Below are 57,671 nucleotides of genomic sequence, written 5' to 3'. Positions count from 1 at the left end.
AGCGCGCGTTCCCTTCCCCGTGGTCTCATGCCGCAGTGTCGTGCGAGGGAGCACGTTTGCGTGGATCTCCCCGGAGCATGTGCTTCGGCCAGGCGAGGCGATCAGTGAGTTCCTCTTCTGCCGCAGGCGACTCGTCGACGGAGCACGGTACATGCAGACATCGTCCCTGCTGATGCCACGCGAACTGATGCTCACGCTGCCTTTCCGTCCGCACCTGCGCCGTCATCAGGACTGGGACTGGCTGCTGCGGGCGGCGGGACAGCCGGGCGTGAGCTTTCACATGATGCCCCAGGCGCTTAGCGTCTTCCATGTAGAAGATGGGCGCACCAGCGTAGGGCGCGGCCAGGACTGGGAGTTTTCGCGCGCATGGGCCACCGAGATGCGGCGTAGCTTCACGCCGCGCGCGTATTCGTTCTTTCTGGCAACGGAATGCGCCTCGCGAGCGGCGAAGAGCCGGGCAGGATGGAAGGTTTACACGGAGATTGCGCGCGAGTCCGTTGCGTACGGGAAGCCGACTGCACGTTCGCTGCTGTTGCTCGCGGGATTTCTATTGATTCCCCACACCGCAAGGCAGTGGTTACGCCGGCGGGCACGAGGTCTGCAGACACGAACATCGCATCCTCCGGCAACTCACGCGTTCCCGACCTGACGTGCGGCGTCGCGTTCCGGCCAAAGTTTCTATCCCCCTACCCCACCCGCGAAGGAGACGCCCGATGCCGATCAGCGAATACACACGGAACTACGTCGAGGAGTCAAAGCAGGTTCGCGCCCTGCTGAGCCTCGAGGCGATTGAAGAGGTCGTCCAGGTTCTTCACCGGACACGCGACCGTGGTGGCCGTTTGTTCTTCCTCGGTGTCGGCGGCAGCGCGGCAAACGCCAGCCATGCGGCCGCAGATTTCCGCAAGATTGGGGGCTTTGAGGCGTACTCGGTCTCGGATAACGTGGCCGAACTGACCGCGCGGGCCAACGATGAAAGCTGGCTGCGCGCCTATGCCGGCTGGCTTACAGGCAGCCGCCTGCGGGCGTCCGACACGCTCTTCGTGCTCTCTGTGGGCGGCGGTGACGAAGAGGCGGGCCTGAGCCTGAACATCATCGAGGCTCTGCGGCTCGGCCAGCAACGGGGAGCGAGCATCGTCGGCATCGTTGGACGGCAGGGCGGGTATACGGCGCGGGTGGCTGATGCCTTCGTCCTGGTGCCTACGGTCTCTGAAAACGCGGTGACGGCGCATGCCGAATCGGCGCAGGCCGACCTGTGGCACCTCATGGTGAACCATCCGCAGCTCAAGCGGAACGAGCCGCAATGGGAGAAGACATGCATGGTCTCCGGAGAGCGGTCTTTCTCGATCGCGACGGCGTAATCAACCATAATGTCTGGAATCCGGAGAGCGGCGCGTTCGAAGCGCCGCTTCGGCCTGCACAGTTTGCTTTGATACCGGGCGTGACGCGAGCGCTACGGCAGTTGGCGCATGCAGGCTACCTGCTTTTCCTGGTCTCAAATCAGCCGAATTATGCAAAAGGCAAAGCCGAGATCGACGATCCGGCGGTCATTCATCGGCTGCTGATGCGGCAGATGAAGCGCGCCGGTATTTCCTTCACCGGCTGCTTCTATTGTTTCCATCATCCTGAAGGCGTTCGAGGATATGGAGGCACGTGCCTGTGCCGAAAGCCCTCACCTTATTTCCTGCTGATGGCCGGACGCAGCTTCGATCTACACCTGGCCGAGTCCTGGATGGTCGGGGACCGGGCCACGGACGTAGCATGTGGCCATGCTGCCGGCACACGCACCATCTTCGTGGGCAGTGGCCATTCCTGCGAACCGCAGCCTCATGCCCGCGCCCGCGATCTGGGCGAAGCGGCGAAGCTGATTCTGCATAACGATACCGTGCGGACTACCACGGATCGAGTGTTGAACGGCGGCCTCGCGATGCCAGCGCGGGTGGCACCTGATCTCCGCTGATAAGCACGGTGCTGTCGATGCGTGAATCGGGCAATGAGATTGCGGAAATATCGATGCTGTATTCGGCAGCCTGCGCATCGCGGAAAAACATCTCGACGGTTTCAAGGGAATACCGCTCCAGGCTCTTGCCTGCAAGCGAGAGCTTTGCGAGCAGATCCGGAGGCATGGTGACGATATCGCAGCCTGCTTCGCGAGCCTGATGCAGGTTGAAGACCTCGCGGGGACTCGCCCAGAGCAGCTGCGCGCAGGTGTGAGTATGGAGCAGGTTCGCGGCGCGGCGCATCATCGGCACAGGGTCAATGCCAGTGTCCGCGACGCGTCCGGCGAACACGGAGACAATGGCCGGGGCCTGAGGCGGTAGCACGTCGAGAACGCGGTGCACCTGGTCGAGGGTGAGAATCGCGGTGACGTTCACCGTGATTCCGGCGAGCGCAAGACGGCGAATGAGAGCGCCGAGGAATCGCCCGGCTCGATCTGTAACAGGAATCTTTACGTTCACGTTCGGAGACCATTGCGCGATGGCGTAAGCCTGCGCCTCCATGCCCGCCTCATCGTCCGCGAATACCTCGAAGGAGACCGGAAGATGTGGGACCAAGCAAAGCAGGGCGCGGGCAAAAGCTTCGTAATCGCTGATGCCGGCCTTGCGCATCAGCGTCGGGTTCGTCGTGAATCCCTGCACCAGAGGATTCGCCGAGAGAACACGGATGCTTTCGAGATCCGCAGCATCGCAGAAGATACGGATACTACGCTGACCGGTAAATGGCATAAAGCCTCCTAAGTTCGTTTGGTGAATGCGCCCTTCCGGGTGAATGGCACGGTGTAACGGCAAACACGCTGACGCCACAGCTGGACGAGGATCGTCGCAGCAAAGCGCGGATTGCCCAGCAGGTACCGGCGTCCCAGGCGGCGCGGTTCGCGAATCAGGCGATAGAGCCACTCAAGGCCGAGATTGTGCGTCCACCGAGGAGCGCGATTGCGCAGCCCGGCGCAGGTGTCGAGAGCCGCCCCCACACTGATGACGGCCCCGATCGGCAGGGTGAGACAGTGCTTTCGCATCCATATCTCCTGCCGTGGAGCACCAAAGGCGACACAGAGCAGATCGGGATGCGCGTGGGTAAGCATGGCGCGAATGAACGCGACCTCTTCTGGGTCCGTCTCGAATCGAAGAGGAGGACAATAGCAGCCGGCGATCGCAAGGCCCGGATAACGCTGTTGCAGGATGGTGGCGGAACGCGCCGCCGCACCGGGAAGACCGCCGAGAAAGAAGACCTTCCGCTTCTGCCTGGCACATGCGGCGCATAGCGCTTCCATCAGATCGCCGCCGGTGACACGCTCCGGCATCGGACATCCGAGGAGGCGCGCAGCCCACACGACCGAAATGCCATCGGGAACACAGAGATCGGCGGAGCGAAGCGCGGAGGCAAAGGCTTCGTTCCGGGAAGCCAGGTTCACCAGTTGCGCATTCGGCCCCATGATCAGCAGCGGCGTACGCTCGCGGCGCTGAAGCGCGGCCATCACCCAGTCGACGGCCGCAGGGAGTGTGAAGCTATCGACAAATACACGCCCCACCTGCGCGCGGCGCGGGCGTGTGGTCTTTGCTACGGGAGGCTGCATCAGGACCATAGCAGCTCCGTGCGCTCGTGAAAGAGGTGCGGCGGAAGGCCGTTGGCGATTCGCGGCGGTGTGAAGTATTCATCGCGCATGCGCCGCCACACATAACCGGGTGAAGCCAGGCAGGAGGCACCGAAATGACGGCCTGCACGCAGAAACTCGCGGCCGGCGAGAGCCATATTGCAGATCCGCAGTTGCTCCTTGGCCTCACGTTCCCGCTGCGGCAGCAATTGCTGGAGAGCGGCGCGCACCGCCTCGATGGAACGCGGCTCCCGCCTTGAGAGATGCGAGAGGAGAAGGTACTGCACGTAGAGACCGGCAATCATCTGCTCGGCAAGATGGCGTGAGCTGACGCTGCCGGCATTCTGGCGAAATCCGACAAGGACTTCCGGAATGCAGCAGACATCGGTCCATAGAGCCATGCGCCACCACAGGTCGGCATCTTCGTTGTGCAGGCCGATGCGATAGCCGCCGCAGGCCAGGGTGCTCCGCACATTCAGCGCAGCACTCGAATGGCAGATCGCAAGCAGATAGCCTGACCGGACGATGGCACGCAGCTCTTCCGGAGAGCCGCGCGTGCTGCGGAAGCAGCCCATGGCGCGGCCTCGCGGATGATAGTTCGCGAAGGAATAAAACATGCCTGCGTCCGGTTGTCGTGCAATCGCATCGCGCAGGCGGGCTATCCGATGAGGATGGGCAATGTCGTCCGCATCCTGACGTACAAGCCATGGAGTCTCACACTCCAGCAGCATGCGATTGAGCGTGCGGGCTACGCCCTGCCCTTCCTGTTCGATAACACGCAGGCGCGGATGACGAAGAGAGCGTAGGTAAGCGCCGCTCTCGTCACTGCCGCCGTCGACGATGGCGAGGATGTGAAAGTTGGGATCACTCTGCGCCAAGAGGCTCTGCATGCACTCGGCCAGCAGCGGCATGGCGTTTCGCACGGGCAGACCGACGGTGAGCTGGCCACTCTGCATGGGAGCCTCCCAACCACAGCACGGAAAGCTTTGGCCGGAAGCACGCGCGGCGTCAATCGCAAACTTCGCGACACAATAACTTCCGTAATTTGACTTACGTAATTTGTGGCCTGCGAATTTTGCGTGCTACGTTCACCCACGTTTCTTCCTGACTGCTGTGATTTTCACGCACGCTGAGCCCGGTAGTGCACGGGTAGCAGGCAGCCAGAGGAGGTGTCGAGCCATGCTCTCCGCGCACACCGAGTCTTCATCATGGACAGAAGCCACGCCCGGCTTTCGTATGCGACGCTATTGCATCATCGGCGGCGCGGGATTCATCGGAAGCCATTTCGTCGATCGCCTGCTGTCGGAAGAGAGCACGGAGTCCGTCACGGTGTTCGATAACTTCCGGACCGGCAGGCACTGGCACCTTCAGCAGCATCTCGATGGCGGGAATCCGCGCTTTCAACTGCTGCGCGGCGAAGTACACGATGCGCCATTACTGCGGCAGGCGATGGAAGAGCACGACGTCGTGATTCACCTGGCCTCCAATGCCGACATCGCCCGTGCCGCACGCGAGCCTGAGATCGATTTCCGTGAAGGAACAGAACTCACGCAGCGCGTTGTGGAGACGGCGCGGCAATGCGGAGTGCCGCGTCTGCTGTATGCCTCAGGCAGCGGCGTTTATGGCGATGCCGGCACGCGCGTCCTGCGCGAGGAGGATGCATCCCTCGCTCCGGCCTCCACCTACGGCGCAAGCAAGATTGCCGGTGAGGCGCTGATCGCCAGCTATTGCGCGATGTTCGACATGACGGCATGCGCCTTCCGCTTCGCCAACGTTGTGGGTGCAAGGCAGACACATGGGGTCGGCTACGACTTCCTGCGCCGTCTGCAGCAGGACCCTGCGCAGCTGCGCGTGCTGGGCGACGGGCGCCAGAGCAAGAGCTATGTCCATGTATCGGATGTGGTAGAGGCGGTGCTGCTAGCCGAGGCGCGGTCGAGCGAACGCTACGCCGTCTTCAATGTTTCGCCGGAAGACGGAATCACCGTGACCGAGATCGCAGAGATGGCCGCCAAAGCACTGGGCGCGCGGCCGTCGCTCACCTACACAGGCGGCGATCGGGGATGGAAAGGCGATGTGCCAGTGGTACGCCTGGACTGCACGAAGCTGCGGAATCTCGGCTGGAGATCGAAGCACACCAGCTGGGAGGCGATACAGAAATCACTCGAGGAGATGCTTGCGGATGAACGCACAGCCGTGGTCTGAAGGATTGCCTCCGGTGGCGATCCTCGCCGGCGGCCTGGGAACACGAATGCATCCGGCAACGGAGAGCCTACCGAAGGCGATGCTGCCGGTTGCGGGCGAGCCGTTTCTCGGGCATCAGCTGCGTGGACTGGCACGGCGCGGCATCACCGATGCCGTACTTTGCTGCGGTCACCTTTCCGAGCCGATCGTACGCTATGCCGGAAACGGCAGCGATTTCGGTTTGCGGGTGCGCTATTCGCATGACGGCCCGGCGCCACTGGGCACCGGCGGAGCACTGCGCAAATCGCTGCCCCTGCTGGGCGAAGAGTTCTTTGTGCTCTACGGCGACAGCTATCTCGAAGCAGACTTCTCCGCAATCTACAGGGCTTTCCTGCAGAGCCGGCTGCCGGCCTTGATGACCATCTTCAATAACCGCGGGCGCTGGGATGTAAGCAATGTGAAGCTGCACGATGGACTGGTCGCGCAGTACGGCCACGGTGTATCCGCAGATATGGAGTACATCGACTACGGGCTGAGCCTCTTCACCGCGGATCCGTTTCGAGCGTGGCCGGCTGAAGCCACATTTCCTCTGACGGAAATACAGCGCATGCTGGCCGCGAACAGGCAGATGGCTGCCTTCGAAGTCACAGAACGGTTCTACGAGATTGGCTCGCCGCGCGGGCTGGCAGAGACGGATCTTTATCTGCGCACGTACCCGCATGGGCGAAGGGAGGTCGCGCCGTGATTATGACACGGACACCGTTACGTATTTCGATCGGAGGCGGAGGAACGGATCTGCCTTCGTACTATCAGCGCTTCGGGGGGTTCGTGATTTCCGGCGCAATTACCAAATACATCTACCTCACCGCCAACCGAAGCTTCAGGCACGGCTACCTGCTGCGCTACTCGGTGAACGAACATGTGGCAGAGGTCAGCGAGATTCATAACCCTCTGCTGCGCCAGGCGATCGAGATGCTCGGCGTGCAGGAGCCGCTGGAGATCGTGAGCATTGGTGATGTCCCCGCGGGAACCGGGCTGGGACCCTCGGGAGCCTTTGTGGTTGGACTCGTGCACCTGCTACACGCATACAAGCGGGAGCCTGTCACTCCGGAACTGCTGGCACGCCTGGCCATCGAGATTGAAATGGTGCGGCTGCGCGAGCCTGTCGGCAAACAGGATCAATACATTGCGGCCTACGGCGGCCTGCTGTGCCAGCACTATCATCCCGATGGAACCGTAAAGCTCGAACAACTGGCCATGAGCGACGAGGCGCTGCGCGAGTTTCACGATTCGCTCATGCTGTTCTTCGCCGGCGATACGAGGCAGGCGTCCTCGATCCTGAGAGAGCAGCAGCAGCGCACCGACGAGGCCGATCCTGAGATGCTGGCGGGACTGCACTTCGCACGTGAACTGGGGCTGGAGATTCGCAGCGTGCTCGAAGCCGGAAAGGTGGCGGAGTTCGGCCCGCTGATGCATGAGCACTGGCTACGCAAGCGGGCTCGCGGCAAAAGCATGAGCAATGAGCGGGTCGATGCACTCTATGAAGCCGCCCGCAGCCGGGGTGGCGCGCGCGGCGGCAAGCTTGTCGGGGCAGGCGGCTGCGGCTTTCTTCTCTTTCAGACCTTTGACCGGAGACGTCTGCGAGAGTGCATGCGGGAAGCGGGCGCGGAGGAGATGGATTTCCAGTTCGACTTCGACGGCTCCGTCGTACACACGAGAAGCGCATGAGAGAGCAGGGATGGATGGCGGGCCGTCCGCTCGAGCTCAGCGAGCTGTACATGCATCCCCGGCGCGAGTGGACACTGCTCGACGTATGGAAGGCCATGCAGCGCCGCAAGGCATGGCTTTACTGGTCCGTGGGAGCGATGCTCGCGCTGGCGACAGCCTATTGCCTGCTCGCGACACCGCGCTTCGAGGCTACGGGTGAGATCGAGGTGCAGCGCGAATCCCCGGCTGCCTTCGGACTTGAGAGTTCGGTCAACGGAGAGAACGCGCAGGCCGATGCGGATTCTCTCGACTACAGCATGACGCTTGAGACCGAGGCGAAGATCCTCGAGTCGCCGACGCTTGCCCTCAAGGTCATGCGCGACGTGGGGCTCGAAACCACGCACGACTACTTTCCGCAACACACGAGCGGCTGGCATCCCCCCGCATGGCTGTTCTTCTGGCGAAAGCCACTGGAGCCGATGAACATCCGGCTCGAAGATGCACCGAACCGGCGATACACCGCGCTCAAGACCTTCACCAGCCATCTGAAGGTGAAGGCACAGGCAGGCACACGGCTCATCGACGTGAGTTACTCGAATCCCGACCCCTATCTGGCGACGGAAGTCGTGAATCGCCTGTTGCTGGCGCTCACGGAGTACACCTACCAGGCGCGCTTCGAGGCGACGGCACAGGCTTCGGACTGGCTGGCGGGGCAGCTCAAAGGACTGCGCGCGCAGACGCAGACCCTCGAGGCGCGTGCCGACCGTCTCCAGCGCGATACCGGCATCTATGGGGACGACGCGGGGCACAACATCGTGCTCGACCGGCTGACGGCGCTCAACCAGCGGCTGGCGGCAGCGGAGACCAACCGCATCCTGATGCAGGCGGTGGAGCAGGCTGCATCGGGCGGTGATCCCGAGTTGCTGCCCGCACTCACCGGCAGCGGCGGCAATGGCGCACCCGGCTATGGCCCGCAGCTGACGGTGGTCCAGGCGCTGCGCACACGCGAGGCAGAGCTCGAGGCGGAGATTGCGGAGAACGATGCGCGGTACGGTCCGTCGCATCCCCGCATGGCAGAGCTGCAGGCCGAGCTCGGCGGCGTGCAAAAGTCCATTCGCGATGAGGCCGCGCGCATGGACCAGCGAGCGAAGACGGATTTACAGATTGCCGTGGCCAGCGAGAATGCCGCGCGCGACGCATTCGATAAGCAAAGGTCGCTGGCCGACGCTGTGAGCAGCCGCGCGGTCACGTATCAACTGGCGCGGCAGGAGGCTGACAGCAGCCGGACGGTCTACGACAGCCTGCTCGCAAAGCTGAAGCAGGCTGGCGTGCTCGAAGGCCTGCGCTCCACCAATCTGACTGTCGTGGCCCCGGCGCAGGTTCCTCCAACACATCGTCCAAGCAGCCCGCGCACCGTGCTGATCTACGCAGGAGCGCTGATGGGGGGCCTGATGCTGGGGTGTGCCGGAGGCTGGACGGCAGAGCGCTTCGACCCCTCGGTGCGATCGCTCAATCAACTGGAGCAGGAAGCCGGTGCGCCGCTGCTGGGCGTTCTCCCGGACTTCGGAAGCCTACGGGGGACATTCCGACGCGGCGGAAGGGTCAGGCCTGGCGATGCGGGCGAATCTCAGCCCTCGCCGTTATTTCTTACGCAGACCGATGTGCCTGACCGCATCCGGCTTGGCCTCTTCCTCGAAGCACTGCGGGCGATGCGAACCTCCCTGCTACGGCTGCGCGGTGGGCGGCGATCTCAGGTTGTGCTCATCTCCAGCGCAGTGGCGGGTGAGGGCAAGAGCACGATCGCCGCAAACCTTGCCGGCATGATGGCTCAACTCGGCAAACGAGTGCTCCTGGTAGACGCCGACCTGCGCCGTCCCGACATCCATCGCGAGCTGGGAGTCGTCTCTGGGCCCGGCCTGGAGAGTGCACTGGACGAAGGCAGCCGGCCGGTGATCCGGCGATATCCCGGCCTGCCCCAGCTCTCCGTCCTGTGCGGCGATGCGGCGGCATCCACGCCCGCGGAGCTGCTGGCCTCGGAGCGCATGCACGACCTGCTGAAGGACTGGCGGCTGGACTACGACGTGGTTCTGCTCGACAGCCCTCCGGTGCTTTCGGCCACCGATGCGGCTCTGCTCGCGCAGATGAGCGATGTGACGATCCTGGTGGCGCGGCACGGCTCGACGGCGCATCAGGCCGTACGACGCTCGCTGGCCGTGCTGCAGGAGCACATCCCTGAAGGCGGCACGCTGCGCGTGGTGCTGAACGGCATCATGCATGCCTCGCACGATTTTCGCGATTATTACGGACTCATCGGCGGAAGGAGCGCTTAGAGCGAGTATGCGCACGGCACGGCAAACTTGGTTAATTCTCGTGGCGGTACTGCTTGTTTCGGCGACGGGTGCCGGAATTGCGCAGAACATGCCCGCTACCGCGACTTCGACACTCCTCGCGCCTACGAGCCTGCCGAAGCAGGCGGACGGCGAGGAGAGCCTGCGCATCGGGCCCGGCGATCTGCTGGCGATAACGGTGTTGCGCGAGCCGGAGATGGACCGGCGCGTTCGCGTCCGGGACTCGGGGGAAATCGATATCCCGCTGGCCGGGCAGGTGCGCGTGAGCGGTCTGACACCGGATGAAGCGGGCAACGCTATCGCGCACCGGCTTGAAGCAGGAGGCTATCTGCGCCATCCCGAAGTCTCCGTGCTGGTGCAGGAGTTTGCGACGCAGCAGGTCGCGGTGCTTGGCCAGGTCGCGCGCCCAGGAACCTACCTATTGCCGTCGCCGCGCACATTGCTGGATGTACTGGCAATGTCGGGAGGCCTTACCGACGCGGCCGACCGGCACCTGATGATCGAGCACAGCGATGGCCGAACCCCGGCCCAGGTCTTTCTCTCGAATCAGGCAGCGGATGCGCTCGAGGCCAACGTGCAGATCCGCGCCGGAGACCGGATCGTCGTCCCGAAAGCGGGAATTGTTTATGTGCTGGGAGATGTGGGCAGGCCCGGCGGCTACCTCATGCAGAACGAATCGCGCATCACCATGCTGCAGGCCATAGCGATGGCCGGTGGCGCGAACCACACCGCCTCTGAAGAACACGTACGGCTGGTGCGCAATCATGACGGGGACATCGACGAGGAAGAGATTCCGCTCAAGGAAATGGAGCGGGGCGAGGTCCCGGACCTGTTGTTGCAGGCAAACGATGTCGTGTACGTGCCCTTCCACCTGGGCAAGCACATCCTGATGGGCGCCACCGCGATCGTGGCTTCGGCGAGCTCGGCCGCGATCTATGCCAGCCATTAGCGGGAACACAGCGCTCGCGATGGACGGCTCGCCCGGGCTGGAGGAAATTCTGTGCGCTGCCCTGCTGGCGTTCTTTGCCGTACAGGGCGCAGTGCCGTTCATCGCGCCAAACCAGGCCCTCGAAACAACCGGGCAGGCTGCGTCCGGAGTGATGTTCTGGGGCGGCATCCTGAGCCAGGGCGCCGTCTACGGCAGTATCGCGATGCTGCTCCTGCTGGACCTGCGGCGGGTTGTCCGCTGGGTCGGCGCCATGCAGTGGACGCTGGGACTGGCGCTGCTGGCGATCGCCTCCTCCGCATGGTCCCAGTTCCCCACCTATACCTTGCGACGCTCCGTACCCTTTGCGATGGCGGGGCTCTTTGGATTATGGTTCGCCGTGCGCTTCCCTGTGCACCGGCAGCTCGCCATTCTGCGTGTGAGCATGATGGGGCTCGCCCTGGCGACGATTGTCATGGTGGCTCTGGCGCCGGGAATGGCGCTCGACCGCTCGACCGGGCACGCCACGGACTGGCAGGGGGTCTTCACCTCTAAAAACGCCTGCGGACGAATCATGGTATTGGCGACTGCGGTAGTTCTCGGTGAGGACCGGGGCTTTCTGCGCAGTTTGCCGGCCATGCTTCTCTTCCTGTTTGTGATGGCCATGAGCGGTTCACGCGGAGCATGGGTCGTGGAAGCGCTCACCCTGGCGGTTTATGCCATCGTGAGATGGATGCTGGCGACAACCCCGCGAAGCCGCATTCTGCTGGGCATGATTCTCGGGACGACCGCTGCGGTCGCGGCAGGAGTGCTCGCGCTGCACTGGCGGGACGGTATGGCACTCCTTGGCCGGGACTCTACCCTGAGCGGGAGAACGCAGATCTGGGCGCAGGTTTGGCCCTTCGTGCGCGAGCATCCCCTTTTGGGATGGGGGTACGCGGGATTCTGGCGGGGGTTGCAGGGAGAAGCGTTTCGGGTCGTGGCCGCGGTCCGCTTTATCGTCTATCATGCCCATAACGGATTTCTGGAGATCGCGCTGGAGCTGGGTACCGTTGGCCTCGCCATCTTCCTCTGCAGCTACGCTCGCGCCTGGCTGATACTCGGATCCAGAATTCAGAGGGCGGACGGACGACGGCAGATCTGGTTTCTTCTCCTGCTGCTGTTGGTCGGGCTTTATGACCTGGATGAGAATACATTACTCATTTACAACGGTTTGTTCTGGGTCATTTACGTTACAGTTTTGAGTGACCTGGAATTGCTGCGGTGCGAAGATCGATTGGCAGGAGTTGTTTCCTCCGCACGCGCAGCAAAGGCCAATTTGCGCATGGCACGCCGCACGAGAGTCACACAGGGATAGAGATTGAAACGCGTTCTTATCTACAGAACTGACCTGCTGCCACCGTCCGAGACGTTCATCACGAATCAGACCGCTTCCCTCAAGCGGTACACCCCCTGGTTTGCCGGATTGCGCCGCAATGAACAGGGCCTGACGCTGGACGCGGCCAGAGTGCTGTCGGTCACCAGCAGCAACAACTTCCAGGACAAGCTGATCCGGCGCGCCTACCTGCTCAGCCGCGTGTCCCCGAGCTTTCACCGGCGGCTGCAGGAGATCGCCCCATCCCTGATCCACGCGCACTTCGCGCCGGACGGAAGCCTCGCCGTCAAGGTGCAGAAGCTCCTCGGCGTACCGCTGATCGTGACGCTCCATGGCTTCGATGTGACCAATGGCGACCATGCCTTTCGCGATTCCCTCTTCGGCCGGATGTATCTAAGCCGGCGCGCCGAGCTGTGGCGCAGGGCCTCGCTATTCGTTTGCGTTTCGGAGCACATCCGGCAGATCGCGCTGGAGCGCGGATTTCCCGAAGAGAAGCTGGTTGTGCACCGCATTGGCATCGATCTGGCCCGCTTCCTCCCGGCGGAAAAGCAGGAACCGATCGTTTTATTTGTCGGCCGCATGGTCGAAAAGAAGGGCGCGATCCACCTTATTCGCGCGATGCAGGGCGTGCAGGCCCGCCTGCCACATGCACGGCTGGTGCTGCTGGGAGACGGCCCTCTCCGCGCGCAACTGGAAGAAGAAGCACGCACGCTGGGGGTCAGGGCGGAGTTTCTCGGCATGCAACCGCATGATGAGGTCCGCAGCTGGATGCAGAGAGCCCAGGTTTTGGGAGCACCGAGCATCGTGGGGCGCAACGGCGACTCCGAGGGGCTGCCTACGGTAATGTGCGAAGCGCAGGCGATGGGATTGCCTGTTGTGTCATTCCAGGGGCCCGGCGTCGACGAGGCGGTCGTCCATGGAGAAACGGCATTGCTGGCTCCTCCGGGAGATGAGCGTGCCCTGGGCGAGGCCATCGAGCGGCTGTTGAGCGACCGGGAGCTGCTGATCCAGTTCGGCGAAGCGGGACAACGCCGCGCCGCCGAGTTCTTCGACATCCAGCGGCAAACGGCTCTGCTTGAAGACATCTACGATCGCGTGGTCGAGGCTACCGCCCGGCGAATTGCCTAGAGCCTGTTACGCCACCGGCTGAGACAGCAGGAACCGCTCAAACACCTCATTCGACAGCATTCTTCCCTTTGGCGTCAGTGCGATCCGCTCTCCGCGCCTGACCAGCAGCGACTCGGCTTCCAGCCCTTCAAGCACCGGAGACAAGGGTGCAAGTGCAGCGGTCCCGAACTCTGCTTCCAGATCTGGCAGAGATATGCCGCGATTGAGCCGCAGCCCGAGAAACCACGCTTCTTCCAGCTCCTCTTCACGGGTCAGCGGGTGCGCATCGTCCCAGGCCGCGCCTTCCAGAAAACGCGGCAGGTCGTCGGTCGCCGCAAAGCGCACAACCCGGCCTTCGGCATCGCGAAGCATGGAGTGAGCGTCGAGTCCTAAACCGAGGTAAGGCCTGCGCTGCCAGTATTTGAGGTTATGTATGGACTCGTGGCCGGGACGAGCGAAGTTCGAAATCTCATATTGAGGGAGGCCAGCAGATTCGAGCATCAAGGCTCCTTCGAGATACATCCTGGTAATCGCCTCGTCGGACGGCACCTGCGGAGCGTAGTAGCGGAGGCCGCCGTTTTCGATCTCGCGGCCGAGACGCGAATCTTCGTCGACTTCGAGCATGTAGAGGCTTGCATGATCGACGCCGGACCCGATGAGGACTTCCATGGATTCGCGCCACGAGGCCGCTGTCTGTCCCGGCAGGCCGGCGATGAGGTCGAGGCTGATGCGCGCTATGCCTGCGCGGCGGACGCGAGCGACATCCTCAAGCGCCATGACGCGGGTGTGCAGGCGGCCGGTGTGCTTTGCCTCGTCATCGATAAAAGATTGCACTCCGAAGCTCAGGCGATTGACACCGGCCGCAGCCATGGCCGCGAGGGTCTCGTCTTCGAGCTGGCCCGGAGCGCATTCGACCGTGATCTCGGATGCGGGCAGGAGTTCAAACTCGCGGCGCAGCATCGCAAAGAGGCGCTCGACCTGCGCGGCGGAGAGGAGCGACGGTGTGCCGCCTCCTAAATAGATAGAATCGGCCTGCGCTGGCAGAGCTTTTCGCCAGGGCGCAGACTCGCGGGCAACGCGGAGATCCGCTTCGAGACGATCGAGATAGCGATCCATCTGCGAGAGCGGAAAGACACCGGAGGCAAAGTTGCAGTAGGTGCACTTGGACCGGCAGAAAGGAATCGAGATGTAGAGTCCGACAGGGTCCATGCCAACTCTTATTTTCCCACGCTACACTTTCGCCATGCGATTTCTTGCCACGGCTCTCATGCTCTGCGGTTCTCTGCCCCTTGCTCCGTCTCTCCCGGCACAGGAGGCAATGCCGGTTTTTCATCCTCACGATGTTGTCCTGTTCCAGGGCGATTCCATCACCGATGGCGGCCGCTGGATCGGCAGCCAGGACCTGAACCACACCATGGGTCAGAGCTATCCCTATCTCATCGCGGCACAGGTGGGAGAAGAATTCCCTGAGCGCGACTTGACCTTCCTCAATCGCGGCATCAGCGGCAGCCGGGTCATCGATCTGGAAAAGCACTGGCAGACCGACACACTGAATCTGAAGCCTAATCTGCTCAGCATCCTCGTCGGCATCAATGACTTCGTCATACCCGGTGAGACCATCGAACAGTACGAGACGACCTATGACCACCTGATCAGCGAGACGCTCACTGCGCTGCCGGGCATCAAAATCGTGCTCGGCGAGCCGTTCCTGATGCCGGTGGGCAAGCATCACGATGACTACGCCGCTGAGCTGGCGGAGGTGAAAAAGCGGCAGGATATCGTCGCGAAGCTTGCGGCGAAGTATCACCTGCCGGAAGTCATGTATCAGGACGTGCTGAATGCCGCCTGCAAGCGCGCACCGGCCATCTATTGGAGCTGGGACGGCGTGCATGAGACTTACGCCGGGCACGAACTCATGGCGAAGGCGTGGCTCGAAACGGTAAATGCTTTCTGGCCTAAAGGATAACTGTCTCGAACCCGATCTTCCGGAATCGTCCGGCGAGGTCGGCACATCCTAATCCCGGTAGACTGGATGTGGCGGGTGCATGGCGGAAGAGAATAAGAAAAAGCAGGCGCAGCAGCAGGATGATGAAGTAGTCGGCAAGGCGTACGATGCCCGGCTGATGCGGCGGCTGTTGAAGTATCTGTATCCATACAAGTGGGCGGCCGCGATCTCGGTCATCGCGATTGTGATCAAGGCCGTCTGCGATGTACTGGGACCGTACCTGATGGAAGTAGCGATCGATCGCTATATGACCGGGCATGCGGGCGCGGCAGGCACAAAGAGCGCGTTCCTTGCGCGCTGGCTGAGCAGCGATGCGGCCACCGGTATTACGCAGGTGGCGATGATCTACCTCGGAGCGCTGCTGCTGAGCTACATCCTGGAGTTTATCCAGACCTACCTGATGCAGTGGACCGGCCAGAAGATCATGTTCGACATGCGGAAGCAGATCTTCGGCCATCTGCAATCGATGCATGTCGGTTTCTACGACCGCAATCCGGTAGGCAGGCTTGTCACGCGGCTCACCAGCGACGTGGACGCGCTGAACGAGATGTTCACCTCCGGTGTCTTCGCCATCTTTGAAGACATCTTTGTGCTGGCCGGCATCGTTTTTGTGATGCTACGCATGAAGTGGTGGCTGGCGCTTCTCACGTTTGCCGTGCTGCCCATGATCCTGGTGGCTACGCGCATCTTCCGCAAATACGTGCGTGATTCCTATCGCCGCATCCGTGCCGCGATTGCAAAGATCAATAGCTTTACGCAGGAGCACGTCTCCGGCATGAGCCTGGTGCAGCTCTTCAATCGCCAGGACCGCGCCTTCCGCGACTTCGAAGCGGTGAACCGCACGCACATGGAGGCCTTCAAGGATTCGATCCTGGCCTACGCGCTCTACTATCCCGCGGTTGAAATCTTCAGCTCGGTGGCGATCGCACTGGTGATCTGGGTTGGCGGACGCGGCGTCCTCCGCGAGGCGGTGACGGTGGGCATCCTGGTCGCGTTCATCCAGTATGCGCAGCGCTTCTTCCGTCCGATCCAGGACCTGAGCGAGAAGTACAACATCCTGCAGGCGGCGATGGCAGCGAGCGAGCGCGTCTTCAAGCTGCTCGACACCGCGCCGGAGATTGTTTCTCCCGCGCATCCGAAGCAGGGAGACAATTCAGGATCGATCGAATTCCGCGGCGTTTGGTTTACCTATCAGCACCTGACGGACGAGCAGGCCGCGAAGATCGCGACGGCGAGCGAACAAGAACTCGCGGCAATGGACGAGATCGAGTGGATCCTGCGCGGCGTTTCCTTCTCCGTGCAGCCGGGCGAGACTGCGGCGATCGTAGGTCATACGGGCGCGGGTAAATCGACCATTATCAGCCTGGCCATGCGCTTCTACGATGTGCAGCGCGGCGCGGTGCTGGTGGATGGGCTCGATGTACGCGAGCACGAACTGCGCACTCTGCGCGAGCATTTCGGCGTAGTGCTGCAGGACCCGGTGCTCTTCAGCGGAACGATTGCCGACAACATCCGGCTCGGGACCATGCGCATCACCGACGAGCAGATGCGCGTAGCTGCCGAGCAGGTGAATGTGCATGACTTTATCCAGTCGCTCCCCCATCAGTATGAAGAGCAGCTGCGCGAGCGTGGCAACTCCCTCTCGACCGGACAGAAGCAGCTTGTCAACTTTGCGCGTGCGCTGGCGCATGATCCGCGCGTGCTGATCCTCGACGAGGCGACTTCCTCCGTGGACACAGACACGGAGATCCGTGTGCGTATCGCTCTCGAGCGCATGATCGAAGGGCGAACCTCGATCGTGATCGCGCATCGCCTCTCGACCGTGCAGCGGGCGGACGTGATTCTGGTGATGCACAAGGGACAGCTGCGCGAAATGGGCACGCACCAGGAACTGCTGGCACAGCACGGTCTCTACTGGAAGCTTTACCGGCTGCAGTACCGGGACCAGGAACTGGGCCTGCCTGCGGAGGGCCTGACACCGACCCTCGCGGCAGGCGCAAACTGAAGCAGCCCATAGCCGGCGCTGAATCCCCACACTGCGTTTTTGAATCCTATCGAGGATGAATCGTTCGTGGCTCTTCCTCCTCCCGCTCGGCGTGTGCCTGATCGGTGCACGTCTCCCGGCGCAGGAAATTTCAACCGACCGCACCGTGGGGCAGCTTGAAGTAGTAGCCAAGCTCAATTCCGGGCCGATGCCCACGGGCGTTACCGTCTCCAGACAGGGACGCATCTTCTTCAATTTCCCTCACTGGGGCGATAAGGTCGATGCGACTGTCGTCGAGTGGAAGGATGGGCACGCGGTTCCCTTCCCCGCCGGACTGCCGCAATCCGGAAACGTCGATCCTGCGAAGAAGCTGATGTCCGTGCAGAGCGTTGTCGTGGACGCGAAGGACCATCTCTGGATCCTCGACACCGGACGCGTGGAGGGAGCACCGGCTCCTCTGGGAGGAGCGAAGCTGGTAGAAGTGAACCTGTTCAGCAATTCCGTGGAGCGAACCATCGTCTTTCCCCGCGAAGTAGCCCCGGCGGATTCCTACATGAACGACGTGCGCCTCGATGACGTGCGCGACCGCGCATACATCACCGATTCTTCAGAGACAACGCACGGACTGATCGTCGTGGACCTGAAAAGCGGCAAGAGCTGGAAGCGGCTGACCCACGACCATTCGACGGAAGCCGATTCCACCTTTCAGCCATTTCTCGAAGGGCAGGCCCTCCTGACTCAAGGGGCTGACGGCAAGCCCGCAAAGCCCAGGGACGCGGCCGATGGCATCGCTCTCAGCGGCGACCACACCTATCTCTACTACTGTCCGATCTTCAGCCGCCACCTCTACCGTGTACCGGCAGAACTGCTGGCGAATCCGGAGGTGGACGATGCGAAGCTGGCGAAGGCCGTCGAAGACATGGGCGACAAGGGGATGTCGGATGGCATGGAGGCGGACGCCGAGGGCCACGTGTACTTCGGCGATCTGGAAAATGATTCGATCCGGCGCTGGTCGCCGGCAGGCGGCTTTGAACTGATTGCACACGACCCTCGCATTCTGTGGCCGGACACGCTATCGCTGGCAAACAACGGATATCTCTACTTCACCGCCAACCAGTTGCATCGCATGCCAAAGTTTCATCACGGCCACGACGAGCGGGTAAAACCCTATGTGCTTTTTCGCATCAGGGTCAATGGACATCCTGTTTCGTAAGCCCGTCCCTGGGACGGACATTTTCATAGTTCTGCATATGTTAAGGAGTTTGCATCATGGATCTCGGACTTAAAGGAAAGCGCGCACTCGTCACCGGATCGACGGCTGGCATCGGGCTGGCGATCGCGAAGGAACTCGCTGCCGAAGGCGCAACGGTGTGGGTGAATGGCCGCACGCAGGCGCGTGTGGACGAGGCTCTGACACAGGTAAAGGGCGATGCAAAGGGCGTCGTCGCCGATCTGGCAACCGCGGAGGGCGCGAAGAAACTCTTCACCGAAGTGAAAGACATCGACATCCTGGTAAACAACCTCGGGATCTTCGAGAACAAGCCTTTTCTCGAGATTGAGGACTCTGAGTGGCTGCGGTTTCTCGAGACGAACGTGCTCAGCGGCGCGCGGGTGACGCGGCAGTATCTGCCGGGCATGCTCGAGCGCAAGTGGGGACGCGTGCTCTTCATCTCGAGCGAAAGCGGTATTCACATTCCCAACGAGATGGTGCACTACGGGGTCACGAAGGCTGCGCAGATCGCACTCGCCCGCGGCATTGCAGAGACGATTCCCGGCAGTGGTGTAACGGTGAACAGCCTGCTTCCCGGCCCCACGGAGACCGAAGGCGTAACCGCGATCATTCAGAAGATGGCGAAGGAAAAAGGGATCAGTGAGGAGCAGGTAGAGCGCGAGTTTATCCGCGACGTGCGTCCCACGAGCCTGAACAAGCGCCTCGCCAAGGTGGAAGAGGTCGCGGCCATGGCCGTCTACCTGTGCAGCGAGCGCGCCAGCGCCACCAACGGAGCGCCTGTGCGCGTGGATGGCGGCGTAGTAAAGACCGCTTACTAAGCGCATAGCCATAGCAAGGAGACAAGAAGGATGACGAAAGTAGCGTTTCTCGGCCTTGGCGCGATGGGCTCGCGCATGGCGAAGAATATTCTCGAAGCAGGCTTTGAACTGACGGTATGGAATCGCACCGCCTCTGCCGCCGATGCGCTGGTGAAAGCGGGTGCGCAGCTGGCTGACTCGCCGAAGAGCGCGGCGCTGGGCGCGGATATCGTAATCGCCATGGTTACAGATGACGCAGTTTCCGCCGATGTCTGGGCCAACGAAACGCATGGGGCGCTGACCGGCATGAAGTCCGACGCGGTTGCGGTGGAAATGAGCACGCTCACGCCCGCGTGGGTTGCGGAGCTGAAGACCAGGGCTGCGGCTCGCGGCGTGGCGCTGGTGGATGCTCCGGTTTCGGGCTCTCTTCCTCAGGCCGATGGAAAGCAGCTGGTCGTGATGGCCGGCGGCGATGCGGAAGCCTTCGAGAAGGTAAAGCCGGTGCTCTCGGCAACCGGTCCCACGCATCACATCGGTGCGAGCGGACAGGGCGCGGCGTTGAAGCTGGCGGTCAACGCGCTGATGGGAATCCAGATCACGGCGTGGGCGGAGATGCTGAGCTATCTCGGCAAGCAGGGCCTGGAGGTAACGAAGACCCTGGACCTGCTGGCGACGATGCCAGTATGCAGCCCGGTAGCCGCGGGCATGTCCAGGCTGATGGTGGCACAGGATTTCGCTCCGCGCTTCACCAATGCCCTGCTGGCCAAGGACTTCCGCTACCTGCAGGAGACGGCCAGGGACAGCGAAACGCCGATCGCCGATGCCGCTGCATCGATCTTCGAACGTGCGGCCGAGGAGATGGGCAAGGAAAATGTAACCGCGGTGATTCGTTTTTACGAATAGCTGCAGATCGCCGGAACGAGAAGAAACGCCCGATGCTCACATCGGGCGTTTCTTCTTTGGGGCTTTACGACAACACCGCATCCGTTGGCGTGTAGATCTGAACGCGATCACGGCCTGCCGCTTTCGCCTGATAGAGTGCGACGTCGGCTTCCTGCAACAATTGCTGCGCGCCGATAGGACGCCGCATCGAACTGCAGGCCACGCCGAAGCTCGCGGTCACGCGATGGTCTCCATCCGGCGTGAAGCTGGGCCACTCCCGCAGCTTGCGGCAAAGCTCCTCGACGAGGTTGCCGGCGACCGAAATATCAGCGTGCGGAAAAAGCAGAACGAACTCCTCTCCGCCCAGCCGCGCCAGGGTGTCGGTCTGGCGGATGCGCCCGGTGAGGAATGTCGCCACGCCGTAGAGGATGGCATCGCCAACCGCGTGGCCGTGACGGTCATTGATGGCCTTGAAGTAGTCGAGATCAAGAATGACAAGGGTGAGCGGCGAGCCAAAGCGCTGCGAGCGTGCGAGTTCACGGGTAAGCGCCTGATCGAGCCCGCGGCGGTTGAGGATGCCGGTAAGCGGATCGATGATGCTCTGATGGAGCAGGTGGCCTTCTGTGCGCGCCTGCAACATCCAGAGAAAGCAGAGCGGCATCAGCGACACATTGACGATATACGTCACGGCACTGATGATCTGCAGCCGGGGCGTAGTCACATCAGGATCGCCATGCAGGATAAAGGCGACGCAGAAGCGCGCCAGTTCGACAAAGATGAACACGATAAAGAATCCGCCGAGCAGGATACGGGGGGCGCGGGTTGCAGCCTCGCGATTGGCAAAGAGAATCCATGCGGCGATGATCGATTCCAGCGCGATCAGCAGATCCCCGAGGGCATCGCTCCAGATCGTCGTGGGCCGGTGCATCCATGCCAGAAACAGCGGGAATGAAAGCACGATGAAGGCCATCGAGAGCCAGATTTCGGTGTTTCTGCGGCGGGTAAAAAAGACAAACGCGACGTTTAGCAGCGCATAGGAGAAAGGCATCATCTCCTGGTTCAGCGCGTGGCTCACCCAGAAAGGAAGATGCGCGGCCGAGAGGTCGATGACAGCGCCTGCGGAGTTCGCAAGGAACACATAGAGGAGCCACCTCCGCATCGGGTCACTCCATCGCTGGAAGGCCAGCACTCCGAAGACGACCGTGAAGCAAAGCAGCTGAACATCCTGAATCAGCAGCGTGGCATCAAGAAACATTTTCTGAACATACTAACTGTTCCGGGAAGGCATAGGCATCAATCCTGCGCCTTGGTAGTGGGTCAGTTTGAAAAAGGAAGTATTTGATACGAAAAACGGATAGAGGGAAAAGCAAAATGCCCAATGAATCGCGAACTATCCCCGGTATGGCCAAGGAATCGAATGGCCGGAAGGGCAACGTAAATCTTCTCCGTGCCAGAATTGCTCGATTTCTCTCTTCTCCTCGGTCGTCCTACCGTCATTCCAAGTTACGAGTACTGGTGCTTGAAATTCGTTGTTTTCCCCTGCGCATTTTAAAAGCGCTAAACACTCCGTATCTTCAATATGGCTACACGACATATCGACCATCTTCGGATCGTAGTATGGGGAGTTTTCTAGAGGAGAGTAAATATCAGCATGCTTGCATAGATCACATACAAGAATGGCAGCGTAGAAATCATTGGGCCTCGCCGATGGATTTGCAAACTGCCGCTCATATGTATCGCGCCGGAGCATTATGGGCGTTTGACAATGCCTGCAAGGGAACGCCAGACATGGAAATGAATCGGTCTGAGACATAGTGTGATCCTCGAAGAACCTCAGGCTAATTCTTCAAAGACAAGCCAATCTGAATCTTTTCGCATGACAATCATTCGACTGGAGTCGCTAGAGAATATGGAATCCACAACGTCAAAGTCTTTAAATGAATGCGGTGTCGAACCAACAAGTCCCACAACAGATGCGGATTCATCGACTTCATACACCCGTACATTGGGGAGCCGGTCGACTGTTTTCCCTGACACGATGACAGTTACATCCAAACGTCTTTTTGAGTTCTTCCATGTCGAGAATTGGGAAAATGCTTCGGAAGAAGAGATCATGTTCATTGCAGCCCTCCGGTTTCGCTTGATTGGGAATATGAAGGAGCTTACGCAAAAGGCTAACGGGAGACTTGACGCTATCGCTCGTAAGATTTTATCCGCAGTCTGCGATGGTTAACGGCAAGCGAGGGTTTTCAATCGGAACATTTCCATTTCTACGTGGAGGGGTCGCCAAATACTTCGCGATCCATTTTCTGGCGAAATTCCCAGTCCTCGCGCTCGTGGGCATGATTTACGACATTGAAGTCGTTGTGAAGGCACTCAATCTGTTTCTTGATCGCGGCAAGTGCAGCAGAACAGGATTGGATGGAAAACCATATTAGTATCAATAGGATGCCGCTCGCTTCGTTTGCAAAATGAGCAATGTGGTGGATGATACTCACGATTTCCTCTCCCTCACTTTCCCGACTTTTCGGCCTTTTCGATGAATTCTTTGAGGTGCTTTGCGCACGCTTCTGCGGCGCTCTGTTCCTGATTAGTGTTGCGACTCTTGCCGACCGAATAGGCAAATACCACCTGCGTAGATACTCGATCAATCACTGAAATGCTGGCACTCGTTGCGCCACGTGCAGCTCTTGCTGCCTGCGCCGATTGATAGGCGCGATCCCACGTATCGGATTGAGAATTGCCTCCAATGCTGTTCGAGTTCTGGATTACGACTTCGGGAGAATCTGGCTGGGTGTGACTCAAGGTGCTTTCAATAAGGAATTGAGCTTTTGTTTTGTCGGAAACGACCGTCAACGGCACCTGTTTTTTCAGAAATGCTGCGGACAGGTAGGTTTCATATCCATCCATCGGCTCAATAAAAACAGTAGAACCCGGTGCAATCGGCGTTGTTTGGGCTGAAACCAATGATGGCATCGCAAGCAGCGAGCAGAGCAATAGTGCTCTCTTCATAGCTAAAGTCTTTCCTTTCGTTGTTCGGTAAACCGAACAGTCAAGACCAAAATACCGGGAACGATGGAATGTGGCAATTTCTTTTCCTGTCCGTCTGGGTCGTCGTATTAGCGAATTGCGAGAGAAGCGAGGCCTCTCGCAGACTTTGCTCGCCGATATGACAGGGATAGGCCGCGCTCACTTGTCTCAGATTGAGAACGGAGCAGTGGCGGCGAGGATCGATACGCTGTACGCGCTGGCTCAATCTCTAGAACTGACGATGGAAGAATTGTTTCGCGGGTTCTAACTGATCGTTACTCGGCACGATTCTTGTACGATCCGCGCTTTTTCGGCTCTTCGATGGGCATGATGGAAACAAGTTCCTCAATCGTCCAAGCATGACGCGCGATCCCGGATTCCATGGCAGGCGTGACGCGAAGCGTTTTGTGGATGCGGCAGAAGTTGTAGTACATGAAATGCAGCGCTACTGCGGCCTCATGGTTTTCCATCTTCTTCGAGAACGCATTCGTTAAACGCGTGAAGCGACGAATGTGCATGCGCATCGTGAGGTTCTGACGCTCTACAAATGATGTGCTGATGTGCTTAGGGTCAGGATCGCCCATCAAGACTGCAGTCTGTGTCCCGATGCATTCGCCTGAACTGTAGCGAAGATCATGGCTACTGTTGCCGTACAGCTTTATCAGCATCGCGTAATCGACATCCATTCCAAACGCCCCTTCTACTGCCTCTCCATACATCTTGAGTCCATCAGTAGTGAGTTGAACGCGAATGCGACTATCGATGCGCGATGCTACATCCTCCATAAACGCCTTTGCCCACCGAGGGCCGCGCTGTCCAACAAGATAGGAAACGATGAGTTTGGAATCGGCATCGATAGCCGTCCATGTCCATACGTCTCCCTGTTTGTCTGCATTTTCTTCTCTTACATTTTTCTGTTTCGCCCCTACGAACGACCAGATTTCATCGGACTGAACACGCTTCGAGTGGAGACCGCGCACGTGATCGTCGTGGTACTGCATGCATGCCGCCCCCATATCTACAAGCAGCTTGACGACGGTGTTCTTTGCAAAGCCGGTCATCCGCACTGTGGCACGGATGCTATTGCCCTCAACCAGACAGTAGATAATCCGGGCGCGTTCGGCAATGCTCAAGCAGTTCATAATGACCATTATGCTTGATTAAGCAAAATACTTCAATTGCTATTTGCCTTTTCTATAACTTTTATAAGACGGACTGGAAAGCCGACCCCTAAGGGGGATCTCCCTTTGGCTCGAACAACGGCCAGTTCCTCAAAACCGGAAACTCGTACTATATCTCCATGCATTTCAATAATTTGAGCCTCAGTAAGAATACCTCCATTAACCGGCACCAATACAATATCTCCAGCCTTCATTGCGCCCTCCGATAAGACATCTTGCTCTATTGCGGTAAAGGCTCAAAAAAAAGTCCATTGAGGCAAATTATTTTTGCCCGATTTGCACTAAACAGGTGTAATCTGTCCTTATCTTAGAGGAGGCCTCCCATGCCGGAGTCGAAACCCCTTACACCTGCGTATGTTCCCTTTAAGACCTTCATCGTGGTGCTTGATAGCTTTGGATCGTTCCTACCTGACCGCATTGATACTTCTATGTGGCCTAGCTACTCGGGTGGGATCAAAAGTCAGTTGATCGGTGCGCTGAAGTTTTTGCGGCTCATTGAGGATGACGGAACGGTGACCGAAGCGTTACGCACTCTAGCGCATACCCCTGCTGAGCAGCGGGGCAAGGCCTTTCAGCCGGTAATGCGTGAGGCTTATGGACAGTTGACTTCGCTCGATCTGACAAAAGCTACCCCGGCTAGTTTCGACGCGGAACTCAGAAAATTTGGGCAGGATGGAGAAACGCATAGAAAGGCCGCTAGCTTCTTTCTTCAGGCCGCAAGATGGTCTGGGATACCGCTATCCCCTCTCTTGCTAAAGAAAGGCAGTTTATCTGGGGCGCGCAGAAAGCGAGTCCCGAACGGAACAGCCGGGCAGCGGTCCGTAAAGTCTCCAGCCGCTACAGCTAACATATCTAGCACACTACCTATCCTCTCTGCTGGAGGATCTGTGCGTGAGATTGTTCTGTCCGACGGGTCAAAGCTATTGCTTAAAACGGAAAAAGATCTGTTTCAAATGGCTTCGGATGACCGCAAGTTTACGATGAAACTTTTAGAGATGATCGAGTCTTACGAAGATGAAAATCCCTATATCGATGTCGATAATGGGGAGGACGAAGACTCTTAATTTTTTGTCGTAAGACGAAAACGCCCCAGCTTTAAGGGAGCTAGGGCGAATCCTACAAGAAGGGAGAGAGTAGCCATGCACCGTGGTCAGTGCTCTCGCCGTTCATGCGTAATTACCATTCGCATGTTTGGAGTGGTAATCACTATCGAAATACCACCATAGGGTGAAAATCCTATGGCCTCAACCGTGATGGGTAGCCTACGAGGAATACTCAGCTGCCCTCACGTATTTTACCACTTTCCCACCGTTTTTCCGCAGCCTTTTTCGCAATCTCGGCACGCCGTTTTGGTGTTAAAGATTCAGCCCGCGCGGCTCCTCGCCTTATCGCCTTCTCCGCTTTTCTCTTACTTGGCTTTTCTCCTATCGCCTGATCGACGATGGATTTGGCCAGAGTGTTTATATCCATGCCTTAATGATGCGCTGGCGCTCTATCAGACGCAATACCCGCGTTTTTCAAACTGACCCACTACCTGCGCCTTTCCCGGAAGCGCTCACCAGTTTACGCCCGGCCGTTAAACTCGCCGTTTTCGGTTGCGACGCGAACCTTGTCGCCTTCCTTGATGAAGAGCGGAACCGCGACTTCGATGCCGGTCTCGACCTTGACGTTCTTGGTTACCGAACCGCTGGCCGAGTTGCCCTTGGCGCCGGGCTCGGCATAGGTGACGGTGAGCTCGACGTACTGGGGCAGTTCGAGGCCAATGGGGTTTCCATTAAATTTGTGAACCTTTACGATCAGCCCTTCGAGCAGATAGTCGCTGGCATTGCCGATCATCGACTCGTTCAGCGTGTGGGTTTCGAAGGTCTCCTGGTCGAGGAAGTGGGAACCTTCGCCGTCCGAATAGAGGAACGATGAGGGAACGACCTCGAGATCGGGCTCCTTGAACTTTTCGCCGGCTTTGAAGGTCTTATCAAAGACAGCCTGGGTGAGGAGGTTCCGCATCTTGATGCGGACCAGGGTCTGACCGCCGCGGGCGGTGGGGGTGGAAATTTCGACGTCGAGGCAGACGAAGGGCGTGCCTTCGATCTCGAAAAATCCCTTGCGCTTAACGTCGATGGCGTCGATGAGTGCAGCCATGGTGATCTCTCCTGCGAACTGCCGGCCGCGCGTCGCTGCCAACCTGTTCCTGGGCTTTTCCCACAGTATAAAAGGCCGGGCGCCGGAGCCTGTTACGCAGCCTCGAAGAGTCATAAAATAGAGGGGCAATGCCATTTCCAATCAAGACATGCATCGTGTGCGGAGAAGAGTTCGAACTGAGGCCGGATAAGCCGGGCTTCGCCAACCGCTGCTGGGACTGCAGCGTGAATGACGAACCAGAGGCTCAGGGCGGCACAACGGCTTCAGACGCGCTCGACAATGTGAGCGAGATCAATGCGGAGCGCCGGAAGGCGATCCGGGATCTGCTCTACCGCAAAGACAGCTAACCGCGAACGGCGGGGCTGCCCTCGGCAGCTCCGCTCAAGCTCGTGGTGTGCAGCGGACAACCGGACACGAAAGATGGGTACGGATGGAAATGAGCGGCAGACCTAAGATCTTTGTCTCGGCCGGCGAGGCAAGCGGCGAACATTACGGCATGCTGCTGATCCCGGCAATCCGGAAGCTGGTGCCCGGGGCGGAATTCTTCGGTCTCGGCGGCCAGCGGATGGAAGCCCTCGGCTTCCGGCGGATTGTGAAGGCCGAAGACGTCGCCGTTATGGGCATCACCGAGGTGATCCGGCACATGCCCCGCATTTATGGCGAATACCGGCGGCTCAAAGCATCGATCCGGGCGGAACAGCCGGACGCCGCCGTGCTGATCGACTTCCCCGACGTCAACCTCTCACTGGCAAAACACCTGAAGCGCGCCGGCGTGCCGGTGATTTACTTCGTCTCGCCACAGCTGTGGGCGTGGAAGAAGTACCGCATCCGCGAGGTGCAGCGCTATGTCGACCGGATGCTGGTGATCTTCCCCTTTGAAGAGACCTTCTATCGCGAACGCGGCGTCGAGGCGCAGTTTGTCGGGCATCCGCTGGCGGAAATTCCACGGCCCACGGTCACGCGAGAGACTTTCGCATCGCGCTGGGGTTTGGACCCCACGAAGCAGTGGATCGGGCTGCTGCCGGGCAGCCGCGGCAAGGAAATTCGCCTGAACCTGCCGGAGATGCTGCGTACGGCATCACTTCTGAGCAGGCAGGGCCAATATGAGTTCATGCTGCCGCTGGCTCCGACCCTGACAGCAAAGCACAAGGCAACGGTGCAGGAGATTCTGGCTTCTGTGCCGGTAGAGGCGAAAGTCGCGGTAACGGATGACGCACGGGGGACGCTGCTGCACGCGCGCGCAAGCCTGGTGGCGAGCGGCACCGCGACGGTGGAAGCGGCACTGATCGGCAATCCGTTCCTCGTGGTCTATAAGGTTTCGCCGTTGACCTATGCAGTGGCGAAGCGGGTGGTGGATGTGCCGCACGTGGCGATGGTGAACCTGATTGCCGAGCGCCGACTGGTTCCGGAGCTGATCCAGAACGACTTTACGGCGGAGCGGGCCGCTTCCCTGCTGGAACCGTTGTTGCGGGATGGAAGCGAGAGAGAGCAGATGCTCAGCGGGCTCAGGGCGATATCGGATATGCTCAAGGCCGAAGGGCAAGAGGAAGCAACGGCAGTCGATCGCGTGGCTCGCGTGACCAGCCAGATGCTGCAGGGGAAGCAGCCGGGACACTGAATTGAGCGCTTCAATTTTCGGGCAGGTCGGTGAGAAGACTCAGAGCGTGTTGGCCGCAATTGTCCGGAGTGGACGGCGGAGCCGTTGGGGTATCGCGGCGGTAGCCGTCGCCGGAGCCCTGGCTTTCGGGCCGGGCGCATGGGCGGCGGAAAAACAGACCATCGACGTAACCGGATACACCATCGACGTCGAGCTCCATCCCGCGGAGCATAGCCTGACGGCGATAGCGAAGGTGACCTTTAAAGCGCTCGCCCCGGTAGATACGGCGATCTTCGACCTGCACGGCGCGCTCCGTGTCGAAAAGGTCACCGACTCGACCAACATTCCCCTGAGCGGCGAGCGCGGCGCCGAATCATCGCTGCGGATTACCCCGGCTACACCTCTCGAACAGGGCAAGAGCTATACCTGGACCTTCACCTACGGGGGATCGCTCGAAAACGACGCGGGCGGACCGGTAGAAGGGCTGAAGCTGGCCTACATCGGCGACCCGATCACCTACCTGCTTTATGCCGGGCGCTGGTTCCCGATGGCCGGCTACCAGACTGACCGCTTCACCGCGGCTATCCATGTAAAGGTGCCTACGGGCTACGCCGTTGTCGGCAGTGGGCGACAGGGCGAGGGCAAGCCCGTCGACGGCGGCGAGACGGAGTACGACTTCGACTGGGAAAAGCCAGGCTTCCCCGGCACGATCATCGCCGGCAAGTTCGAGAAGGCAGTTTCGCCCGCGCCAAATATCCACATCTATACGACTGAAGCCCACAAGGCCGCAGCCGAGGATTACGCCCAGGAGACGCTTCGGGTCTTCGCCTTCTTTACCTCGGCCTTCGGTCTGCCGGAGTCGAACCAGATCAACGTGGTCGAGCTGCCGAACGACACGGTGCCGGTCTTCTGGGCTCCGGAGATCGCGGCGGTCGCGGGCAATCGCATCGGCGGCAAGGGCGATTACCGCCTGCTGGCCAACACCATTGCCCACCAGTGGTGGGGCAGCGAGATCAGCCCGGCCACGATGAACGACGAGTGGATCACCAATGGCATGGCCCGCTATGGCGAACTGCTCTACCTCGAAGACGCCGCCGGGCGCTCCGCGATGAACACGGCTATCTTCGACGTGGAAGCAGCGGCGCTAGCTTATGACACGATCCCGCTTACCAGCGCGGGGCGCTTGAACGTTTTCTCGCCGGAGTTCCAGTCGATGACCCTCGACAAGGGCGGCATGGTCTACCACATGCTGCGGGGCATGGTCGGCGATGACAGCTTCAGCAAGATCCTGCGGGCGACGCTTTCGCAGTACACCGACAAGAGCATCCGCACCACCGACTTCGAGAAAGTCGCCGAGGCGCAGTCGCAGCAGCAGCTGACGCCCTTCTTCGCGCAGTGGCTGGATGGCACCGGCGCGCCGAACTTCACCGACAAGTACGCCATCTACCGGCTGGGCAACAACCGCGGCTTCCGCACCATCGGCGAAATCCAGCAGGACCTCGATCTCTTCAATATGCCCGTCACCCTCGAAATCGAAACCGAGGGCAAGACCGAGACGAAGAAAATCAACGTCGTCGGCACCGATTCGCAGTACGTAGTGGACACCTTCGGACGGCCGCGCAAAGTGCGGATCGATCCGGATAACTGGGTGCTGAAGACGACGCCGGACATGCAGGTGCGGGTGTCGATTCTCAAGGGCCAGCAGCTGATCGCGCAGGGAGACACGGCCGGCGGACTCGCAGAGCTGCACAAGGCGCTCGAGGCGAACCCGCAGAGCTCGCTCGCCAGCTATCGCATTGCCGAGGTTTTCTTCAACCAGCACAACTTCCAGTCCGCGGTGAACTCTTACCGCGACTGCCTGCGCGGAGACGGCGATCCCAAGTGGACCGAGGTCTGGAGCCATGTGCAGATCGGCAAGATCTTCGACATCACCGGGCAGCGCGATCGCGCCATCACCGAGTACCGGCAGGCGATCCAGACCAACGACAACACCGCCGGAGCGCTGAACGAGGCGCGGCACTATATCCAGGTGGCCTACAAACTGCCCGAGACGCCATAGCTACGAATTTCATTTCGAAAATGGCGCATGACCTTGGTCAGTCCTACGCCATTTTCTTTGCCGCTCTTTGTGGCGATCCCGTGCCATGCTGGCTCCAGGCCCTTCCCCATGAAGATTACGCCTGCCGATATTGCGCTCGAATTCATTGACATGATCAATCGCCACGATCTTTCGTGCTTTGAAGCACTCACCACTGAAGACTTCTTGTTTATCGATGCGGAGGGCAGCCGTATGCCCGGCCGCAAACCGTTGTTGCGCAGCCTCCGTGCCTATTTCGCATGGTTTCCGGATTATTCGATCGAGGTGGAGCAATCCTTCGCGAGCGGTAGTTTCGCCATGATCACGGGCCTGGCCATGGGCACGCCGATGATCGGCGGGGAGTGGGACAAGGCTCATCGCTGGCGATCGCCGTCCGCATGGCAGGCGATCGTTCACTCGGGCCGGATCGCGGAGTGGCGTGTCTATGCGGATAACCGGCTGGCGTGGCAGGCCATTCGAGGAAAGCAGGCGCGGCAGACCCGGCCACCGCTGACCGCGAGCGAAGGCTATTCTCTGCTGCTGCCGGAGTGAACGCGAGTGCGTCCTCCCTCAGCGAGCCAGAAGCAGAGCAGACTGAAGAGTGCGGCACCGACCGTGAACTTGACTGCGACCGGAGCTCCCGAGGGTGAGAGAAAGCCTTCGAGCATGCCGGCGACGACCAGCAGCGGCACCACACCGGAGAGCAGGCGGATCGCCTCCCTGCCGCCCTCGGCCAGCGCATCGCGGCGTGAGAGCATCCCGGGAAACAGCAGAGCCGCGCCCAGGCGCAAACCCGCGCCTCCGGCGATGAAAATGCTGGGCAGCTCCAGCGAGCCATGCGCCGCGACAAAGCTGAAGAGGTCGAGAGCCATGTGCGCCTGCGAGCAAGCGGTGCTGATGACGCCGAATTGCAGGCCGTTCTGGAAGAGCAGCCAGATGCTGCCGAGCGTCCCGACGATGCCCCCCGCGAAGGCCATGAAGGCGACACTGATGTTGTTGGTGAGGATGGCACTCGAGGCCTGCGGCTTCATCGAGACGATGGACTGGGTCCACATACGATGCTGCGCGATAGTCTCGAGCATCTGCGGACCGAGCATGGTGCGCATGAACGCAGGCCGCGCCAGCGTGAGCAGTGTGCCCAGCACCACGCCGGCCAGAAAGATCAGCGTAGCGGCCGCGACCCACGGAAAGAGCCGGCGGAAGATTCTCGGATAATCGAAGGCCAGGAAGCGGAAGATGGAGCCGAATCCCGTCCTGCGGCCGGTGTAGATGCGATTATGCGCGCGGCTGAGCAGGCCGTTGAGATGGTCTTCGAGCGCGGCGGCGGCGCGGTCGGAGCGCACGGCGGAAAGATCGGAGGCGACCTGCCGGTAGAGAAGCCCGAATTCGCGCAGCTCCGAAGGCGGCAACGTGCGAATGCCCGAGGTTTCCACCTGCCGGGTGAGGCTTTCAAGCCGGGACCAGGAACCCTGCCGTTGTTCGATCCAGTGATTGGAGATCATGCGTGCATTGCGGGACGGAAACGGCTCTCGCGGATGCGATCAGCATAGCAGTCCGGCGGGTTTTTCGAGACAGCAGGCCGCGCCTTCGGTTACAACTCGACTGATGGCATTTGCTGAACGCTACCCCGCCGAGTCCGCCCTGGCTGCGGACCTGCTGACGATCGACACTCCGGAGCAGGTATCGCTGCGCTTTCCGGTGGCGGGCGTGGGCAGCCGCTTTCTTGCGCTCTTCGCGGACTGCGTAATCCAGGCCGTAGCCTACCTCTTGCTCTTCCTGGTCCTTGTGCTGATCGCCTCCGCCGCGCCCAAGACATCCGCTGCGCAGGTATCGCACAACGCCGAAAAGTGGACGATCGCGTTCCTTATCGTCGTGCATTTCCTGATGTACTGGGGATACTTCGCGCTTTTCGAATCTTTCTGGAACGGGCAGACGCCCGGCAAGCGGCTCTTCAAGCTGCGCGTGATCCAGGATTCGGGACGACAGATCACCTTCTTCGAATCGCTGGCGCGCAATCTGATCCGGATCGTCGACTTGCTGCCGGGAATGTACCTGGTCGGAGTCATCTCGATGATCTCGAATCGCCAGCACAAGCGCCTTGGCGACCTGGCCGCAGGTACTCTCGTGGTCCATGAGCGGCGCACCGAGGAACCGCTATGGGGAGGCACCGGATCGCGCACGCTCACCGCTGCCCTGTTCACGCCACCGGTTGAGACCCCGAACTTTGCGGCGCCGGGTCTCGCTGCAACGGATACGGACTTCCCCGCGGATGCAGTCGCGCGGCTCTCCCCAGACGATCTGATGGTGATGGAGCGCTTCTTCGCCCGCATTCTCGATATGGATCTGGAGACGAGAGCCAATCTCGCGGACCGGCTGGCGCGCCAGATGACGGCAAAGATGGGTGTAACCCTCGCGCCGGACGCGAAGCCGGAACGAACGCTCGAAGGGCTGGTCCGGCAGATGCGCTCGTTTGGGCGCTAACCCAACGAGCGACCTGCCGAGCATCGCAGCCTACAAGAGCCGGCGCACCTCGCGTGCGATCTGCGCCTCTTCCTGGCTGCCTACAATACGGACTTCGACAGGCCCGGACGAGATGACCTCTGCCGCGGCTTTGTTCCGTGCGTCGTCGATCTGCACACCGAGCAGCGCGAGCTTTGCTCCGACGTTCGCGCGAACCGAATCACTGTGCTCACCGATCCCTCCAGCGAAGATCAGCTGATCGAGACCTCCGAGCGAGACAGCGAACGCCGCCACGGTACGGGCCACGGCGCGGCAAAAAATCTCGATCGCCAGCGCAGCCTCACTGCTTCCCTTGCCCGAGGCTTCGTCGAGCTTCCGCATATCGCTGGCTCCGCCCAGGGCGAGCAGGCCGGAGTCATGGTTCAGCAGATCCTCGAGTGCCTCGTCGTCGAGATGATGCACCCGCATCAGGTAGAGCAGCACGCCGGGATCGAGATCGCCGGTGCGCGTGCCCATGGGGATGCCGCCGGTCGGCGTAAGCCCCATGCTGGTGTCGATGGATTTGCCGTCCTGCACGGCACAGAGGCTGGCGCCGTTGCCGAGGTGCGCGATCACCGTGCGCGGCTTCAGCGATGAGCTGAGCTTATGCACGATCGAGGCATACGAAAGTCCATGAAAGCCGTAGCGATGGACGCCTTCGTCGACGAATTTCTTCGGCAGAGGATAATGGCAGGCTTCCTCCGGCATCGTGCGATGAAAGGCCGTATCGAAGCAGGCAATCTGAGGGATATCGGGATAGACGGATTGCGCCGCACGGATCAGTTCGAGCGCCGTAGGAATATGGAGTGGGGCGAAGTGCACCGCCTCTTCGAGTGTCTTCAGCACCTCGTCGTCGATCACCGCATGATCGCGCAGCTTTGAACCGCCGTGGACGAAGCGATGCCCTACAGCGCCGGGACGCGGCTCATGCAGGCTGTCGAGCGCCTTGGTGAGATGGTCGAGGGCTTCCTGCTGCGAAGCGTAGACGCTCTCTTCGTGAAAGAGCGACTTCCCTTCGGGATCGAAGACTTCGAGCTTGCCTCCGGATTTTCCGATGCCTTCGGCCGAACCGCGAAGCAGCGGTCTCTCCTCGCCATTTTCCGGCGAAAAGAGACCAAACTTCAGAGTGGAGGAGCCGCTGTTGATAGAAAGGATAGGGACGCCGCTCATGCGTTGTCCCCACCCGTATCCAGGCTGGCAGCGGCGTGCGAATCCCCACTCCAGCGCCAGTTGCGGACCTCGGGCATATCCTCCCCGTACTGAGAAACGTACAGCTTGTGCTCCTGCCGCTTGGCGGTAAACCACAGCGTGGTGTCCTCGCGCAGGTGCGCCAGGCTCGGCGTCCGCAACACCACATCCAGCACCAGGCGGAAGCGGTCGAGGTCATTCAGCACGCACATGTCGAAGGGCGTGGTGGTCGTGCCCTCTTCCTTGTAGCCGCGCACATGGATATTGTTGTGGTTCGTGCGGCGGTACGTGAGCGTGTGGATGAGCTGGGGATAGCCGTGGTAGGCGAAGACCACCGGCTTGTCCTTGGTGAACAGGCGGTCGAAATCCTCATCCGGCAGGCCGTGCGGATGCTCGGTGGTGGGCTGCAGGCACATCAGATCGACGACGTTGACCACTCGGATCTTCAGCCCCGGAATGCGCTGCTTCAGGATGCTGACCGCGGCCAGCGTCTCAAGCGTCGGCACATCGCCGGCGCAGGCCATCACCACATCGGGATCGCCTTCGCCGTCGTTCGAAGCCCAGTGCCAGATGCCAGCGCCCACCGTGCAGTGGCGGATGGCGTCGTCCATCTTCATCCAGACCGGAGCGGGCTGCTTGCCGGCGATGATCAGGTTAACGTAGTTCCGGCTGCGCAGGCAGTGATCGGCGACCGAGAGCAGCGTGTTCGCATCGGGCGGAAGATAGATGCGCACCACATCGGCCTTCTTGCTGGCCACATGATCGATAAAGCCGGGATCCTGGTGGCTGAAGCCGTTGTGATCCTGCCGCCAGACGTGCGAGGAGAGCAGGTAGTTGAGCGACGCGATGGGCTTGCGCCACGGGATATGACGCGTCACCTTCAGCCACTTCGCGTGCTGGTTAAACATCGAGTCGATGATGTGGATGAAGGCCTCATAGCAAGAGAAGAAGCCGTGGCGGCCGGTGAGCAAATAGCCCTCGAGCCAGCCCTGGCACATGTGCTCGCTGAGTACTTCCATCACGCGGCCGGTGGGTGTGAGGTTCTCGTCGACCTCCTCGGTCTCGGCGATCCAGCGCTTGCCGGTCTCCTGGTAGATGTCCTGCAGGCGGTTCGAGGCGGTTTCATCCGGGCCGAAGACGCGGAAGTTGGCGTGCGCGATGTTCGACTTCATCACATCGCGGAGGTAGTCGCCGAGCACCTTCGTCGCTTCGACATCCACGGCGCCGGGCGTCGGGAACTTCACCTCGTAGTCGCAGAAATCCGGCAGGCGCAGCGGCTGGAGGAGCAGGCCACCGTTAGCATGCGGGCTCATGCCCATGCGCAGTTCGCCCTTGGGGGCGATGTCGGCGTACTCGGCCTTGAAGGTGCCCTTCTCGTCGAAGAGCTCTTCCGGACGATAGCTCCGCATCCAGTCCTCGAGCTGCTTCAGGTGCTCGGGCGTGTCGCGGACGTCGGCCAGCGGCACCTGATGGGCACGCCAGGTGCCTTCCACCGGCTTGCCGTCGACGAACTTCGGGCCGGTCCAGCCCTTGGGGGTGCGCATCACGATCATCGGCCAGATCGGGCGGGTCGCGTCGTTGTTGTCGCGCGCGTTCTTCTGGATGGCCTTGATCTCATCGAAGACCACATCCATCAGCGCCGCCATCTGCTGGTGCATCGTCTCCGGATCGTGACCGGTGATGAAAAAGGGCTTGTAACCATAGCCGCGGAAGAGCGACTCCAGCTCGCTTTCCGGAATACGGGCGAGGACCGTCGGGTTCGCGATCTTGAAGCCGTTCAGGTGCAGGATCGGCAGGACTGCGCCATCGGTGATCGGGTTGAGGAACTTGTTCGAGTGCCAGCTGGTAGCCAGCGGTCCGGTCTCGGATTCGCCGTCACCGACGATACAGGGCACGATGAGGTCGGGGTTGTCGAAGGCCGCGCCATAGGCATGCACCAGCGAGTAGCCGAGCTCACCGCCCTCATGGATGGAGCCGGGCGTCTCCGGTGCGACGTGGCTGGGCACTCCATACGGCCAGGAGAACTGGCGAAAGAGGCGCTTGATGCCGTCGCTGTCGCGCTCGATGTTCGGATAAAGCTCGGTGTAGGAGCCTTCGAGATAGGTGTTCGCCGTAAGACCGGGGCCGCCGTGACCGGGACCGATGATGTACAGCATCTTCTGGCGGCGCTCACAGATGATGCGGTTCAGATGGACATACAGAAAATTGAGGCCGGGGGTGGTTCCCCAGTGGCCGAGCAGGCGAGGCTTGGTGTCATCGACCGTGAGGGGACGATCCAGCATCGGGTTGTCTTTGAGATAGATCTGGCCGACGGAAAGATAATTCGCCGCGCGCCAGTAGGCGTCCATTTTGCGCAGAAGTTCGGGGGATAGAGGCTGCTGCTGCAGCCCCACGGTCGGCGTTTCAGTGGAAGCCATCAAGAATCTCCTTAGGAACTGGGCCTAATGGGTTTGATGCTACGCAATGAGATTTCGGGGCGACGTGACGATCGTCACACGAGAAGGGTGCGCATGCGGCCACGCGCACGAGCGCGGCGCTATCGCCTGTGATTCCGGCCGGAATCGTAAGGATGCGGGGCTTTCAGGATTTTCAGGAGAGATTCACAGAGAGGATGTCGCGGCCGGTGCCGCTTATGCAAGCCCAGAGCCAGGCTTGCATAAGGGACGGGAGAAACTAGCGGACGTGGAATGACTTCACGGCGATGCCATTGGGCTGCTGGCCCGCCGGCAACATGGTGAAGAGTGTACCGATGCGGATGGAGCCGTTCGAGGCGTAGCTCTGCGTGCGCACGACGGAGACATCGCCGGAATGGGCATCGGCTGCGAGCAGCAGGAAACCGTCATCCGAGAAAGCCAGCGCATCAGGACCGCCCCCCACCCGGACAGGCGGCTTGAGCAGACGGCCATCGTCGATCGAGTAGGCTCCGATCGAGTCTGCATTGAAGTCGCTGATCCAGAGCAGCGAGTTGTCCGCACTCACGATGGCGTTCGCCGGATGCGCACCGACGAGGTAGGCGCCTCCAACCTCATTCGTGCCGGTGGCGATCTCAGAGATAGAGTCGCTGTCGAAGTTCGAGACGAAGATCTCGCCGCCGTCCGGCTTCATTGCGAGATGCACCGGAGACTTGCCTACATCGAGGAGCGCCAGCATGCGGTCGGCGTGCTCGTCCTCATTCGGGCTATCCGGGCGCGCGAGGCCCACCGACATCACCTGGTGTCCGCCCGAGCAGGCGATGAAGGCCTTCGAGGAGTCGGGCAGGATCACCGCGTCCGTAGCCTGCGGGCATCCGGAGTAGACGGCGCGGACGCGCATCTTCACCGGATCGACGATGGAGACGCTGCCGCCGTCGCGGTTGGTGACCACGAGCGACTTCCCATCTGGCGAGATCTTCGCCAGTCCCGGGGCTTCCCCGACGCCGACGACGCCGATCTCCTTCTTCTTCTCAAGGTCGATGACGGAGACGGTATTCGATCCGGAGTTGGCGACGTAACCGAGCTTGCCGTCGCGTGACACATCGATGAAGTACGGACGCTTGTGCAGCGCGATCGTCGAGGCGACCTTGTTCTTTTCGGCATCGATTACGCTGAGCGAGCCGTTGCCGTTGGCCGGGCCGGCATTGACGACGTAGACCTCGTTGCGCGTCGGACTGGCAGCAACGCCGGTCGGCTCCTGCCCAACCTGAAGTACGCGGTCCTGACGCAGGTTCACGAGGTCGAGCACCGAAACGGTGTTCGAGCCGCCGTTGGTGACATAGGCGTACTCGCGGTAGTCCGGCGGATACTGGGGAAAGTGGTTGCGGGTGCATCCGGCCAGAAAAAGCGGGGCCAGAGACAGCGGGGCGATCGCCATAAGGCAAAGGCGGCTCACGAGGGGCCGCCCTGCGAAATTCTTCATAGGATGACTAGCGGGCAGCGGCGGGCTCCGTAATTTGAATGCCGCGTGGGATGTTGCGGTGCACGACATTGGCGATCTGGCTGCATTCGTCCATCAACTGCTCGAACTGAGCGGGATAGATGGATTGCGCGCCGTCCGAGAGCGCCTTGTCGGGCGAATGATGGACTTCGACCATGAGACCGTCCGCGCCGACTGCGACCGCGGCCCGGGCAAGCGGCAGAACCTTGTTGCGCTTGCCGGTGCCATGGCTGGGATCGACAATGATGGGCAGATGGCTCAGCCGCTGCACGGCCGGCACAATGCTGAGGTCAAGCGTGTTGCGGGTGTGGTCGGCAAAGGTGCGGACACCACGTTCGCAGAGGATGACCTGGTAGTTGCCCTCGCTCATGACGTATTCGGCGGCCATGAGGAACTCTTCGAGCGTCGCAGCGAGGCCGCGCTTCAGCAGCACCGGCTTGCGCTTGCGGCCGGCGGCCTTCAGCAACGAGTAGTTCTGCATGTTGCGGGCGCCGATCTGGATCACGTCCGCATAATGGTCGACCAGTTCGAGGGCTTCGGAGTCGATGGCCTCGGTCACGATACGCAGGCCAAACTCCTGCCGGACCTCGGCAAGCAGCTTCAGAGCTTCTTCACCTAATCCCTGAAAGGCATAGGGCGAAGTTCTTGGTTTAAAAGCGCCTCCGCGGAAGAACTGGCCACCGGCCTTGGCGATCTGCTCGGCGGCGGCAAAGACCTGTTCGCGCGACTCGACCGAGCACGGCCCGGCGATCACGGCGAGGTCACGGCCACCGATGGTGGCATTCGTGCCGGGGAAGGTGATGACGGTGTTCTCTTCCTTCACATCGCGGCTGACCAGCTTGTAGGGCTTCGAGACGGCAATCACCTCGGCGACACCGGAGAGCTCTTCGAGGCTGCCGGCCTCGACCTGTCCCTTGTTGCCGGTGATGCCGATGGCGGTGCGTTGTGCGCCGGGCAGAGGATGCGCCCGGAATCCGAGGCGGGTGATCTGATCGCAGACAGCCTGGACTTCCTCCGGCGTAGCCTGCGCTTTCATGACGACTAACATCGTGTTCCTGCCCTTTCCGTACTGCTACCAACCGAAGCGGCTGCGAAGATCGCCGCAAACGAAAGTTCAGTGTAGCCGGAGGTCACGCGGACGGGCAATTGAGACGGCAGTCAGCGTGCAGGCGACGTCTCGTAAATCATCTTCCCTCCCCGGATGGTCGCGTGGACCCGGGCCAGGTTCGCGACATCCTGCGCCGGATCGCCGTCGAGGATGACGAGATCGGCGATGCTTCCCGGCGTGATTCGTCCCTTCTGCGCTTGGTGGAAGTAGTCGCTGGGCGCGGTGGTGAGCGAGGCGAAAACCTCACGCCAGCTAAGGGCGCGTCCCATGAACTGTACCTCCTGCGTGGTGTCGTAGACCGACTGAAAGCCGACGTCGGTGCCGAAGAGCACGACGCCACCGGCCTGTGCCCAGGCTTTGAGCTCAGCCACGCCGGAGTCGACCAGATGCGCAGAGATCGTGGGATTGGTCACGACGGTCGTCCACAGAGTCAGGGTAGGTGTCAGCGCCGAATGCTGCTGCTTCATCCGCGCCAGTTCCGCAGGGGTGAATCCGTTCTCCGTGGGAATCGTGTGGGCGAGAATGTCGACGCCACCCTCCAGCGCGTTGTCGACGCCCGCATAATTCTGCGGATGGGCAAAAACGGGCTTGTGCTGCGCGTGGGCTACGCCGACGGCAGCCGCGACGATCGGCTCGGGCATATTGATGACCGGCTTGTCGCCCATGTAAGCGCCGGTGAAGAGCTTGATGCCGTCGAGAGGTATGGCGAGGTAGCGCTGGGCCATGCCGGTTGCCTGTTCGGGCGTTGCGGCCTCCGGCAACTGGAGACTATCCGGCAGATACGCGGGATGCCCGTGCAGCGGAAAGATGTCGCCGGCCATGAGGATCTGCGGCCCCGGAACTTCGCCGGACTCGATCCTTCCGCGCAGGGCGAGCGTGTTTTCGGGGACCGAACCGAGATCCCAGACGGTGGTGAATCCCCAGCGGGTAAGCATCTGCTGCAGATGCCCTTCGAGCTGTGCAGCAGGAGCGTGAGCGGCATCGTCCCAGCCATTCTCGAAATGGACATGACTGTTCCAGAAGCCCGCGACGACCACCTTTCCGGTGCAGTCGAGCACGCGGGCTCCGGCAGGAACGGGGATGGCCGTACCGGCGGCAGCGATGTGGCCGTCGCGAATCACGACAACCGCGTTATCGATGGGAGCCGCCTGCGGGTCCACATAGACGCGGGCTCCCTTCAGTACGAGGTCGGACGACTGGGCGTGGGCAGTCACCGTTCCCGCGACAGACAGCGACAAGCAGGCGGCCAAAGCCGCAAACCATTGGCAACGAAAGCTCCTCATGATCACCTCTGCGGCCTTCCGGTTCCCGGGAGTCGCGTTCTACGGTATGCACCCCAATACGCATTCGGAATACGCATCCGGGAGGATAACCGTTCCCGGCCCTGTATCGCATCCGTCAGACGGGAGATCCTCCGCAACCCCTTTGCCGTGAACCATACCGGGGGTTTAGGATGACGGGAAGGAGTTCAAGGAGCCGGGAACGTTTCCCCTCCTGTTGAATTTCTGCAACTATCTCGCATGGCAACGATCCAAACACAAGGCACGGAAGAGATTCACCCGGACGTTCTGCTGGTCGAACGGGCGCGCGCGGGCGATGTGCAGGCATTCGAAAAGCTGGTGCGTCAGTACGACCGCCAGGTCTTCCGGATCGCGCAGCACATTACCCAGAACCGCGAAGACGCAGAGGACGTTGTCCAGGATGCGTTTCTAAAGGCCTACGAGAAGCTGGACCAGTTCCAGGGGAACTCGAAGTTTTATACCTGGCTGGTGCGTATCGCCGTGAACGAGTCGCTGATGCGGCTTCGCAAACGGCGAACAGGCAAGATGGTCTCGATCGACGAGGACGTGGAGACGGACGAAGGCTCCATGCCACGCGATCTGGCCGACTGGAGTCCGGATCCGGAGGCGCAGTATGGGCAGTCGGAGATGGCAGAGATTCTTCGCAAGACGATTCAGGGACTTCCCCCGGGATTCCGGGTAGTCTTCGTCCTGCGCGACGTGGATGGGCTTTCGACCGAGGAAACGGCCGAGACCCTGGGTTTAAGTATTCCGGCGGTGAAGTCACGCCTCCTTCGTGCGCGACTTCAATTGCGGGAGCGGCTCAGCCGCTACTTCCGCAAGAACGGTAAGGATGGTGCAAAGTGACGTGCTCCGAGTTTCTGGCTCAGCTCGATGACCTGATCGACAACCATGTGTCGGTGGAGATGCGCGCCGACCTGGAAGAGCATCTGCGCGGTTGCGAACACTGCGAAGTGACGCTCAGCACCACGCGCAAAACCATCGAGGTCTACCGTAAGCACGAGATCTACGAACTGCCGGACACCATGCGCGAACGCCTGCAGCAGGCCATCCTGGCGAAGTGCAAGAAGTGCTAACTGGCCGCGACTGAGCCTCGGCTTACAAGAATACAAAGGCCGGCATCCTTCGATGCCGGCCTTTGTTGATTCCCGAGATTTGTTCCAGCTTTGCTTTACCAGCGGCCTTCCATCTGTTTGAAAATACGCGCGTTCTGCTCTTTGGCCACGTCGGGCTGATAGGGGCGCTTCTTGAGCGTGTCATTCACGCGCCGCAACGCAGACCATGCCACTCCCTTCACCGTATCCTTCACGGTATTCTGCCCCGGGGGCGTGGGATGGAAACCCCGCTGCCGGAGCATGTGATTCGCCTTGTAGATATTTCCCCAGAGCCGGTCGTGGAAGACGAAGTTCAGGTTCATGGAAATGGAAATATCGCTGCCGTTTTTGAGCCAGTGGCCGGTGTTCACCGGGATGTGCGTGCCGGTGCCAGGCTTCATCATGAAGACCATGGCCTGATCTTCCAGTTCGGGCTTATAGACACCCGCCTGGTTGTCGACAGCCCAGAAGCGCTCCAGCTCTTCATCGGGAACAGCCTGCTTGTTGCTGCGCGGAAAGAAGTGAATCTCCTTGTCGCCGCGGATCTGCAGCAGCCATGCGCACTCGCGATCGACGTGATACGGCGTGGAGCGGCCGGGCGAGGTGACAAAGATGATCGACTCAAACCACTTGATCTTGTTCTTCACCTGGCGGCCGGTGAGCTGGAGCACGTCGGCGATGCCGTCCTCAAGAATCTTCTGGTAGGCGGGGTTGCGCTCGACGTGGTTGAGCATGATCCAGCCATTGGCCTTTTCGATCTGCTCGATGGTCTCGCTGACCTGCCGAATCGGCTTCGAGGTTTCAAGCGCCTTGTCCCCGTGGCCCGGTGTGCCGATGAGGCAGTAGGCGTCACCGTGGGGACGATGCGGGTCGTTGCGCGAGGTGATCTCCTGCGCCAGTTCCACGAGACGCGAAAGCTCGAACAGGGGATGGCCGTTAAACCGGTGCGCGACTTCGAAGGGCAGGCGGTTGAAGTTATCGCGGAAGAGACGCTCATCGCACGAGACGAGAGGCGCCGAGGCAGAAGAGGAAGCAGACTGGGAAACGGGAAGATTGCCGTTGGCAATAGAACTGGTAGCCATGTGAGTACGATGCCTCGCGTGGTTCATAAGACCGGCTGCGGGCACAAAGAGCACTCAAGCCGGAAACTGCCACCAGCATACGGCGATTCCGGCCCTGCCCCAAGCAGTAAGTAGTAATGTCCATTTTCGTGAGGTACTAACTTAGGCAGTTACGAAAGCAGCATAAGCCGTACCCACGAAAGCACCATTACTGCTGCTGGCTGGGGTTATTGGGCGTGGAACTGGGGGTCGTGCTGGTGCCGGAACCAGAGCCTGTGCTGGACCCGGTGCCAGAGCCTGTGCTGGACCCGGTGCCAGAGCCGGAGCTGGAACCTGTACTGGAGCCGGAGCTGCTGTCCGAACCGCTATCGTCGCGGCGATGGAGCGTGGGGCGCTCGTCGTCGCCACTTGAGCTTGAGTTCGGATCGCTGTTGCTGACCTTGCGCAGCGTCGGCTTCTGGCCGTTCTTGCCATTCGTCAGGCGGCGCTTGTTCTCGATGCGGGCCAGACGGGCCTTTACATCGTCGAACTCCGAGGTCGTAACCATGTACTCATCCCGCGCCGGCAGGATGGTGGCAATCTCCTCCTGCGAGTGGACGATGCGATCCGGGGTCTGCGGATGGTCCGAGAAGACCTTGGCGACGGCTCCGGGCTTGTGCTTCTCGAGGTCCTGGATCTTTTCGAAGAAGGTGATGAAGGCCTGCGGATCGTATCCGGCGCGATACATGTACTGGATGCCGAGATAGTCGGCCTGCGCCTCGAATTCGCGGGAGAACTCAAGGAAGGTGACCGGGATAGCGATATTCGCCGCTTCGTAGATGCCGTAGCCCGTCCAGCCGCCGATCATGATGAGCGGAATGGTGCCGATCTGCGCGTAATTGGCGCGGGTCATCTCGCGGGCGGCGTGATGGGCGCAGACGTGAGCGATTTCGTGAGCCATGACGCCAGCCAGCTCGGCTTCCTCATCGGCTGCGAGGATCAGGCCGGAGTTCACATAGAAAAAGCCGCCGGGAAGGGCGAAGGCGTTGATCTCGTCCGTATCGATGACCTTGATGGTGAAGGGCACCTTGCAGTCGGAGTTCTTCACGATGTTCTGGCCGATGCGGTTTACATACTCGGTAACAACGGGATCGGTGATGAACTTCGTGCTCTTCTCGAGCTCCATGGCATAGGACTTGCCCATCTTGATTTCGGACTCGGTCGAATACCAGTTACCCATGCCACGGCCGCCGATGTTGCGCGTGCCGACGGCATTGACGTCCTCGATGCTGCCCGATTTCACACCGGGCATGGTGCCGTCCGGATTCGCCTGCCGCATCGGGACGACGTCGCCGCTCGCGGGAGTGGCGGAATCGGCCGTCTTCTTATCTTTGTCGGTAGCCGAGGGGCCGGTAGACGTCGAGTTGCCGTCCGGCGTCACCGGAGCCGCATCGGCGGGAGGTTTCGTGGGTGCCTCGACCGGGGTGTTCTTGATCGGCGCATTCTGAACCGGCGGCGTCTGCTGCTGGGCATTCTGGCCGGAGCTGTTGGAGCCGGTGGTCTGCGAAGAGCTTCCGGTAGAGGAGGTTCCGGTCTGCCCCTGAGTCTGGGTTGGGGTCTGAGACGTGCCTGTCTGGCTTGTGGAACTGCCGGGTTGGGTTCCGCTTGGGGTGGACGTCTGCCGGGCATAGAGAGTCACGGGCGCGGCGAGCGCCAGCGAGGCCAGCACCAAAGATGCCGGCAGGCAATGGAGAAGAGGCAGAGGTCGCATGGGCAGCTCCCTGGTACGTCGATACGTCTACAGGTACGGAAGGAGGAACGGGAAGAATCCGCACCTATAGACGTAGTATGCGCTCAAGAGTTGCGCAGCGCCAGTCGCGGCGGATCAGGCGATTTCGCCGCCTGAAATCAGGAGCCGCCCGCAGGCGGAAGGGCCTACGGTGTACCCGGTCGGAACCAGAAGTCGTTCCGCCCCCAGGCAGAGCTTGGACTGCTCACATCCTCTCTTATCAAGAGAACCGCAGGTTCCTCCGCTACGCGAGACGGAATGGCCGTCTCGCTCCGGTTGGAATGACAAGTTCTCTCTTTTCAGGTGTTAAGAAGAAGCCGAGACTTAGCGGGCGTCCTTCGCCGCCTGAAAATGCTCGCGGTACCAATCCACGGTCTCGCGGATGGCCTCGGGCATGTCATATTTCGGCTGCCAGCCGAGCAGGCGGCGGGCCTTTGAGGCGTCGAGATACTGCTCGCGGATCTCGGAGCTGGCGATGTTCTGGATCACCGGCTGGAGATCACGGCGATCCATGATGTCGAGGGTCATCTCGACGATGTCGAGCACGGTCAGTCGCTCGCCCAGCGAGAAGTTGAAAGCCTCGCCGCTGAGCGCCGGGTTTGAGGCCAGGTGCTCGCCGAGGACGAGGTAGCATTCGGCGGCATCCTTGACGTAGAGGAAGTCACGGACGAACTTGCCGTCACTGCGGATGACGAAAGGCTCGCCATCGAGCGTGGCCTTCACCAGTCCGGGGATGGTACGGCTAAAGTTCAGATCGCCACCGCCAAAAAGATTGCCGCAGCGGGCGATGGCGGTGCGCAGGCCGTAGGTGGCCGCGTACATCTGGGAGACGAGATCGGTGCAGGACTTCGAAACGTCGTAGGGATAGCGGCCCTGCAGCGGGTGAGTTTCGAGGTACGGTAGGTTCTCGCTCGAGCCGTAGGCCTTATCCGAGGACGCGACGACAACATTCGACTGACCGCCCGCGAGACGGCAGGCTTCGAGGAGGTTCCAGGTGCCCATGACATTGGCGCGGAGGGTGCCCACGGGATCCTTCTTGGCCACGCCGACCAGCGGCTGCGCCGCGAGATGGAAGACGGTGTGCGGCTCGTACTCGGCAATAGCGCGCACCATGGTTGGCAGCGATTCAAGATCGCCCGAAACGATGGCGAGCTGCGAGAGGATGCCTTCGCTGACCAGCATGCTGCGGGGCGCCTGATCGCGGACCAGGGCGATGACCTCGGCCTCCTCGCGCAACAGGGCCTTGACCAGCCATCCACCCATGAGACCGGTGGCGCCGGTCACGAATACGCGCTTACCCTTCCAGAAACCCAAACGAACCTCTTCCTTGCCTCGACCTTGATAGAGCCGTTGTGCGTCTCCCGCGCACAGCCTGCGTCTCTGTATGAAACGGGCCGGCGAGATGCCAGGCTCTAAGATGTTTATTAGATCATTTTCAAGTGCGGGCGGCCATGCGGGCCGGCTCGTGATGGCGGGATGGAGCAGCAGTCTTTGAACGAAAAAACGAAGCACGACGCAGCGAACGATCTGGCGGTGGTGATCCTGTGCGGGGGCAAGGGCTCGCGTATTTATCCGTTCAGCGAGTATTTCCCCAAGCCGATGATGCCCATCAACGGGCGGCCGATCCTGGTGCACCTGATGCACATCTACGCGGCGCAGGGCGTGCGGCGCTTCGTGCTGGCGGCCGGGCATCGCAAGGAAATGCTCTTCGACTACTTCGAAGGACGCTTTCCGGACTGGAAGATCGACATTGTGGACACAGGCGCCGAAGCCGATACCGGCGAACGCATCCGCGCCTGCTTCGACCTTGTGGGCGACCGTTTTTTCGCCACCTATGGCGACGGACTCGGGAACGTGGATCTGCAGGCACTGCTGCGCTTTCACGAAGAAAAAGGCGGCCTAGCGACGGTGACGGCCGTACCGCTGCGCTCGCAGTATGGCACCGTGCACTTCGACGAGAACAACCAGGTGGATCGCTTCTCGGAGAAGCCGGTCATCCGCGATTACTGGATCAACGCAGGATTCTTCGTCATTGAGAAGGCCGCGGCCGAGCACTGGACAGGAACGAACCTTGAATCGGACGTGCTGCCGAAGCTCGCCGCCGAGAAGCAGCTCTACACCTATCTGCACCACGGTTTCTGGAAGTCGATGGACACCAGCAAGGACCAGCAGGAGCTGGAGAAGCTGATCGGAGAAGGCACAGCGCCGTGGGTGACCCCGGCGAAATAGCGCTATGCCATGGTAACGCTGCGGCCTGAAGCGGAGTTCGTTCGTCTAATGCGTGGGCCGAGGAGTGCCGAAGCGGCCCACACCCATCGCTTATGACTGCGCTGAAAGCTGCCGCCTGCTCCCTGATGCTGTTGATGGCCACTCCCCTGCCCTATGCGCAGGATGCGAAGCCTGCGACCTCCGCGACCTCCACTGCAAGCCAGAGCCCCGCATCGCAAAGTCCTGCGTCGCAGGCCTCTGCGCCTACGACGCTGCATGTCGATGTGAATGTGGTATCGATGGCCGTGACGGTGCGCGATAAGCACGGCAAGATCGTGCCGAATCTGACCAAGGACGACTTCACGCTGCAGGATGACAATCATCCGCAGACGATCAAGTATTTCAACCAGGATCAGAATCTTCCTCTGACGCTGGGGCTGCTGGTAGACACCAGCATGAGCCTGCGTGACGCGCTGAGCGACGAGCGCACCGCCAGCCAGCACTTCCTCGACCAGATGCTCACGCAGAGCAAGGATCGGGCCTTCCTGGTGCAGTTCGACCGTGAGGTGGACCTGCTCGCCGATCCGACATCGAACCGCGATACGCTGCAGCGCGCGCTCGATCATCTGGCTGCGCCGCAGTTCGACCGCTCCTCAAACAGCGGATCGGGAAGCAACGATCCGAACAGCAACGATCCGGACCAGAACAGCGGCGACAACAACAGCAACAACCGCGGACGCCGCATGTCGAACGGCGGCACGATGCTTTATGACGCGATCTATCTCGCCTCGGACGAATTGATGGCGAAAGAGAAGGGCCGCAAGGCGCTGATCGTACTGACGGACGGAGAGGATCGTGGCAGCAAGGAGACGCTGCATACGGCGATCGAAGCCGCGCAGCGCGCCGATACCGTGGTCTACGCGATGTACTTCAAGGGCGAGCAGCACAATAACAGCGGTGGCGGCCCCGGTGGAGGTCATCGCGGCGGCGGCATGGGCTGGCCCGGCGGCGGCGGTGGATGGCCGGGTGGTGGTGGCGGCTATCCCGGTGGTGGCGGCGGAGGTTACCCGGGCGGCGGTGGTGGCGGACAGCGCCAGGAGAAGCCGGCAGTCGACGGCAAGAAGGTGCTGGAGCAGATCTGCGCCGAGACCGGCGGACGGATGTTCGAGGTAAAGAAGAAGGAGAACTTCGACGACATCTACTCCCAGATTGCCGAAGAGCTGCGTAGCCAGTACGTGCTCGGCTACACGCCGGATAAGACTGTCGCCGGCGGTGGCTATCACCGCATCACGCTTCTGCCGAAGAAGAAGGACCTGATCGTGCAGACGCGCCAGGGCTACTACTCGCAGGATTGATGCTCGGGCTGCTGCCTCGCGGCAGCAGTCGTTTCTACTCCGCACCCCACGCGCAGTGGCCGAAGACGGATCGCACAGCAGCGTGGTGTATGCTCGAAGCGAGTCATGCGCCGCGCTGTTGCCATTCCGATGCTCCTGCTCCTGTTGATCCCGGTCTTTTCCGGGTTCTTCGGTGAAGCGGCTGCGGAAGCGAGCCTTCCGGCGTGCTGCCGCAGAGCGGGCAAACACCACTGCGCGATCATGGCGGAGATGGCCTCGGACGGCGTGCATCGCAGCTTCAGCTCCGTTCGCGAGAAGTGCCCGTACACACCTGCGGCGCTCTCGATGATCGTACTTCCCTCCTTTCAGCCTTCGACCGCGGCGGCGATCTACGCCGGCGTGCAGCAGCACGTGTCGGTCGCAGCGCAGGCAGAAGCGAAGCGGCGTATCTCGTTCGACCGCGCGCGGCAGAAGCGCGGACCTCCGGCACTCAGCTAGCCAGCACAATTCCTTCAGCAACCTGGGCGCGCAGCAGCAGATTCCTGTCTGCTCGTTTTCCCAGATCCTGAAATGTAACCGGCTCTGCTGCATATTTGCCGTGGCTGCTTCACGGCGGAGGCTCGCTCTTGCTCCAAAGACTGACGTACGCGTTGATTCTCCTCTTCTTCTTACCCTCGCTCCCTGCCGGAGCGTCTGTCTTCGGCTATCTCCAGGGCGTGGTGCATGATCCGCAGCACCGGCCGGTCAGCGGCGCGCGCATTCGTGTCCGCGCGGCTTATTCCGCGCTCGAATTCACAGCGACCTCCGATCAGGACGGCAGCTTTCATATTCCGTCCGTACCCATTGGCACCTATACGGTGACCATTTCCAGCTCCGGCTTCGCGAATCTCGAGCAGACGGTGAGCGTGACTGCCGATTCCGCGGCAATCCTGCACCTCCAGCTCTCGCTCGAAACCGTGCGGCAGACAACGACACTCCACGAGGAGGCGCAGTCGGCGAATCCGGATTCGTTCACGCCGGCAACGATGATCAGCCGCACGGATATTGCGGCGACACCGGGCGCAGACCGCACCAACAGCATGGCGATGATCACCGACTACGTGCCGGGCGCGTACATGACCCACGACATGCTGCACATGCGTGGCGGACACCAGCTGAGCTGGATGATCGACGGTGTGAACATCCCCAACACGAACATCGCAAGCAATATCGCGCCGCAGATCGACCCGAAAGACATCGACACGATCGAGATCGAGCGCGGCAGCTACGGCGCGGGCGTAGGCGATCGCACCTATGGCGTCTTCAACGTGGAGCCGCGCTCCGGCTTCGAGCGCGACCGCGAGGGCGAGCTGGTGATGACGCTGGGCAACTTCTACCAGACAAACGACCAGATCAGCCTGGGCGACCACACGGAGCGCTTTGCCTGGTTCACCAGCCTGAACGGCAACCGCTCGGACTACGGCCTGCAGCCGGCAATCGAGAAGCCGGTGCATGATGCGGAGAATGGCTATGGTGGCTTTGCATCGCTCATCTACAACCACGATTCCGCGAACCAGCTGCGGCTGGTCAACCAGCTACGCACCGACTACTACCAGATTCCTTACGACCCGAATACCAATGACTGGCAGAACCAGCTTTATGATTCGAGCGGGCTGCGTGACGGCGAGCACGAGACAGACGGCTACACCGCCCTGACCTGGGTCCACACATGGAACCCGACGACGCTGGCGCAGATCTCGCCCTTCTACCACTACAACGACGCGGATTACGATCCCAATGCAGCAGACCTTCCAAGTGCGACAAAAGTAGACGAGACCGGCAACTACGCGGGCCTGCAGGCTTCGGCCAGCACGGTGATTGCGAAAAACTCGATTACCGGCGGCATCTACGGCTACGCGCAGCATGAGAACGATCTCTTCGCCGCGACTTTCAACGACGGCAGCTTTGCGAACTTCTCCGAAGATCAGACAGTGCTGGCGGGCGTCGAAGAGACGTTTCTCGAAGACCATTACAAGCCGACCTCGTGGCTGACCCTGATCGGCGGCGAGCGGCAGACGCATTTCCAGGGAACGATCAGCGAGAACGCGATCTATCCGCGCATCGGCGCGGCAGTGGTAATCCCGAAGCTGAACTGGGTGCTGCGCGGCTTCTATGGGCACTACTATCAGCCCCCGCCGCTCACCAGCATCGCGGGACCGGCGCTCGCGTATGCCAACTCGACGAACACCAGCTTTACACCGCTGCGCGGCGAGCGCGACGAGGAGCACCAGTTCGGCCTGCAGATTCCCTACCGCGGATGGCTGCTCGATGCGGATACGTTCCAGACGCGCGCCAACAACTTCCTCGACCACAGCAACATCGGCGAATCGAGTATCTTCATTCCGGTCACGGTGGATGGCGCACTCATCCAGGGCTGGGAACTGACGCTGCGCTCACCGCAACTGTGGCGCTATGGCCAGTTTCACCTTGCCTACTCGAATCAGATCGCGCAGCAGCGCGGCGCCATTACCGGCGGCCTCATCTGCTATAGCCCCTCCGACCCCTCAGCCTGCGCGGCGGATAACTCCTATGAGGCCCTCGACCACGACCAGCGCAACACGCTGAATGTGGGATTCAACGGAAACCTTCCCTACGGCGTCACGGGCGCATTCAACGTCTACTACGGCTCGGGATTTTCAAACGGCTACACCGATCCGCCTTCGCCCTACACCGGCAACTATCTGCCGGCGCACACGACGGCGGATATATCCGTAGGCAAGACGTTTGCCGAAAAGTATGGGATTTCGGTGAACCTGTTAAATATCGCCAACACTCGGGTGCTGCTGGACAACAGTCTGACCTTCGGCGGCTTTCACTATAACGATCCCCGGCAGATTTACGGAGAGTTCCGCTACCACTTCCACTTCTAATCCCATTTCTAGCAACGGCGCGCGCCTGTCTTTTTCCTTAAAAGGATGAAGAGGGGCGCGCGGAGTTACACTGGGGAACGTCCTTCCCATGATGTTCACTCTTCGCCAACGCTGGCCCGGACGGGCCTCTTTTCTTTTTTTAGCGGGAGCGCTTACGCCGCTGGCGGGCTGCCGTGCGCATCCGATGCGCGTGGCGGTGATCCCACAGACCACAGCCGTGACCATCTGGGAGGCCGAGCACGCGGGCGCGGAGTTCGCCGCCAACCACTTCGGCTTCAAGGTTTACTGGAACGCCCCCACCAGCGAAGACGATACGCAGCAGCAGGCGGAGTTGATCGACCGCGTGGTCAAGCAAAAATATTCGGCCATGATCCTCGCGCCGGACCAGGCCGTGGCGATGATGGCGCCGGTGCAGCGGGCCATTGAAAAAGGGGTGCGGACGGTCATCGTCGCCGCGCCGCTCAATCTTCCGCCGGGGCCCAATCTCACCTATATCGTGAATGACGACCTGGCCAGCGGACGCATCGCCGCGATGCGCATGGGCCAGATTCTGAACGGGCATGGACGGATCGCGATCCTCGGCGTGCCTCCGCAGTCGTTGAGCACGCTGGCCATGGTGCATTCCTTCGAGACGACACTGGAAAAGAACTTCCCCGGCATATCGGTCACGGAGCGACGCTTCGGAACCCACAATCTGACGGGAGCGGAGCAGATCGCAGAAGACGCTCTGGATGAGGATCCACAGCTGGATGGCCTCTTCACCGTGTCATCGGCGGCAACGGGCGGCGCATACGAGGCGCTTCGCGCGCACGGGCTGCTGGGCAAGGTCAAGGTCGTCGGCTTTGAGCAGAGTGTCGAGCTGGCAAACCTGCTGCGCAATGGATCGATCGATTCGCTGGTAGCCATCAACACATACGAGATGGGCTATCGCGCGATGGAGTCTCTCGCTGCGCCGCCCGGCAGTCAGCCCTCTGAAATCCTGCTGCAACCTACGCTGCTGACCTCGGCCAATCTCGATTCTGCCGAGGCGCGACCATTGATGAGTGTGGACTGGAGTCGTGAGCCATGATGGCGACTCTCGTCACACGCGCAAAGACGCAACGGCGCGGACTGATCGTCGCGGCAGTCGCCGCCTCCGCGGCACTGCTGGGACTGGGTTCGGCCCTGCTGCTGCGTGGACCGAATCACGGCCTGCCGTATCACGATGCCTTTGCGGCGAGCAGCCTCCAGGGCTGGATCCCCTTTGGCGGCAGCTGGCATGCGGCCGATGGCGGAGTGCGTAACGATTCCGAAGAGCGCGGGGCCAAGCTGATCACCGGGTCCGCGCACTGGAGCTCCTATGCCGTCGAGGCGGACCTGCAGCTGATCGGCGGCGGCGACGCCGGTCTGATTGCCCGCGCGAGCGACATCGAACAGGGAGTAGACGCTTACAGCGGCTATTATGCGGGGCTGCGAACCATCGACAACAAGCTCGTGCTGGGGCGCGCGGATCATGGGTGGGTCGAGTTCCAGCCGCAGCCGTTTCCAGGCGGCATCGTTCCCGGGCGCTGGTACCACCTGCGGCTGGCCGTGCAGGGCTGCACAATTACCGCACGCGCCAGTGGCATCGACACCCCGGGGTCGACCGAGATCCGAGCCGAAGACCCGCACTGCCTGACTTCAGGAAAGATCGGACTGCGTTCGGTGACCGCGGGCGGCTTCTGGCGGCATGTCCAGGTGACGGCTCTGGAGCCACGGGAGAATACACCTGCTCCGGCGCAGCACATGGCGGTGTATCCCACCAGCCAGGGGACGATTCCCTCTCCGAGCAGCGTGCCGTCGACGCTCCTCAGCGAATTCACCCCGGCCCACCCGGCGATCTCCGTCAAGAGCCTTCGCCTGCTTTCGATCACCCGGACGAACCATGTGACGGTGCATGGCGTGGTCATCAGCACGACTCCGGATCTCTACATTCAGGATCGCGGCGGCGGCGCTCGCGTCCAGCTTGAGCGGCCGACGCTGCTTCGCCTGGGCGATGAGGTGGAGGTCGAAGGTGACGCCCACCCGGAAGGGCTATCCGCCGCCATTACAGGAGCTGTCGCGCGGAGAATCGGCGGCGTCTCACCGCTGCCTCCGTCTTCGGTGACGGCCGACCAGGCGGCCACGGGAGCCTATGCGTCGATGTATCTCGAAGTGCAGGGGCATCTGGACCGCATCGAGTGGAACGGGGAGCGCGGCGCAACCCTGCTCATGCACGACGGCATGCAGACCTTCCGGGCGCTCTCGGTATCGCCCGAGGCGGCGGCTCTCTTTCGGCATCTCGACCAGTACAGCGTGATCCGGGTACGGGGTATCTGCGTTCTGGGAGCCGAATACACCAATAATGCTGTGCCATTCGTGCTTCTGGTCAGCTCGCCCCAGGATGTCAGCGTGGTGGACGGCCCGCCGTGGTGGAGCACCGAGCATCTCATCCTGATGGCGGTAGCGATGCTGGCGCTGGGATTTGTGGCGCAGCTCCTGTTAAGCCGGGCCGAGGAATGGCGGCTGCACGCCGTCATCAACGAACGCGAACGGTTGGCGAACGAGCTGCATGACACGCTGGCACAGAGCTTTGCCGGAATCGGCTTCCAGCTGCGTGCTATCCGCAACCGGATGGCACAGAAGGAGAAGACGCTCGACGTCCCGAGCCTGCTCGAAGACCTGAAAATCGCGACGGAGCTGGTCCGGCACAGCCATGACGAGGCCCGGCGCAGCATTACGACGCTTCGGCCGGAGGCGATTGAGGCGAGCGGGCTGGTTTCCGCGCTCGAGATGGCGGCACGCAGGATTGTGGCCCGTGGGCAGGTAAAAATAGATGTGGAAGTGCGGGGTGAGGCGCGGGAGCTGCCGCTTCACGTTCTCGATTCCCTCTTCCGGATCGGCCAGGAGGCAATTTCCAACGCCATCCAACACGGCCATCCGACGAGAATTCACATCGAAGTAGAGTATGGGCCACGCTCTATCACGCTGATCGTAAAGGACAACGGCATTGGCTTTGTGCCCAGGGAAGACTCAGGAGGATTCGGGCTTTCCGGCATGCGCCGCCGCGCGGAGCTCATCCACGGCACCCTGGAGGTACAGAGCGGGGCTGCCGGCGGCACAAGAATTCGCGTAGAAGTACCAAATCCAGAACGCCAGTCGTGGTTCGTGCGTCTGGCATATAGTAAACGCAACAATCAGGAGTAAGGCACAGATGTCTAGCACTTCGGAAACGCTTACCGGAACCAAGATCCGGATTTTGATTGTCGATGACCACCCGGTTGTTCGTGCCGGCCTGGCCAGCATGCTTGCGACCTACCCCGATATGGAGGTAGTTGGCAGCGCAGCCGACGGCGAACAGGCCGTGGCCCTGCTGACCGCGGGCGAACCGGCGGTGGATGTAGTCATGATGGACCTACGCATGCCGAAGAAGAATGGAATCGAGACTCTCAAGGCGCTGAAGCAGGAATCCTGCCCGGCGCGGGTGGTGGTCATCACCAGCTATGAGAGCGATGAAGACATCTACCAGGCAGTCAAGGCCGGGGCCCAGGGCTATGTGCTCAAGGCTTCCTCCGACGAGGAGATCATCGAAGCGATCCGCCAGGTGCATGCCGGCGAACGCTACCTGCCCCAGCACATCGCGACCCGGCTCGCCGAGCGGATGCCGCGTGCCCACCTGGAGCCGCTCCAGACGGAAATACTCGACCTCTTCGCCCAGGGTGTGGCGAAGGACGAGATCGCCGAGCGGCTGTCCATGCAGGACCGCGAAGTGTGGAACCAGCTGAACGGGATCATCGAAGCACTGGCTAGGTCCGAAGAGACGAACGAAGACTACGCACCCGGCAGCGCGCGGCAGCGGATCACCATCGCCGACGTAGCCCGGAAAGCGGGCGTCTCCATGTCGACCGTCTCACGCGTGCTGCACAACAAGGGCAAGCACACCGACGAGACGCGTCGCGCTGTGATGAAGGTGGTCAAGGAGTACGACTTCCAGCTGAATGGCACGGCCGCGTCGCTGGCCATGATGCGCGGCGGATCGCAGTAAATCCGCCGTTTCCGACTCGTATTGCCGTTTTATTTCGCCGAAGCCAGCAGCTCGCTCGTCATCATCTCCGCGCTGCTGGCCAGGTCGAGCTCTCCCAGCAGTGCCTGAAAACGCGGCAACTGTCGAACAGGATCAAAGAGCGGAAAGACCCGCGCATAAGCGAGGAATGCCTCGCGCGTGCGGTAAGCCTGTTCGAGATACTCCATCGCCGCGTCATACTCCCCAAGCGCGATCAGGATGACAGCCGGCGGCACGGTGGAGACAAACTGCTTGGCCGCCATGTCCTGCAAGCGCGCCAGAACTGCACGCGCCTCTTCCGCTTTCCCACCACAGGCGAGCCCCGCGCCATAAAATCCGATCACAATGGGATTGTTCCCGGAGACCTTTACGCCGTGCTCGAGGGAAGGGATGGCCTCGGCATGCCGCCCAAGAGCCAGCAGCGCAAGACCACGGCAGGCATGAGCCTCGGGATACTCCGGATCGACGGCGAAGACTTTCTCGCACTGTTCGATCGCCAGGGCGTGATGCCCCTCGTAGTAATGGACCCAGGCAATCCCTGACGAGATGGGCGACGAGAGCGGATCGAGCTCGCGTGCGGTGCGCAGTTCATGCAGCGCCGACTCGTAGCGGCCGGACTGCAGCAGAAGGATCGCGTAGAAGAAGTGACTGCCCGAGAAGCCGGGATCGAGCTCGATGGCGCGGATCGCCAGCTCCTCGGCGAGACGCCAGTCCCAGTTGCTGAAGAGCGCGCTCTTGGCCAGCGAGATGGCTGCTTCTGCCAGGTGCGGATCGAGTTCACGGGCCTTCATCGCCAGCTCCCGGCCCCGCGCCCAGGCATCCCCCGGTGGCATTGCGCCAAAGAAACCCAGGCTGACGATACAGTCAGCAAGACCCGCATAGGCAGGCGCGCATTGTGGATCTACCATGATTGCCTGCTCGAAACACTGAATTCCTTTCCGTGAAGCTTCGGGCAGGCGCAGGCTCCAGTAGTAGCGCCCCTTTAGATAAAGAGCATGAGCATCGATGTTCTGTGAGTAGCGTGAGCGGAGCGGTGGGATTTCGTTCTCCGGCTTTTTACCGAACTTCGCAGCAACCGCGCGCGCGATCCCTTCCTGAACCGCAAAGATGTCTTTGAGCTCGTGGTCGTACTTCTGCGACCACAGGTGATAGCCATGGATCGCATCGGTAAGCTGCACCGTAACGCGCAGCCTGTCTCCGGCGCGGCGCACCGAGCCCTCAAGGATCGTATTCACATTCAGCCGCTCGGCGATGGCGCGGATGTCCTGCGATTTGCCTTTGAACTCAAAAGCAGAGGTGTGCGAAACCACGCGCAGCCCTTTGAGCTGAGAGAGCAGATGTATCAGTTCGTCGGCAAGACCGTCGCAGAAATACTCCGCCTCTTCTCCTCCTCCCACATTCGAAAAAGGCAGCACGGCGATTGTCATCGACTGGCCTTCGACCTGGTTCTCTGGTTTCGACAGACCCGAGGCGAGCCCATGGCGCAAGGCATGAAGATGAGCGATCATCTCCTCGGCGCGCTGGTAACGCTCCGAAGGCTGCTTGGCCAGTGCGCGGGAAACCACGCGGTCGAGCCCATCGGAGATGCCCGGCCGCACCTCGGACGCAGGCGTGTATTCGGAGTGCAGGATCCCCTGGACCGTTACTGACGGCAATCCCAGAAAGGGCCTGCGGCCCGTGAGCATTTCATAAAACAGGATGCCCAGAGCCCACAGATCGCTGCGATGATCGGCGTGCCCCTCAATCTGCTCTGGTGACATGTAGCCGACGGTACCGACGATCGCTTCCGATGCAGGATCGCCGGAAATCACGACGCGGGGGAGTTTCACCAGCCCGAAGTCGAGGATTTTGGCGATGCCATCGGCAGTAATGATGATGTTTTCAGGCTTGATGTCGCGATGCACCAGTCCCTGGCGGTGCGCCTTTGCGAGACCCTGCGCAATGTCGATGGTGTAGTGCAGCGCGTCTTCTGGCGAGAGCGGGCCGCGGAAGAGCTTGCGTCGCAGGGTTTCGCCGTCATAGTAGGCCATGACGATGAACAGCTGCCCGCTCTCGTCCTTTTCAATCTCGTAGATCGTGCAGACATTCGGATGATCGAGCGACGAGGCGGCGCGAGCCTCGTGCATGAAGCGCTCGACAGCGGCCTCATTCGAGGAGCGCTGTGGCTTGAGCACCTTGATGGCGACAGAGCGCTCAAGGTTCAGATCGCGTGCCCGGTAGACGATGCCCATGGCACCTTCTGCCAGCAACTCCTGAATCTGGTAATGCGCAATGGTACGCCCGATCATAGTGAGTCCATTCTAGGACACGCTCTGTGGAAGGTACCGGGACGGTTTCTTATTTGTCGGAAAAAGCCCACCGCCGCCTGTTTCGCGGCGGTCAGCCCTGCAAGGGACAGAGCAGGCGCCGGGTTGCGGCATAGAGCTGCCAGGCGGAGCCGAGATGGCGAAGCTGGCGCTCCAGATCTTCCTCGCTCATGTTTTCAAGCAGACCTTTCGCGGCTTCGTATCCCGAAGAGGCAAAGATGAGTCCCGCCGGGTCTAAAGAGCGCGCATCGGCGCGTAACGTAAAGTGCGGCAGATCCAGCTGTGCGAGCGCGTTGAGCTCCTCGGCCAGAAGAGGAACGAACGCCGCCCGCTCACCTCCAAGGGCCGGCAGAGCAGCCACCGCCGGAGTGCCTTCAAACATCGCCCGAACCAGCGCCAGGTAATAGGCATGCGTATCGCGGACAACGTACCGAACCTCCAGGCCTCGAGCCTGTTCGAGCTGATCGAGAAGCAGCGTTCGGTTGCCGGCGACCCATTCCCACATGGCGCGAAAGCCTTCCGCCTGCTCGTCACTGAAAGACTCGGCCGCGCAACCTTCAGGCACGTCCTTGAATGGAACATTCGTCGCAGGGCAGACACGCAGCACAGGCGCACCGCAACGGGCGTTTACAGGAAAGGTGAGATTGCGGTTGCGGATAAAGCCAAGCGCTGAAAAGTCCTCATCCGGAAGGCCAGGAACAGGAATCATGCCGGTACGCAGAACCGACACTTCTCCAGCCTGCTCTGCAGGTAAGCGTGCTGTCGGTT

Annotated in this window: 53 protein-coding genes (1 of these 53 running past the window's edge); 31 read left to right on the top strand and 22 right to left on the bottom strand. The window is 61.0% G+C overall.

The window, feature by feature from the left end:
- The 3 genes from QM649_RS05575 to QM649_RS05565 form a co-directional block, all read left to right on the top strand.
- Positions 1-649: the 3' portion of a glycosyltransferase family 2 protein gene (locus QM649_RS05575; protein WP_415198031.1), read on the top strand. 383 nt of this gene lie to the left of the window's left edge; 649 of the gene's 1,032 nt are visible here — the last part of the coding sequence; its start codon lies beyond the left edge, outside the window; its stop codon occupies positions 647-649.
- A gap of 64 nt (positions 650-713) precedes the next feature.
- On the top strand, positions 714-1,358 hold the full coding sequence (locus tag QM649_RS05570; protein WP_415198030.1) for an SIS domain-containing protein: 645 nt from the start codon (positions 714-716) through the stop codon (positions 1,356-1,358).
- On the top strand, positions 1,313-1,957 hold the full coding sequence (locus tag QM649_RS05565) for a D-glycero-alpha-D-manno-heptose-1,7-bisphosphate 7-phosphatase (protein ID WP_415198029.1): 645 nt from the start codon (positions 1,313-1,315) through the stop codon (positions 1,955-1,957). Before QM649_RS05570 ends, QM649_RS05565 begins: the two co-directional genes overlap by 46 nt.
- Here the strand turns inward: QM649_RS05565 and QM649_RS05560 are convergent.
- From QM649_RS05560 to QM649_RS05550, 3 genes are read right to left on the bottom strand one after another with little or no spacing between them, the layout of a single operon-like run.
- Complete coding sequence (locus QM649_RS05560) at positions 1,890-2,723, bottom strand: transaldolase (protein ID WP_415198028.1); 834 nt, start codon at positions 2,721-2,723, stop codon at positions 1,890-1,892. The two genes, QM649_RS05565 and QM649_RS05560, sit on opposite strands and share 68 nt — an antisense overlap.
- An 8-nt stretch (positions 2,724-2,731) precedes the next feature.
- The gene (locus QM649_RS05555) at positions 2,732-3,571 is read right to left on the bottom strand and encodes a WecB/TagA/CpsF family glycosyltransferase (RefSeq protein ID WP_415198027.1); all 840 of its coding nucleotides are present in this window, start codon (positions 3,569-3,571) and stop codon (positions 2,732-2,734) included.
- Complete coding sequence (locus QM649_RS05550) at positions 3,571-4,545, bottom strand: glycosyltransferase family 2 protein (protein WP_415198026.1); 975 nt, start codon at positions 4,543-4,545, stop codon at positions 3,571-3,573. The genes QM649_RS05555 and QM649_RS05550 overlap by 1 nt, the downstream gene beginning before the upstream one ends.
- 223 nt (positions 4,546-4,768) lie before the next feature.
- On the opposite strand from QM649_RS05550, the gene QM649_RS05545 reads away from it, so the two are divergent.
- The 7 genes from QM649_RS05545 to QM649_RS05515 are packed head-to-tail and all read left to right on the top strand — an operon-like array spanning position 4,769 to position 13,253.
- Complete coding sequence (locus QM649_RS05545) at positions 4,769-5,791, top strand: NAD-dependent epimerase/dehydratase family protein (RefSeq protein ID WP_415198025.1); 1,023 nt, start codon at positions 4,769-4,771, stop codon at positions 5,789-5,791.
- On the top strand, positions 5,769-6,515 hold the full coding sequence (locus QM649_RS05540) for a nucleotidyltransferase family protein (protein WP_415198024.1): 747 nt from the start codon (positions 5,769-5,771) through the stop codon (positions 6,513-6,515). Before QM649_RS05545 ends, QM649_RS05540 begins: the two co-directional genes overlap by 23 nt.
- Before the next feature lie 2 nt (positions 6,516-6,517).
- Positions 6,518-7,498, top strand: coding sequence for a galactokinase (locus QM649_RS05535; protein ID WP_415198023.1), 981 nt, complete (start codon positions 6,518-6,520; stop codon positions 7,496-7,498).
- Positions 7,495-9,807: a GumC family protein gene (locus QM649_RS05530; RefSeq protein ID WP_415198022.1), complete on the top strand. Its 2,313-nt coding sequence runs from the start codon at positions 7,495-7,497 to the stop codon at positions 9,805-9,807. The genes QM649_RS05535 and QM649_RS05530 overlap by 4 nt, the downstream gene beginning before the upstream one ends.
- 40 nt (positions 9,808-9,847) lie before the next feature.
- Positions 9,848-10,774 carry a polysaccharide biosynthesis/export family protein gene (locus tag QM649_RS05525; protein WP_415198021.1) on the top strand — a complete coding sequence of 309 codons (927 nt, stop codon included), beginning with the start codon at positions 9,848-9,850 and terminating at the stop codon, positions 10,772-10,774.
- A 19-nt stretch (positions 10,775-10,793) separates the two neighbouring features.
- Positions 10,794-12,107: an O-antigen ligase family protein gene (locus QM649_RS05520; protein ID WP_415198020.1), complete on the top strand. Its 1,314-nt coding sequence runs from the start codon at positions 10,794-10,796 to the stop codon at positions 12,105-12,107.
- A gap of 3 nt (positions 12,108-12,110) precedes the next feature.
- Positions 12,111-13,253 carry a glycosyltransferase gene (locus tag QM649_RS05515; RefSeq protein ID WP_415198019.1) on the top strand — a complete coding sequence of 381 codons (1,143 nt, stop codon included), beginning with the start codon at positions 12,111-12,113 and terminating at the stop codon, positions 13,251-13,253.
- A 6-nt stretch (positions 13,254-13,259) separates the two neighbouring features.
- Here QM649_RS05515 and hemW read toward each other — a convergent pair whose 3' ends face one another.
- Complete coding sequence (gene hemW / locus QM649_RS05510; RefSeq protein WP_415198018.1) at positions 13,260-14,441, bottom strand: radical SAM family heme chaperone HemW; 1,182 nt, start codon at positions 14,439-14,441, stop codon at positions 13,260-13,262.
- A gap of 109 nt (positions 14,442-14,550) precedes the next feature.
- Between hemW and QM649_RS05505 the strand changes: the two genes are divergently transcribed.
- From QM649_RS05505 to QM649_RS05485, 5 genes are all read left to right on the top strand, one after another.
- Complete coding sequence (locus tag QM649_RS05505; RefSeq protein ID WP_415198017.1) at positions 14,551-15,198, top strand: SGNH/GDSL hydrolase family protein; 648 nt, start codon at positions 14,551-14,553, stop codon at positions 15,196-15,198.
- A 79-nt stretch (positions 15,199-15,277) separates the two neighbouring features.
- Positions 15,278-17,242: an ABC transporter ATP-binding protein gene (locus QM649_RS05500; RefSeq protein WP_415198016.1), complete on the top strand. Its 1,965-nt coding sequence runs from the start codon at positions 15,278-15,280 to the stop codon at positions 17,240-17,242.
- A gap of 55 nt (positions 17,243-17,297) precedes the next feature.
- Positions 17,298-18,434: an L-dopachrome tautomerase-related protein gene (locus QM649_RS05495; protein ID WP_415198015.1), complete on the top strand. Its 1,137-nt coding sequence runs from the start codon at positions 17,298-17,300 to the stop codon at positions 18,432-18,434.
- A gap of 56 nt (positions 18,435-18,490) precedes the next feature.
- Positions 18,491-19,270, top strand: a complete 780-nt coding sequence (locus QM649_RS05490; protein WP_415198014.1) for an SDR family NAD(P)-dependent oxidoreductase — start codon at positions 18,491-18,493, stop codon at positions 19,268-19,270.
- Between the two features lie 30 nt (positions 19,271-19,300).
- Positions 19,301-20,152 (top strand): NAD(P)-dependent oxidoreductase, encoded by an 852-nt coding sequence (locus tag QM649_RS05485; protein ID WP_415198013.1) that lies wholly within the window; start codon positions 19,301-19,303, stop codon positions 20,150-20,152.
- A 64-nt stretch (positions 20,153-20,216) separates the two neighbouring features.
- Here QM649_RS05485 and QM649_RS05480 read toward each other — a convergent pair whose 3' ends face one another.
- From QM649_RS05480 to QM649_RS05465, 4 genes are all read right to left on the bottom strand, one after another.
- Positions 20,217-21,386, bottom strand: a complete 1,170-nt coding sequence (locus QM649_RS05480) for a GGDEF domain-containing protein (RefSeq protein WP_415198012.1) — start codon at positions 21,384-21,386, stop codon at positions 20,217-20,219.
- 578 nt (positions 21,387-21,964) lie between these two features.
- Complete coding sequence (locus tag QM649_RS05475; RefSeq protein WP_415198011.1) at positions 21,965-22,252, bottom strand: hypothetical protein; 288 nt, start codon at positions 22,250-22,252, stop codon at positions 21,965-21,967.
- 149 nt (positions 22,253-22,401) lie between these two features.
- Positions 22,402-22,629 (bottom strand): hypothetical protein, encoded by a 228-nt coding sequence (locus QM649_RS05470; protein ID WP_415198010.1) that lies wholly within the window; start codon positions 22,627-22,629, stop codon positions 22,402-22,404.
- Between the two features lie 13 nt (positions 22,630-22,642).
- On the bottom strand, positions 22,643-23,143 hold the full coding sequence (locus tag QM649_RS05465; protein ID WP_415198009.1) for a hypothetical protein: 501 nt from the start codon (positions 23,141-23,143) through the stop codon (positions 22,643-22,645).
- Between the two features lie 70 nt (positions 23,144-23,213).
- Here QM649_RS05465 and QM649_RS05460 point away from each other — a divergent pair, with 70 nt between their 5' ends.
- The gene (locus QM649_RS05460; RefSeq protein WP_415198008.1) at positions 23,214-23,429 is read left to right on the top strand and encodes a helix-turn-helix domain-containing protein; all 216 of its coding nucleotides are present in this window, start codon (positions 23,214-23,216) and stop codon (positions 23,427-23,429) included.
- A 7-nt stretch (positions 23,430-23,436) separates the two neighbouring features.
- On the opposite strand, the gene QM649_RS05455 is transcribed toward QM649_RS05460, so the two are convergent.
- Both QM649_RS05455 and QM649_RS05450 read right to left on the bottom strand, forming a co-directional pair.
- Positions 23,437-24,303, bottom strand: a complete 867-nt coding sequence (locus QM649_RS05455) for an IS1 family transposase (RefSeq protein WP_415198007.1) — start codon at positions 24,301-24,303, stop codon at positions 23,437-23,439.
- A gap of 32 nt (positions 24,304-24,335) precedes the next feature.
- A complete protein-coding gene (locus QM649_RS05450; RefSeq protein WP_415198006.1) occupies positions 24,336-24,536 on the bottom strand; it encodes a hypothetical protein in 201 nt (66 codons plus the stop codon).
- A 129-nt stretch (positions 24,537-24,665) separates the two neighbouring features.
- On the opposite strand from QM649_RS05450, the gene QM649_RS05445 reads away from it, so the two are divergent.
- Positions 24,666-25,406 carry a hypothetical protein gene (locus QM649_RS05445; protein WP_415198005.1) on the top strand — a complete coding sequence of 247 codons (741 nt, stop codon included), beginning with the start codon at positions 24,666-24,668 and terminating at the stop codon, positions 25,404-25,406.
- Positions 25,407-25,905: 499 nt separating this feature from the next.
- Here the strand turns inward: QM649_RS05445 and QM649_RS05440 are convergent, their stop codons facing one another.
- Positions 25,906-26,523, bottom strand: coding sequence for an elongation factor P (locus tag QM649_RS05440; protein ID WP_415198004.1), 618 nt, complete (start codon positions 26,521-26,523; stop codon positions 25,906-25,908).
- A gap of 86 nt (positions 26,524-26,609) precedes the next feature.
- On the opposite strand from QM649_RS05440, the gene QM649_RS05435 reads away from it, so the two are divergent.
- The 4 genes from QM649_RS05435 (at position 26,610) to QM649_RS05420 (ending at position 30,707) form a co-directional block, all read left to right on the top strand.
- Positions 26,610-26,828 carry a hypothetical protein gene (locus QM649_RS05435; protein WP_415198003.1) on the top strand — a complete coding sequence of 73 codons (219 nt, stop codon included), beginning with the start codon at positions 26,610-26,612 and terminating at the stop codon, positions 26,826-26,828.
- 89 nt (positions 26,829-26,917) lie between these two features.
- A complete protein-coding gene (gene lpxB / locus QM649_RS05430) occupies positions 26,918-28,099 on the top strand; it encodes a lipid-A-disaccharide synthase (RefSeq protein ID WP_415198002.1) in 1,182 nt (393 codons plus the stop codon).
- Between the two features lies 1 nt (position 28,100).
- Entirely contained in the window at positions 28,101-30,137 is a 2,037-nt protein-coding gene (locus tag QM649_RS05425) for a M1 family aminopeptidase (RefSeq protein WP_415198001.1), read from the top strand.
- A gap of 108 nt (positions 30,138-30,245) precedes the next feature.
- Complete coding sequence (locus QM649_RS05420) at positions 30,246-30,707, top strand: nuclear transport factor 2 family protein (protein WP_415198000.1); 462 nt, start codon at positions 30,246-30,248, stop codon at positions 30,705-30,707.
- On the opposite strand, the gene QM649_RS05415 is transcribed toward QM649_RS05420, so the two are convergent.
- Complete coding sequence (locus tag QM649_RS05415) at positions 30,683-31,657, bottom strand: stage II sporulation protein M (protein ID WP_415197999.1); 975 nt, start codon at positions 31,655-31,657, stop codon at positions 30,683-30,685. The two genes, QM649_RS05420 and QM649_RS05415, sit on opposite strands and share 25 nt — an antisense overlap.
- 103 nt (positions 31,658-31,760) lie before the next feature.
- Between QM649_RS05415 and QM649_RS05410 the strand changes: the two genes are divergently transcribed.
- Positions 31,761-32,636 (top strand): RDD family protein, encoded by an 876-nt coding sequence (locus tag QM649_RS05410; RefSeq protein WP_415197998.1) that lies wholly within the window; start codon positions 31,761-31,763, stop codon positions 32,634-32,636.
- Between the two features lie 30 nt (positions 32,637-32,666).
- Here the strand turns inward: QM649_RS05410 and QM649_RS05405 are convergent, their stop codons facing one another.
- The 5 genes from QM649_RS05405 to QM649_RS05385 form a co-directional block, all read right to left on the bottom strand.
- Positions 32,667-33,824, bottom strand: coding sequence for an acetate/propionate family kinase (locus QM649_RS05405; RefSeq protein ID WP_415197997.1), 1,158 nt, complete (start codon positions 33,822-33,824; stop codon positions 32,667-32,669).
- Positions 33,821-36,259, bottom strand: coding sequence for a phosphoketolase (locus QM649_RS05400; RefSeq protein WP_415197996.1), 2,439 nt, complete (start codon positions 36,257-36,259; stop codon positions 33,821-33,823). Before QM649_RS05400 ends, QM649_RS05405 begins: the two co-directional genes overlap by 4 nt.
- Positions 36,260-36,515: 256 nt before the next feature.
- Positions 36,516-37,691: a beta-propeller fold lactonase family protein gene (locus QM649_RS05395; RefSeq protein WP_415197995.1), complete on the bottom strand. Its 1,176-nt coding sequence runs from the start codon at positions 37,689-37,691 to the stop codon at positions 36,516-36,518.
- A gap of 52 nt (positions 37,692-37,743) precedes the next feature.
- A complete protein-coding gene (gene aroF / locus QM649_RS05390) occupies positions 37,744-38,802 on the bottom strand; it encodes a 3-deoxy-7-phosphoheptulonate synthase (protein ID WP_415197994.1) in 1,059 nt (352 codons plus the stop codon).
- Positions 38,803-38,912: 110 nt separating this feature from the next.
- Positions 38,913-40,076 carry an amidohydrolase family protein gene (locus QM649_RS05385; RefSeq protein ID WP_415197993.1) on the bottom strand — a complete coding sequence of 388 codons (1,164 nt, stop codon included), beginning with the start codon at positions 40,074-40,076 and terminating at the stop codon, positions 38,913-38,915.
- A 306-nt stretch (positions 40,077-40,382) separates the two neighbouring features.
- On the opposite strand from QM649_RS05385, the gene QM649_RS05380 reads away from it, so the two are divergent.
- Positions 40,383-41,009 carry a sigma-70 family RNA polymerase sigma factor gene (locus tag QM649_RS05380; RefSeq protein ID WP_415197992.1) on the top strand — a complete coding sequence of 209 codons (627 nt, stop codon included), beginning with the start codon at positions 40,383-40,385 and terminating at the stop codon, positions 41,007-41,009.
- On the top strand, positions 41,006-41,239 hold the full coding sequence (locus tag QM649_RS05375) for an anti-sigma factor family protein (protein ID WP_415197991.1): 234 nt from the start codon (positions 41,006-41,008) through the stop codon (positions 41,237-41,239). The genes QM649_RS05380 and QM649_RS05375 overlap by 4 nt, the downstream gene beginning before the upstream one ends.
- A gap of 95 nt (positions 41,240-41,334) precedes the next feature.
- Here QM649_RS05375 and QM649_RS05370 read toward each other — a convergent pair whose 3' ends face one another.
- From QM649_RS05370 to QM649_RS05360, 3 genes are all read right to left on the bottom strand, one after another.
- Positions 41,335-42,339 carry a hypothetical protein gene (locus QM649_RS05370; RefSeq protein WP_415197990.1) on the bottom strand — a complete coding sequence of 335 codons (1,005 nt, stop codon included), beginning with the start codon at positions 42,337-42,339 and terminating at the stop codon, positions 41,335-41,337.
- Between the two features lie 187 nt (positions 42,340-42,526).
- Positions 42,527-44,068 (bottom strand): M48 family metallopeptidase, encoded by a 1,542-nt coding sequence (locus QM649_RS05365; protein WP_415197989.1) that lies wholly within the window; start codon positions 44,066-44,068, stop codon positions 42,527-42,529.
- A gap of 342 nt (positions 44,069-44,410) precedes the next feature.
- Positions 44,411-45,400 (bottom strand): NAD-dependent epimerase/dehydratase family protein, encoded by a 990-nt coding sequence (locus QM649_RS05360; RefSeq protein ID WP_415197988.1) that lies wholly within the window; start codon positions 45,398-45,400, stop codon positions 44,411-44,413.
- 177 nt (positions 45,401-45,577) lie between these two features.
- Between QM649_RS05360 and QM649_RS05355 the strand changes: the two genes are divergently transcribed.
- The 7 genes from QM649_RS05355 (at position 45,578) to QM649_RS05325 (ending at position 54,579) form a co-directional block, all read left to right on the top strand.
- The gene (locus QM649_RS05355) at positions 45,578-46,315 is read left to right on the top strand and encodes a sugar phosphate nucleotidyltransferase (protein ID WP_415197987.1); all 738 of its coding nucleotides are present in this window, start codon (positions 45,578-45,580) and stop codon (positions 46,313-46,315) included.
- A 134-nt stretch (positions 46,316-46,449) separates the two neighbouring features.
- The gene (locus QM649_RS05350; protein WP_415197986.1) at positions 46,450-47,649 is read left to right on the top strand and encodes a VWA domain-containing protein; all 1,200 of its coding nucleotides are present in this window, start codon (positions 46,450-46,452) and stop codon (positions 47,647-47,649) included.
- A gap of 105 nt (positions 47,650-47,754) precedes the next feature.
- Positions 47,755-48,126 carry a hypothetical protein gene (locus QM649_RS05345; protein ID WP_415197985.1) on the top strand — a complete coding sequence of 124 codons (372 nt, stop codon included), beginning with the start codon at positions 47,755-47,757 and terminating at the stop codon, positions 48,124-48,126.
- 128 nt (positions 48,127-48,254) lie between these two features.
- Positions 48,255-50,537 (top strand): TonB-dependent receptor, encoded by a 2,283-nt coding sequence (locus tag QM649_RS05340; RefSeq protein ID WP_415197984.1) that lies wholly within the window; start codon positions 48,255-48,257, stop codon positions 50,535-50,537.
- Between the two features lie 88 nt (positions 50,538-50,625).
- Positions 50,626-51,606 (top strand): substrate-binding domain-containing protein, encoded by a 981-nt coding sequence (locus QM649_RS05335; RefSeq protein WP_415197983.1) that lies wholly within the window; start codon positions 50,626-50,628, stop codon positions 51,604-51,606.
- Positions 51,603-53,741 (top strand): ATP-binding protein, encoded by a 2,139-nt coding sequence (locus QM649_RS05330; protein ID WP_415197982.1) that lies wholly within the window; start codon positions 51,603-51,605, stop codon positions 53,739-53,741. The genes QM649_RS05335 and QM649_RS05330 overlap by 4 nt, the downstream gene beginning before the upstream one ends.
- A 7-nt stretch (positions 53,742-53,748) precedes the next feature.
- Positions 53,749-54,579: a response regulator gene (locus tag QM649_RS05325; protein WP_415197981.1), complete on the top strand. Its 831-nt coding sequence runs from the start codon at positions 53,749-53,751 to the stop codon at positions 54,577-54,579.
- Between the two features lie 29 nt (positions 54,580-54,608).
- Here the strand turns inward: QM649_RS05325 and QM649_RS05320 are convergent, their stop codons facing one another.
- Positions 54,609-56,885 (bottom strand): protein kinase domain-containing protein, encoded by a 2,277-nt coding sequence (locus tag QM649_RS05320; RefSeq protein WP_415197980.1) that lies wholly within the window; start codon positions 56,883-56,885, stop codon positions 54,609-54,611.
- Between the two features lie 91 nt (positions 56,886-56,976).
- On the bottom strand, positions 56,977-57,671 hold a 695-nt coding region (locus QM649_RS05315; RefSeq protein WP_415197979.1), incomplete at its 5' end, for a DUF4135 domain-containing protein.

Origin of the sequence: Silvibacterium sp. (genome assembly GCF_047605705.1) — a bacterium.
Lineage (GTDB): Bacteria > Acidobacteriota > Terriglobia > Terriglobales > Acidobacteriaceae > Silvibacterium.
Note: the sequence above shows the minus strand (reverse complement) of the source record. Positions and strands in the feature narration are given on the sequence as shown.

Bases quoted from the DNA above. Each gene is read 5' to 3' on its own strand.
- QM649_RS05570 (WP_415198030.1), top strand. From the start codon at position 714: ATGCCGATCAGCGAATACACACGGAACTACGTCGAGGAGTCAAAGCAG.
- QM649_RS05565 (WP_415198029.1), top strand. From the start codon at position 1,313: ATGCATGGTCTCCGGAGAGCGGTCTTTCTCGATCGCGACGGCGTAATC.
- QM649_RS05560 (WP_415198028.1), bottom strand. From the start codon at position 2,723: ATGCCATTTACCGGTCAGCGTAGTATCCGTATCTTCTGCGATGCTGCG.
- QM649_RS05555 (WP_415198027.1), bottom strand. From the start codon at position 3,571: ATGCAGCCTCCCGTAGCAAAGACCACACGCCCGCGCCGCGCGCAGGTG.
- QM649_RS05550 (WP_415198026.1), bottom strand. From the start codon at position 4,545: ATGCAGAGTGGCCAGCTCACCGTCGGTCTGCCCGTGCGAAACGCCATG.
- QM649_RS05545 (WP_415198025.1), top strand. From the start codon at position 4,769: ATGCTCTCCGCGCACACCGAGTCTTCATCATGGACAGAAGCCACGCCC.
- QM649_RS05540 (WP_415198024.1), top strand. From the start codon at position 5,769: ATGAACGCACAGCCGTGGTCTGAAGGATTGCCTCCGGTGGCGATCCTC.
- QM649_RS05535 (WP_415198023.1), top strand. From the start codon at position 6,518: ATGACACGGACACCGTTACGTATTTCGATCGGAGGCGGAGGAACGGAT.
- QM649_RS05530 (WP_415198022.1), top strand. From the start codon at position 7,495: ATGAGAGAGCAGGGATGGATGGCGGGCCGTCCGCTCGAGCTCAGCGAG.
- QM649_RS05520 (WP_415198020.1), top strand. From the start codon at position 10,794: ATGGACGGCTCGCCCGGGCTGGAGGAAATTCTGTGCGCTGCCCTGCTG.
- hemW (WP_415198018.1), bottom strand. From the start codon at position 14,441: ATGGACCCTGTCGGACTCTACATCTCGATTCCTTTCTGCCGGTCCAAG.
- QM649_RS05505 (WP_415198017.1), top strand. From the start codon at position 14,551: ATGCCGGTTTTTCATCCTCACGATGTTGTCCTGTTCCAGGGCGATTCC.
- QM649_RS05500 (WP_415198016.1), top strand. From the start codon at position 15,278: ATGGCGGAAGAGAATAAGAAAAAGCAGGCGCAGCAGCAGGATGATGAA.
- QM649_RS05495 (WP_415198015.1), top strand. From the start codon at position 17,298: ATGAATCGTTCGTGGCTCTTCCTCCTCCCGCTCGGCGTGTGCCTGATC.
- QM649_RS05490 (WP_415198014.1), top strand. From the start codon at position 18,491: ATGGATCTCGGACTTAAAGGAAAGCGCGCACTCGTCACCGGATCGACG.
- QM649_RS05485 (WP_415198013.1), top strand. From the start codon at position 19,301: ATGACGAAAGTAGCGTTTCTCGGCCTTGGCGCGATGGGCTCGCGCATG.
- QM649_RS05480 (WP_415198012.1), bottom strand. From the start codon at position 21,386: ATGTTTCTTGATGCCACGCTGCTGATTCAGGATGTTCAGCTGCTTTGC.
- QM649_RS05475 (WP_415198011.1), bottom strand. From the start codon at position 22,252: ATGAACATGATCTCTTCTTCCGAAGCATTTTCCCAATTCTCGACATGG.
- QM649_RS05465 (WP_415198009.1), bottom strand. From the start codon at position 23,143: ATGAAGAGAGCACTATTGCTCTGCTCGCTGCTTGCGATGCCATCATTG.
- QM649_RS05455 (WP_415198007.1), bottom strand. From the start codon at position 24,303: ATGAACTGCTTGAGCATTGCCGAACGCGCCCGGATTATCTACTGTCTG.
- QM649_RS05450 (WP_415198006.1), bottom strand. From the start codon at position 24,536: ATGAAGGCTGGAGATATTGTATTGGTGCCGGTTAATGGAGGTATTCTT.
- QM649_RS05445 (WP_415198005.1), top strand. From the start codon at position 24,666: ATGCCGGAGTCGAAACCCCTTACACCTGCGTATGTTCCCTTTAAGACC.
- QM649_RS05435 (WP_415198003.1), top strand. From the start codon at position 26,610: ATGCCATTTCCAATCAAGACATGCATCGTGTGCGGAGAAGAGTTCGAA.
- lpxB (WP_415198002.1), top strand. From the start codon at position 26,918: ATGAGCGGCAGACCTAAGATCTTTGTCTCGGCCGGCGAGGCAAGCGGC.
- QM649_RS05420 (WP_415198000.1), top strand. From the start codon at position 30,246: ATGAAGATTACGCCTGCCGATATTGCGCTCGAATTCATTGACATGATC.
- QM649_RS05415 (WP_415197999.1), bottom strand. From the start codon at position 31,657: ATGATCTCCAATCACTGGATCGAACAACGGCAGGGTTCCTGGTCCCGG.
- QM649_RS05410 (WP_415197998.1), top strand. From the start codon at position 31,761: ATGGCATTTGCTGAACGCTACCCCGCCGAGTCCGCCCTGGCTGCGGAC.
- QM649_RS05405 (WP_415197997.1), bottom strand. From the start codon at position 33,824: ATGAGCGGCGTCCCTATCCTTTCTATCAACAGCGGCTCCTCCACTCTG.
- QM649_RS05400 (WP_415197996.1), bottom strand. From the start codon at position 36,259: ATGGCTTCCACTGAAACGCCGACCGTGGGGCTGCAGCAGCAGCCTCTA.
- QM649_RS05395 (WP_415197995.1), bottom strand. From the start codon at position 37,691: ATGGCGATCGCCCCGCTGTCTCTGGCCCCGCTTTTTCTGGCCGGATGC.
- aroF (WP_415197994.1), bottom strand. From the start codon at position 38,802: ATGTTAGTCGTCATGAAAGCGCAGGCTACGCCGGAGGAAGTCCAGGCT.
- QM649_RS05380 (WP_415197992.1), top strand. From the start codon at position 40,383: ATGGCAACGATCCAAACACAAGGCACGGAAGAGATTCACCCGGACGTT.
- QM649_RS05370 (WP_415197990.1), bottom strand. From the start codon at position 42,339: ATGGCTACCAGTTCTATTGCCAACGGCAATCTTCCCGTTTCCCAGTCT.
- QM649_RS05365 (WP_415197989.1), bottom strand. From the start codon at position 44,068: ATGCGACCTCTGCCTCTTCTCCATTGCCTGCCGGCATCTTTGGTGCTG.
- QM649_RS05350 (WP_415197986.1), top strand. From the start codon at position 46,450: ATGGCCACTCCCCTGCCCTATGCGCAGGATGCGAAGCCTGCGACCTCC.
- QM649_RS05345 (WP_415197985.1), top strand. From the start codon at position 47,755: ATGCGCCGCGCTGTTGCCATTCCGATGCTCCTGCTCCTGTTGATCCCG.
- QM649_RS05335 (WP_415197983.1), top strand. From the start codon at position 50,626: ATGATGTTCACTCTTCGCCAACGCTGGCCCGGACGGGCCTCTTTTCTT.
- QM649_RS05330 (WP_415197982.1), top strand. From the start codon at position 51,603: ATGATGGCGACTCTCGTCACACGCGCAAAGACGCAACGGCGCGGACTG.
- QM649_RS05325 (WP_415197981.1), top strand. From the start codon at position 53,749: ATGTCTAGCACTTCGGAAACGCTTACCGGAACCAAGATCCGGATTTTG.
- QM649_RS05320 (WP_415197980.1), bottom strand. From the start codon at position 56,885: ATGATCGGGCGTACCATTGCGCATTACCAGATTCAGGAGTTGCTGGCA.